The organism is Sulfitobacter sp. 1A12157, assembly GCF_043557345.1.
Classification (GTDB): domain Bacteria; phylum Pseudomonadota; class Alphaproteobacteria; order Rhodobacterales; family Rhodobacteraceae; genus Sulfitobacter.
In genome coordinates this window covers 1-55,975 of sequence record NZ_JBIFFV010000003.1, presented here as the reverse complement: position 1 = coordinate 55,975, position 55,975 = coordinate 1, and the positions used below count along the sequence as shown (strand labels likewise).

The following is a 55,975-nucleotide window of genomic DNA, read 5'->3' as shown; positions in this document are numbered from 1 at the left end:
GCCGCACGGCTCGCCTTCGCGGCTTTGGGCATGGGGTTGGGCGTTGCCCTGCTGCGCTGGTTCAAAAGGAAGGACGGCAAGTTTTTCGCCTATTACCTCATGCATGACTACGCCTATTCCGCCGCCACCAAGGGCGCGAATCCGCCGCAGCTTGAGGCCCGAATGGCCACCTTTGCCGATGCCATCGCCGCTGCGCTGACTGATGATGTCGACGAGGTCTTGGTCGTCGGCCATTCCTCGGGCGCGCATCTGGGGGTTTCGGTACTGGCCGATCTGATCCGGTCGGGCAAGGTGGCCGAAGGCGGACCTGCTCTGGGTTTCCTCACGCTGGGGCAGGTGGTGCCAATGGTGTCTTTCCTGCCCCGGGCCGAGCGGTTGCGCGGCGATCTGCGCTATCTCTCGGCACGTGATGAATTGGCTTGGGTGGATGTCACCGCCCCGGGCGATGGCTGCGCCTTTGCGCTGTGCGATCCGGTGTCGGTCTCCGGTGTGGCGCCCGAAGGGAAACGCTGGCCGCTGGTCTTCTCCGCCGCCTTTACGCAAACCCTCAGTCCCGCGCGGTGGAAGGCGCTCCGCTGGCGCTTCTTCCGGCTGCATTTCCAGTATCTCTGCGCCTTTGACCGACCGCGCGACTACGATTATTTCCAGATCACCGCCGGGCCGCGCACACTCGCCGCGCGCTATGACGGGCGGCCGGCGTCGAAATCGCGCATCGACTACGCCGTCAGCAAATACACCTCTGTCGCCGCATGAGCCATCCGCCCAAACCCCCCGCGCGGCCCGACCGGGTGTCGCTCTGGCGCTATGCCAAACTGTTTCGCGCCGACATCCTCTCGGCCCAGCCCGCGCGGCTCTACCGGGCGTGGATGGCAGAGTTTAAAACGCCCTTCTTTCGCAGCTACCTGATGAACCAGCCCGAGCTGGTCAAAACCGTGTTGAAGGACCGACCCGAAGATTTCCCCAAGTCCGACCGCATCGGCGAGGGGCTGCGCCCCCTCTTGGGCAACTCTGTCTTTCTGACCAATGGCGAGACATGGAAACGCCAGCGCCGCATCATCGACCCGGCCTTCGAGGGCGGGCGGCTGCGAGAGACTTTCCCGGCCATGTGGGGCGCGGCTGAAGCCGCTGCGGCGAGGCTGGCGCCCAAGGCAGGGCAGGTCATCGAGATCGAAGCCGAGACCAGCCACGCCGCCGCCGATGTGATTTTTCGCACGCTGTTTTCCCTGCCGATCGAACATCAAGTCGCCCGGGCGGTCTTTGACGAGTTTCGCAATTATCAACGCAGCCAGCCGATCCTGAACCTCGGGGCGCTCTTGCCGCTGCCGCGCTGGATGCCGCGCCTGTTTCGCCGCGACACGCGGGCCAGTGCGGCGCGGATCAGGACGCTGATCACCGATCTGACCCGCGCGCGCATGGCGCAGATCGAGGCCGGCACCGCGCCCGACGATCTTGCGACCAAGATCATGACCCAAGCTGATCCCGAAACCTCAGAGCGCTTCGACACCGAAGAGATGGTCGATCAGGTCGCGATTTTCTTTCTTGCGGGGCATGAGACCAGCGCTTCGGCCCTTGCTTGGGCGCTGTATTTGATGGCGACCCATCCCGCGTGGCAAGAGCGTTTGGCGGAAGAGGCGCAGGCGCTTGAGACCTGCGACTTCGCGGTGATGTCGAAACTCAAGCTCAGCCGCGATGTCTTTCGCGAAACGCTGCGCCTCTACCCGCCGGTCCCGATGATGGTGCGGGAGAACCGCTGCCCCGAACGCTTCCGTGACCGAGAGGTGAAACAGGGCGCGCAACTGGTGCTCAGCCCGTGGCATCTGCACCGCCACGAACGGCTGTGGGACAACCCCGACGGCTTTGACCCGACCCGCTGGCAGACCGAGAATGGCAAACAGTGCCAACGCGAGGCTTTCATCCCATTCTCAGCCGGGCCGCGGGTCTGCACGGGGGCGGGCTTTGCCATGGTCGAGGGGCCGCTGATCCTGTCGCGCATCCTGCGCGACTTCCGCGTGACGGCCCAGCCGGGCCGGGTGCCGGTGCCTGTCGCACATTTGACCGTCCGATCAGATAAGGGCATTTGGTTAGCGCTATCAAGACGCTAGCTGCTATCATCGGCTTTGCGTTTCAATTAGAAACGCTGCGAACGGAATCAAAATAGGATCTGGGTGATATGGGCTACGACAAGGCGCAACTTGAGCAAATGAACAGCGGCAAGGGCTTCATCGCGGCGCTTGATCAATCGGGTGGCTCCACCCCCAAGGCGCTGAGCCTCTATGGCGTGGAACCGTCGGATTACAACGGCGACGAAGAGATGTTCAAAGCTGTCCACGACATGCGCGCGCGGATCATTCTGGCCGATGATTTCACCTCTGAGAAAGTGATCGGCGCGATCCTTTTCGAGCGCACGATGGATGACACGATCAACGGCAAACCGGTCGCGCAGCTGCTCTGGGAAGACCGGGGCGTGGTGCCTTTCCTGAAGATCGACAAGGGTCTGGAAGAGACCAACATCGGTGTGCAGATGATGAAGCCGATCATGGAGATCGACGATCTGCTGGCCCGCGCGGTGAAGAATGGCATCTTCGGCACCAAGGAGCGATCAGTCATCCACGATGCCAACGAGAGCGGCATCGCCGCCGTGGTGGCACAGCAGTTCGAACTGGCCAAACAGGTCTGCGCCGCCGGCCTCGTGCCGATCATCGAGCCTGAGGTGAACATCAATTCCGAGAGCAAGGCCGAGGCCGAAGAGATTCTGCACGGAGAGATCGCGAAACACCTGAAGGCGCTGCCCGAAGGCGAGATGGTGATGCTGAAACTGACGATCCCCGAAAAGGCCGGTCTCTATGACGATCTGGCCGAACATGCCAATGTGCTGCGCGTCGTGGCGCTGTCGGGCGGCTATTCCACGGCGGAAGCCTGCGAACGGCTGGGCAAGAACCGGACCATGATCGCCAGCTTCTCCCGCGCTTTGACCGAAGGGCTGAACGTCAAGATGACGGACGCGGAGTTCAACACGGCGCTAGGGCAGAACATCGACAAAATTTACCAAGCCTCAATTTGCTAAGCGGAATTTTTTAAAAATTCCGAAGCCGTTTTCTTTTAAAGAAAACGGCTACACGATCCGCCGGATGGGTTCACGATTGCAAAATATGATGACCTGTCCGGCGTTCTCAACCGCTTGATAGCCGCGGCGTTGCAATTCCGCTTCGAATGCCCGGCGTCCGACGAATTTCTCGATATCTCGCGCTTTGCGCCGGATCACTTGACCGTTGATCGCGGCGCGCGAGGCAAAGAGGCTGTGAAGCCACGCCTGTGGCGAAAGGGGAGAGGCCAAAGTCATGGCCCGACGCTAATCCGCTTTTGGTAAACGTTCCTTTAACGACCGCAGCACAAACAAGCGGATCGCCCCGGCCAGCCCGATGTGCAGCCCGCGGGCCGCGTCGATCTCAGCCACCAGCGCGTTGATCGGCAGCCCACGCGCCGCGGCAATGGCGCGGAACTCTTCCCAAAATTCGTCTTCGAGGGAGATTGATGTCCGGTGGCCCCTTAGGGTCACCGAATGTTTGCGGGGCCGGGTGCTCATGTTTCGCGCTTATGCGCGTCGAGCGTCGCCTTGGCTTGGGCGGCGCTTTTGCGCGCCGCCTCTTTCTCGGCTTTGCTGCGGCCAAAGCGCAGCGCATTCTCATCCGCCTGAGCGCGGCGGACCGCAAGATCGCGTGCCTTTCTCGCCTTGTTCAGGTTGATGGGCTGGCTCATTTCGGGCCGATCATGTTCTCAGGGCGCACCACACGCTCGAATGTCTCGGCATCGACAAAGCCCAAGGCAATCGCCTCCTCCTTCAGAGTGGTGCCGTTCTTATGCGCGGTCTTGGCGACCTTGGTGGCATTGTCATAACCGATCTCAGGGGCTAGCGCGGTGACCAGCATCAGCGACTCGCGCATCAGCTTCTCGATCCGGTCCGCATCGGCCTTGAGGCCATTCACCAGATTGTCGGTAAAGGCCGAGGCCGCATCGCCCAGAAGCTGCATGGATTGCAGCACGTTATAGGCCATCATCGGCTTGTAGACATTAAGCTCGAAATGCCCCTGCGACCCGGCGAAACCCACGGCGGCATCATTGCCCATAACATGGATACAGACCTGCGTCAGCGCCTCACACTGGGTCGGGTTCACCTTGCCTGGCATGATCGAAGAGCCCGGCTCATTCTCGGGCAGGATCAATTCGCCCAGACCGCAGCGCGGGCCGGAGCCCAGAAGGCGGATGTCATTGGCGATCTTGAAGAGCGAGGCCGACACGGTCTTGAGCGCGCCAGAGATCTCGACCATCGCATCATGGGCGGCCAGCGCCTCGAACTTGTTGGCTGCGGTGACGAAGGGCAGGCCGGTGATCTCGGCCATGTTATGTGCCACGGTCTCGGCCCAGCCCTGTTTGGTGTTCAGCCCGGTGCCCACGGCAGTGCCGCCCTGTGCCAGCTCATAGATACGACCAAGCGCGTCGCGGACGCGGGCGATGCCCATGGCGACCTGATGGGTATAGCCCGAGAATTCCTGAGACAGCGTCAGCGGGGTCGCGTCCTGCGTATGGGTGCGGCCAATCTTGATGATGCCGTCGAACTCCTCGACCTTCTTTTGAAGCGCGCCGTGCAGCTTCTCCAGTCCCGGCAGCAGCACGTCACGCGCGGTCATCGCGGTGGCGATATGCATGGCGGTGGGGAAGGTGTCGTTCGACGACTGGCCCATGTTGCAGTGATCGTTCGGGTGCACCGGCTCTTTCGAGCCGATGGTGCCGCCCATAATCTCGATCGCGCGGTTGGCGATGACCTCATTGGCGTTCATGTTCGATTGGGTGCCGGAACCGGTCTGCCAAACGACCAGCGGGAAATTGTCGTCGAACTTGCCCTCAAACACTTCACCAGCGGCCTGGATGATTGCGCGACCGCGTTCCTCGTCCAGCGAGCCCTGCGCCACATTCGCCTGCGCGCAGGCTTTCTTGATCACGCCGAGCGCGCGCACAATGGCGATGGGCTGCTTTTCCCAGCCAATCGGGAAGTTCATGATCGAACGCTGCGTCTGCGCGCCCCAGTATTTATCGGCGGGGACTTCAAGCGGACCAAAGCTGTCGGTTTCGGTGCGGGTATCGGCCATTCTGCGGCTCCTGCTGTGACTTATCGTTGTCCAGCGGTGTACCTGCGCCTTACGCGCTGCGCAATGCGGGGATGGCGCTAACGGCCATTCCGCCGCTACTTCCGAAAGGAATCGAGCGAGACGATCTCGGCGTCTTTGACCGGCTCTTCCGCGACTTCCAACTCTGCCTCATCCGTCTGGTCGAGCGTGGCCTCGTCTTCCGCCGCGTCATCCTCTTCGGTCTCTTGCTGTTCGAACCGTAGGCCGAACTCAACCGAAGGGTCCACGAAGGTGCGGATCGCGTCGTAAGGGATATAAAGCGGCTCTGGCGCATCGCCGAAATTCAGCGTGATGGCGAAACCGTCTTCACCCACATCAAGGCCGTCGTACCAATGCTGCATCACCACGGTCATCTCATCGGGATAGCGGTCGGATAGCCAATCGGCCAATTCCGCGTCCGGATGGGAGGTGTCGAAGGTGATGAAGAAATGGTGATTCCCCGGCAGACCCTTGTCCGATACGTCTTGCAAAACCCTGCGGATCAGGCCCCGCATGGCTTCGTGCATCAGGTTGCCGTAATCAATGCTGCGGCTCATTCTTCTCTCCGGTCCGGGCGATGGGCAGGGGTAAGCATACCCCATTCAGGGGCGAGTGAAAGGGGGTGCCGCGCTAAATCGCGTGAAGGATCAGCGCCAGCGTGGCGAGCAGGACCATCGTGATGACAAAACCACGCTTGAGCGCCAGCATCAGCACAGCAGCCAAGAGGGTGAGCGCGGCGGCCATGGGATTAAAACTGTCCCAGACGGGCAGGGGCAGGGCGAGCGGGCCGTCAGCGCCGACCCGGTCAAACAGCACATGCAGCGCGAACCAGACCGAGAGATTGGCGATAACACCCACCACTGCCGCCGTGATCGCCCGCAGCGCGCCTGCAATGCGCGGCTGTTGAGAGAGCGCCTCAAGATACGGGCCAGCAAGGAAAATCCACAGAAAACAGGGCGTGAAAGTGACCCAGAGCGCCAGCAGCCCGGCGGCCATCGCCCCCGCGGGGCCGCTTTGCGCAAAGCCCGCCAACATGCCTACGAATTGCGTCACAAGGATCAGCGGGCCGGGCGTCGTCTCGGCCAGGCCAAGCGCGTCGATCATCTGATCCGTTTCGATCCAGCCGAAATCCTGCACCACGGTCTGGGTCATATAGGCCAGCACCGCATAGGCCCCACCAAAGGTCACGACGGCCAGCTTGGAGAAGAACAGCCCCAGTTGCAGCAGAAAGTCGTCGCCGATGAAGACAAGGAACAGAAGCGGCGCGGACCAGAGACCACCCCAGATAAGCAGGGTGCGCAGGCTATGCGCTGGCGGCAGGTCGGCGACTTCGGTCTCGGACGTCGGGCTTCGGCTCAGCATCCCAATGACCCCGGCCACCAGAATGATCAGTGGAAACGGCAGGCCCAGCACGAAAAGCGCGATGAAAGAGCCAAATGCCAGCGCCCAGCCGAGCCGCCCGTGCAGCGCTTTTGAAGAAACCTTCAGAAGCGCTTGGAATACCACGATAATGACAGCGGCCTTGATGCCCTGAAAGGCCGTTTGGACCAAGGGCATCTGCCCGTACCATGCGTATAACAGCGCAAGGGTCGCGATGAATACCGCCCCCGGCACAACGAAAAGCAACCCGCCGAGCAGCCCGCCCGCAACCCCGCGCAGGCGCCAGCCTGCATAGGTCGCCAGCTGCATCGCCTCGGGCCCGGGCAACAGCATACAGAGCGAAAGGGCCCGCAGGTAAGTCTGCTCGGTCAGCCACGGGCGATGCTCGACCAACTCGCGGTGCATCACGGCGATCTGGGCTGCAGGGCCGCCGAAGGACATCACCCCGATCCGGCCAAACACGCGAAACATATCGGGCCAATTGGGCGGGGTCATCGGGGCCATCCTGCGTCATCGAAGCCACCACGGCTTCGTTTCGTCACGGATAGGGCCAGAGAAAAGCGCGGTCAAGTTAAGGCAAAAGTGCAGTCTAACTGTTATGAAACTGAAGGGAAAAGTGCAGGTTTCTGTTGCCAGGTACCTGCGAACCCCGCCTTAAGCTGCAAGGCCTAAGGACTTAAGATTTCAGTCGCTGAAACCGCTTACGCGGCCATCGCAACTGGAGCACGATTGTCATTTGCAATTGTACAGTTTGAACCGATAACGGTGGTATCTCACCGAGACAAAGCAACCCCTTTAGACGTTCGTCGATCCTATTTCGGCCCCATGATCCCCAAATGAAGGATGTTTGGTGGAGCCGCCGGGTACCGCCCCCGGGTCCGAACCGCTTATTACGAGCGCGTTTATGTCCATAGTCCCGAAGGACAGGATTAAAGTAGGGCCGCCATGGGCGAATTGCAAGGGGTGGGATGCGGCGAATTTGTCACGTCAGGAGAAGCGCGCATCTCTTTGTTTTATATCATCGAACCTACTAGCTTCGGCCCGCAGTTTCGGCATTCCGCGCCGCGCGTGCGGCGAACACGCTTTGGGCAAGCTGTTGGGTCTCAGCCTCCAGCGCCGTCAAACCTGCTGTCACCGCTTTGCCGTCATGCGCCTCTGCCGCATCCGCGATCTCTTGATGCAGGGCCACGATCCGTGCGCGATCCCGCGCGGTGAAGGTGATCATATTCATCAGGGGCTGCATCGCCTCGACCGCGCCCGCCAGTTGATAGCTCAGTACCGGATTGCCCGCACCATCGACCAGCGCCCGGTGAAATGCCACGTCGGAGGCGCAGAAGGCCTTATCGGTCAGCCCCGGCTGCGCCTGACGGTGAATTTCCGCGCGCATGGTGGCAAGGTGATCCGCCGTCCGGCGTTCTGCCGAAAGCGGGGCGCAGGCACGCTCCAAGGCAAAGCGCGCCTCGCATGCGGTCTCAAAACTCACCGCGTTCATGGACAGCAGCAGGGTCGAAGTGGTGATCTGCTGCGCATAGGCGTCCGGAAAGCTCAGCCGGTTGACGAAAGCACCCCCCGTGGCCCCGCGCTGCGTGCGGATCAGCGATTGCGCGGCCAGCCGCTTGAGCGCCTCGCGCACCGTGGGGCGGGAAACTTCAAACTGTTCAGCCAACTCCGCCTCGGAGGGCAGGCGCTGGTCGACAATAAGATGTCCGCCGATGATGGCGTCGCGGATAGCCGTCGCGATCTGGGCCGATAGATCGGCGGGATTGCTTGGGTCGATTTTCATATGTCTTACAATTAATGTTTGCGAGGACTTTAATTGTCTGACATTAAATCTACAAGAGCACGCAGGGGAGGGCGGCGATGGCCGGGATGGTACGATCAACATTATGGCTGGGCTTTTTCGCCCTGATCCTCGCCGCTTGGTGGATGATGTACAGCATGGCGATGCAGATGGATCTCGATCTGCTGGGCCGCCCCGGGGCCATGGGCCAACGGATGCGGCAGATGGATCCGGGCATGGATATGTATATGCCCATGGCGCGTTTCTTTCCGCTGTTCGTGATGTGGGGCGCGATGATGGCGGCGATGATGGTCCCGACCATGGTGCCGACGCTGCGCGCTTACGAAGATCTTATGACCTCGGCCAATGGCACGCGCGTGGGCTGGCTGGCGGTGTTCGCAGGTTACCTCGCGGTCTGGGTGATCTTCGCGGCGGGGATCGCGGGTTTGCAACTGTTGCTGTTGCACGGCGGCGTCATCGACATGCTCGGCATCGCAAAATCGCGCTGGACGGCAGCGGCGCTGCTTTTGACTGTTGGGCTCTTCCAATTCACCCGCGCCAAGGAGATTTGCCACGGCGTCTGCCACTCTCCGATGATGTATTTCATGGGCCACTGGCGCCCCGGTGCCGCGGGCGGCTTTCGCATGGGGCTGGGCCTCGGTGCCTTTTGCGCGGGCTGCTGCTGGGGCTTTATGTTGCTGGGCTTTGCCGGCGGGGTGATGAACCTTGCTTGGATGGGGCTCGCCACGCTTTTCATGGTCATCGAAAAACTGCCACAGATTGGGCATTACGTAACAAAACCAATGGGTTTCGCCTTGGTCCTCGGCGCAGGTGTCGTGGCGGGTTGGCCCATGATCACAGGAGGATGATATGCCAAACAGAGAGATGACACCCGCCGATTGGGCGATCAAGGGCGAGCTATTCCTGAACTGCTCTTGCGATGTCTTCTGCCCCTGCGTGGTCAGCCTTGGCGCGCATCTGCCAACCGAAGGTCACTGCCATGCGTGGATGGGCATCGTGATCGACGAAGGCCATTTCGAGGGGGAGGACTTGGCCGGTCTCAACGTAGGGCTGTTGGTCGATATCCCGGGCCGCATGGGCGAAGGGAATTGGAAAGTCGCCGCCTATGTGGACGATCGCGCGAGCGAGGCGGCCTATGACGGGTTGCTGCAAATCTTCTCGGGCGCTGCGGGCGGCACCACGGGGTTGTTCACCATGTTGGTGAGCGAGATCATCGGCGCCGAACGCGCCCCGGTCGAGATCATTCGCGACGGCAACCGCCGGGTCATCAACATTGGCCGCAAGATCAACGGCGAGATCGAGATGCTGGCCGGTGCCGAGCCGGGGGAGCCGGTGACGATCACCAACTCGAAATACTGGATGGGGCCGAACATCGTCGCTGCGCGCGGCGTGAAATCCAAGGTCCGCGACTATGGCCGGGTCTGGGATTTCGGTGGCAAATCGGCTGAAGTCTGCGCGATTGATTGGCAGGGGGCGCGGTGATCACCCCCGCCTATGTCAAGGAAATGGCGCGCTATAGTGCATGGCAGAACAGTCAGTTGTCGAGCGTCGTTCAGGCTTTGGATGAGGCAACGTTAACACAGGATCGCGGGGCGTTCTTCGGCTCCATCCTCGGCACGCTGAACCATCTTCTGTGGTGCGATCAACTCTGGCTGTCGCGGTTCGACCCTGCCGCGGCAAAGCCGGAAGGCAAAGACACCGAGCTTTGCCCCTCCGGCGACGCTTGGGTTTTGGCGCGAGGGCAATGCGACCTTGCTATTTCTCACTGGGCGTCGGGGTTGGACCAGTCGATTCTAGACCGCGATTTAACGTGGCATTCCGGCATCTTGCAACGCGATGTTTCCAAGCCAATGGCGGGATGTGTGGTGCATTTCTTCAACCACCAAACCCACCACCGCGGCCAAGTGCACGCCATGCTCACCAGCGCCGGAAGTGATGCGCCGGTGACTGATTTCATCTTCTTGCCGGAGGAGGGCTGATGGCCGAACTCTCTCCCTCGCGCCGGATCAGGCGCACGCCATTCTCTGCCGGGGTCGAGGCGGCGGGGGTGAAAGCCTATACGGTCTACAACCGGATGCTCCTGCCCACCGTGTTCGAGAGTACCGAGGCGGATTATCATCACTTGAAGAAAGCCGTGCAAGTCTGGGACGTGGCTTGCGAAAGGCAGGTCGAGCTGCGCGGGCCGGACGCGTCGCGGCTCATGCAGATGCTGACGCCGCGTGATCTGCGCGATGTGGCACCGGGGCGCTGTGTCTATGTACCGATCGTGGATGAGACGGGTGGTATGCTTAACGATCCGGTGGCGGTGAAACTGGCCGAGGATCGTTGGTGGATTTCCATCGCCGATAGCGATTTGTTGTTATGGGCCAAGGGGATATGCAACGGATATCATCTTGACGTATTGGTCGATGAGCCGGATGTGAACCTGCTGGCGGTGCAGGGGCCGAAAGCCGAAGACCTGATGGAACGCGTCTTTGGCGCGGCGGTGCGCGCGGTGAAGTTCTTCCGCTTCGGGGAATTTCAGTTTCAAGGCCGCGCCATGAATATCGCGCGCTCGGGCTACTCCAAACAGGGCGGCTTTGAGATTTATACCGAGGGGGCCGATATCGCGATGCCGCTTTGGGAGGCGCTTTTTGAGGCGGGCCGCGATCTGGATGTGCGGGCGGGCTGTCCGAACCTGATCGAGCGGATCGAGGGCGGATTGTTGAGCTATGGCAATGACATGACCGACGACAACACGCCCCATGAATGCGGTCTTGGCAAGCTCTGCGACACGCAGGCGGCGATGGGATGTATCGGCAGAGACGCGCTGCTGCGGGTGGCGAAAGAGGGGCCGGTGCAACAGATACGTCCCCTAGAGATCGCAGGCGATCCGGTGCCGCTTTGTGATCGTGTCTGGCCCTTGATGGCGGGCGACAAACCCGTGGGGCAGGTGACCTCGGCGGTTTGGTCCCCCGACTTTGGCGTGAATGTCGCCATCGGCATGGTGCGGATGACCCATTGGGATCCGGGCACGCGGTTGCAGGCGCGCACCCCCGATGGTGCGCGTGACGTGACCGTACGGGACAGTTTCTGGGCCTGAGGCCCGGTCGAATGAAACCTGAAAAGGAGATGAAAGATGAGCTTTAATGCGCTGATTGTAAACAAGGATGACGAAGGCAAGACTCATGCCGAGGTCACCCAGATCACCGAAGACCAGCTGCCCGAGGCCGAGGTGACGGTTGCGGTGGAATATTCCACCGTGAACTACAAAGACGGGCTGTGCATCGGACCGGGGGGTGGCTTGGTCCGCAACTATCCGCATGTGCCGGGCATCGACTTCGCCGGCACGGTCGAGGCCTCGAATGACGACCGTTACAAACCCGGCGACAAGGTGGTGTTGACCGGTTGGCGCGTGGGCGAGGCGCATTGGGGCGGCTATGCGCAAAAGGCGCGGGTCAAGGCCGATTGGCTGGTGCCGCTGCCCGAAGGGCTGGACACACGCCAAGCGATGGCCGTGGGCACGGCGGGTTTCACCGCGATGCTGGCCGTCATGGCGCTGGAAGACCACGGCATCAAAAAAGGCCCGGTTCTGGTCACAGGTGCCGCGGGGGGCGTCGGCTCGGTCGCCACAGCGATCCTTGCCAACCTCGGCTATGAGGTGGCGGCGGTCACCGGGCGGCCCGAGACCGAGGAGTACCTCAAAAGCCTCGGGGCGGCCCGGATTGTTGCGCGGGACGAGATCAACGAGACGGTCAAGCGCCCCCTTGAGGGTGAGACATGGGGCGGATGCGTCGATGCCGTGGGCGGCGCGATGCTGGCCCGCGTGCTGGGTCAGATGGAGTACGGGGCGAGCGTGGCGGCCGTGGGCCTTGCGGGCGGTGCGGCCCTGCCTGCCACGGTGATCCCCTTCCTGCTGCGCGGCGTGAACCTCTTGGGCATCGACAGCGTGATGCAGCCTTATGACAACCGTCTGCGTGCTTGGAAGCGGGTGGCCAAGGATCTGCCGATGGACAAGCTGGAGGCAATGGTCCAGCCCGCAGGGCTCAGCGATCTGCCGCAACTGGGGGCGGACATCCTGAAGGGGCAGGTCAAGGGCCGGGTGGTCGTCGACGTAAACGCTTGATATTGCCTCGGCGCGGGGCGGTGTGGTTAATGGTCCGCGCCGCCCCGACCGCCAGAAGGAGAGCATGATGGCCAGCTATGACGACGACAATATCTTTGCCAAGATCCTGCGCAAAGAGATCCCCAGCTTCAAGGTCTATGAAGACGACAAGACCTATTGCTTCATGGACATCATGCCCCGCGCCGAGGGGCATTGTCTGGTGATCCCCAAGTCGCCCTGCCGCAATATGCTCGACGCCAGCCCCGCGCAATTGGCGGATTGTCTGGCGACGGTTCAGAAAGTCGCCAAAGCCTGCCTGCGCGCCTTTGGCGCCGATGGCATCACCGTGCAACAGTTCAACGAGGCCGCGGCCGGGCAAGAGGTCTTTCACCTCCATTACCACATCCTGCCCCGGCATGAGGGCGACAAGCTGCGCCCGCCCGGTGTTCAAGGGGATATGGACCGGATTCGCGAACAGGCCGATGCGATTGCAGCCGCGCTCGGGACAGGGTAGTCCCCCCAAACTTACGTCGCAACAGATACCGAAACGGTCGTTTTAGCCAAGTTTCCAAGGGGGTTTGGCCACAATGGCTTGCCCAATGGCCGCAAGCCCCTATCCTGTTGCGCACGGATGAAAAAAACAGAACGCCGCGTTCTGCGCGGCAATCTGTCATCAAAGAGGGAACAGATAATGAGCGATACCAATTCGCACGGCATCCCCGAGCCTGAGGGCAAGGCGGATGTCATCGACACCGATTACGAGATCGGTCAGGACAATATCGAACGGCAGATCGGGCCGTTCGGGCTAGATATTCACAACCCGGTTTTTCTGATTTCGGGGCTCGCGGTCGTGATCTTCGTTTTCTACACTATCGCATTGCCAGAGCAGGCCGCCGCGATCTTCTCGGCCATGTTCAATTTTACCACCAAAAACTTTGACTGGTTCCTGATCGGCTCTGCCGACCTGGTGGTGATCTTCGCGCTATTGCTGATCGTGACGCCCTTTGGCAATGTCCGCCTTGGCGGCAACGAAGCAGTGGCGGATTACACCTATCTGGGCTGGTTCGCGATGCTTTTCGCTGCGGGCATGGGCATCGGCCTGATGTTCTACGGCGTGTCCGAGCCCTTGACCCATTTCTCGACCTCCATGGGCGAGATCACGACAGAGAACGGTTTACGCACCGACTGGGCCCCCTTGGGTGCCGCCACGGGTGACGAAGCCGCTTCGCTGCGCCTTGGCATGGCGGCGACGATCTATCACTGGGGTCTGCACCCTTGGGCGATCTACGCCATCGTCGCGCTGGCGCTGGCGCTGTTCACCTACAACAAAGGTCTGCCGCTGACGATCCGCTCGGCCTTTTATCCGGTTCTGGGTGAACGTGTTTGGGGCTGGCCCGGGCATATCATCGACACCATCGCGGTTTTCGCCACGCTCTTTGGTCTGGCGACGTCGCTCGGGCTGGGTGCCACGCAGGCGAACGCAGGTCTGAACGAATTGTTCGGCGTTCCGATTGGCACCACCTCCGAGATCGTGCTGATTTCCCTGATCACCGCCGTGGCGCTGGTCTCGGTTCTGCGCGGCCTCGATGGCGGTGTGAAGGTGCTGAGCGAGATCAACATGGGGCTGGCCGCCTTGCTGGCGCTGTTCACGCTCTTTGTCGGGCCGACGGTCTTCCTGCTGTCCTTCTTCTGGGACTCGCTGGTGGCCTATATCGAATATCTGCCCGCGCTGGCGAACCCGTTTGGCCGTGAAGACGTGAACTTCTCCCAGGGCTGGACGGCCTTCTACTGGGCGTGGTGGATCAGCTGGTCACCCTTCGTCGGCATGTTCATCGCCCGCGTCAGCCGGGGCCGCACCGTGCGGGAATTCGTGATCTGCGTGCTGCTGATCCCCTCGCTGGTCTGTGTGCTCTGGATGTCGATCTTTGGCGGCACCGCGATCCATCAGGTGCTGAACGACGGCTACACCGCGGCGCAAGATGCGGGCCTGCCATTGCAGCTGTTCAAAATGCTCGACGCGCTGCCGCTGGCTTCGATCACCTCCTTCATCGGCATCGTGCTGGTGGTGGTGTTCTTCGTCACATCGTCGGACTCCGGGTCGCTTGTGATCGACACGATCACGGCGGGCGGCAAGGTCGACGCGCCGGTGCCGCAGCGGGTGTTCTGGTGCATCTTTGAGGGTGCCGTGGCCATCGCGCTGTTGATCGGCGGCGGTTTGGCGGCGCTGCAATCCATGGTGATCTCCACCGGCTTGCTGTTCACGCTGCTGCTGCTCTTCATGTGCTTCTGCATCTTCCGTGGCCTGCAGGACGAGCGTAAAATTCGTTAACCTGCACAGCCTTTAAGACAATGATGACGGCGGCCCCATGGGGTCGCCGTTTTTTTTGCACGCTTGACCTTGGCCGCGCTGCGGTCAACCTTCGCGCCATGCATATTGATTCCGAATGGGTCCGCGCCCAATTTCCCGCCTTCGCCGAGCCGAGCCTTCAGGGGCAGGCTTTCTTTGAGAACGCCGGCGGGTCTTATACCTGCCGCCAAGTGATCGACCGGCTGCATCGCTTTTACACCCAGCGAAAGGTGCAGCCCTATGGCGCCTATGAGGCCAGCCGGCTAGGCGGGGAGGAGATGGACGAGGCCCGCACCCGCATGGCCGCGATCCTTGGCGTGACCCCGGAAGAGCTAAGCTTTGGCCCATCCACCACGCAGAATACCTATGTGCTGGCACAGGCTTTTGGTCAGATGATGCAGCCCGGTGAGGCGATCGTCGTGACCAATCAGGACCATGAGGCCAATACCGGCCCGTGGCGCAGGCTCGCCGCGCGGGGGATCGAGATCCGCGAATGGCAGATCGATCCTGAGACCGGGCACCTCGACCCCGCCAAACTCGAAGACCTCTTGGACGAGAATGTCCGGCTGGTCTGCTTCCCGCATTCCTCAAACGTGGTGGGCGAGATCAACCCGGTGACCGAGATCACGGCGCTGGCCCATGCCGCCGGTGCTTTCGTCTGCGTCGATGGCGTGTCCTATGCACCGCATGGCTTTGCCGATGTTGGGGGGCTGGGGCCGGATATCTACCTCTTTTCCGCCTACAAAACCTTTGGGCCGCATCAGGGTGTCATGGTCATCCGCCGGGCGCTGGCCGAACTGCTGCCGAACCAAGCGCATCACTTTAACGGGGACGTGCTTTACAAACGTTTCACCCCCGCCGGGCCGGATCACGCGCAGATCGCAGCCAGCGCGGGCATGGCGGACTATATCGACGCCTTCCACGCCCACCATATCGGCGGCACTGCCGGGGCCACGGAGCGCGGTGTCGCCGTGCATGATGCGATGCGCGCCCATGAGACGGCTCTGTTGCAACCGCTGCTGGATGCCATGGCGGCGCGCAACTCGGTGCGGGTCATCGGCCCCACCGATGCGGCAACCCGCGCGCCCACGGTGGCATTGGCGCTTGATCGACCGGGGGGCGAGATGGCGCAGGCACTGGCCGCACGCGGCATCATGGCAGGGGGCGGCACATTCTACGCGGGCCGGGCGCTTGATGCGATGGGGGTGGATGAGGCCAAAGGCGTGCTCCGGCTCAGCTTTACCCATTACACCACGCAGGAGGAGATGGATAAACTGCTGAACGCGCTGGATGATCTGCTCTGACCCTTGACCCGGGCGCAGGGGCGCTATGTTGCGGGACAGGTGCAGGAGCAAGACCCCGAACGTGAGCGACAATTCCCCGATTATCATGTGGTTCCGCCGCGATCTGCGGCTGAGCGACCATCCCGCCCTGTCGGCGGCCTGCAAGACGGGCCGTCCGGTTATCCCGCTATTCATCCACGATGCGCAATCAGAGGCTTTGGGCGCAGCCCCGAAGTTCCGCCTCGGCCTGGCCCTGGGCTGCCTTGGGGAAACCCTGGCCGAGAAGGGCAGCCGCCTGATCCTGCGTCGCGGCGACGCGCTTGAGGTGCTGCGCGAGGTGATCGAGGCAACCGGCGCGGGGGCGGTCTATTGGAGCCGCCTTTACGATCCCGCCGCCATTGACCGGGATACGCAGGTCAAAGAAGCGCTGAAGGACGATGGGCTCGAGGCCTGCAGCTTTGCCGGGCATCTGATGTTCGAGCCTTGGACGGTTGAGACCAAGACCGGCGGTTTTTACAAAGTCTTCACCCCCTATTGGAAGGCGGTCCGGGGCCGCGATGTGGCGGCCCCCTTGGCCACCCCAAGCGATATCCCAGCCCCGCAAAGCTGGCCCGAGAGCGCCGCCCTCGACGATTGGCAAATGGACGCCGAGATGCAGCGTGGGCGCGACGTGGTGCGCCCCTATGTCCGGCTGGGGGAGGCTGCGGCACAGGCGCGGCTTGGTTCTTTCATGGCCCATATCGTCGAAGGCTACGACGAAAGCCGCGACCTGCCGGGCGAAGATGGCACCTCGGCTCTGTCGGAAAACCTGTCGCTGGGTGAGATCAGCCCGGCCCAGTGCTGGCACGCGGGCCGGCGGGCGATGCAGGAGGGCAAGCGCGGGGCTGAGACCTTCCTCAAGGAACTCGGCTGGCGCGAGTTTGCCTATCACCTGATGTACCACACCCCGCGCATCCTCGACCAAAACTGGCGTGAGGAATGGCAGGCTTTCCCGTGGAATGAGGACGCGCGCCGCGCCGAGGTGCTGGCGTGGAAACAGGGGCGCACCGGCGTGCCCTTCGTCGACGCGGCCATGCGCGAATTGCAGGTCACGGGCCGGATGCACAACCGGGGCCGCATGATCGTGGCAAGCTATCTGACCAAGCACCTGATGTGTCATTGGCGGATCGGGCAGAAGTGGTTCGAAGAACATCTGATCGACTGGGATCCGGCCAATAACGCGATGGGCTGGCAATGGGCTGCGGGCTCCGGCCCCGATGCGACGCCGTTCTTTCGCATTTTCAACCCCGAGACCCAGCTTGATCGGTTCGACAAGGGGCGCGAATACACCCGCCGTTGGATTGCCGAGGGCCGCGCGAAACCGAGTGGGGAGGCGCTGGCCTATTTCGACGCGATCCCGCGCCATTGGGGGCTGAGCCCGGAGGACGGCTACCCCGATCCGATCGTCGATCTGTCGGAAGGGCGGGAGCGCGCGCTCGACGCCTATCGCAACCGCGACTTTTAACTTTTTGCGAAACAGCAGCCTGCGGTTACAGTGGGCGTCAATAACAAGAACGGAACCGAGGTATGAAGCTTACGACCACCGAGGGGCAGAAAGGTCTGCCGCGCTATTTCCCGCAGGTCTTCGCGATGGCGCAAGAGATGCAGCATGGGCGGGTGGACTTTGTCCTGCCCGATGGCCGCATGTTCCGTGCCGAGGGGGCCAAACCCGGCCCGGTGGCGGAACTGCACATCCATAACGATGACCTCTTCGCCCGGTTGATCCGCGAGGGCGATCTGGGCTTCTGTGACGCCTATCTGGACGAATGGTGGTCGACCCCGGACTTGCAAGCCTTCATGGATCTGGTTCATGCAGGGAATGAGACGGTCTATGACGGTTTCCCCGGCCAAGGGCTGCTGCGCCAGTTCGAGAAGTTCCGGTTTTGGCTTCAGCGCAACAACCGTAAACAGGCCAAGCGCAACATCAGCTATCACTACGATCTGGGCAATGACTTCTACAGCCTCTGGCTGGATGATACGATGACCTATTCCTCGGCCATTTTTGAGGGCGACGCCCAGCAATCGCTTGAGGCCGCGCAGCGGGCGAAATACAAGTCCATGGTCGATCAGATGGGCGTGCAGCCCGGCGACCACGTCTTGGAAATCGGCTGTGGCTGGGGCGGTTTTGCGGAATATGCCGCCGCCGAACGCGGGCTGAAGGTGACAGCACTGACCATCAGCCAAGAGCAGTTCAACTACGCACAAGAGCGCATCGCCAAGGCGGGGCTCTCGGATCGTGTGACTTTTAAACTGCAAGATTACCGCGACGAGACCGAGAGCTATGACGGCATCGCCAGCATCGAGATGTTCGAGGCGGTAGGCGAAAAATATTGGCCGGTCTATTTCGACACGCTGCACCAACGCCTGAAACCGGGCCGCGCGGCGACTTTGCAAATCATCACCGTCGCCGACCGCCGGTGGGAGGTCTATAAACGCGGGGTGGATTTCATCCAAAAATACATCTTCCCGGGCGGCATGTTGCCCAGCCCCACGATCCTACGGGAGCAGGTCGAGCGGGCAGGGCTGGTGGTCGACCGGTCGATCGAATTCGGCAAAAGCTATGACATCACCCTGCGCCGTTGGCATGAGACCTTTAACGAGAAATGGGATCAGATCACCGCGCTTGGCTTTGACGAACGCTTTCGCCGGATGTGGAATTTTTACCTCACTTCCTGTGCCGCGACATTCGACAGTGGCAATTGTGATGTGACGCAGATTACGGTACGGCGACCGGTGTGACCGCCCCTGCGGTCCACCCCCGCAAGGAGCCGAAAAATGCCGAATGGTGCACGACTTATGGCGGCGATCTCACTCGCTGTGCTGGCCTTTGTCCTGTCGGGCATGGTGGTGCCCCTGATGCCGGAAAGTACGGATTTCGGATATTTCCTGCCGCTCAACGTCGTGCTGGGCCTCCTCGTGGGCTGGCGCGTCATGGGCCGGCGCGCGGGCCGGGGCATGGTGGCTGCGATCAACAACGGTTTTGCCGGGGTCTTTGTGCTGATGCTCTGGGCGATCTTCTTGCAGGCGGCGAATGAAATGGTCCGTCTGGCGCTGCGCAACCGCTATGACGATCCCTTCGAAGCCATCGTCGCCGTGTTCCAGATCGGCGCGGAATTTGGCCTGATGATCGCCACCGTGCCCATCGGCGTGGCGCTTGTCATCGGCGGCGTGATCGTGGGGCTTTTGACAGAATTTGCTTATAATCGTTGGCCCTGACCCCCATGCGACATCTCTTTATCTACGGCACCCTGCGGCATCTGCCGCTCTTGGAAATCGTGCTTGGCCGCTCTTTCGAGGCGATTGACCTCAGCCCCGCCAATCTGCCCGGCTACCACGTCTCGGCTGCCGCCGAAGGGCCGTTTCCGACGATTGAGGCGCGCGAGGGCGCGCAGGCCGAGGGGTTGCTGGTGCGGGGGCTGAGCGCGGATGATTTTGCGCGGCTCGACTTCTATGAAGGCGCCTTCGACTATGATCTGGTGCCGGTGACATTGGCAGACGGGCAGGGGGCCGAGGTCTATCTGCCCCAGCCCGGGCGCTGGACCGCGCAGGGGCCATGGTCCTTGTCAGAGTGGGAGCGTGATTGGGCCGCGCTTTCCTGCCACGCCGCGCGCGAAGTGATGAGCTATATGGGCAAGCGCCCGCGGGCCGAGGTCGATGCGATGTTCCCGATGATCCGCCGCCGGGCCCATCAGCAGGTGCTGGCGACACAGGGCATGCATGATCCGCTGGCGCTTGATGGCAAGGTCGAGGTGATTGACCGCCGCCGCGTTTACGCGAATTTTTTCGCCCTGGATGAAATCTCGCTGCGGCATGAGACCTTTGACGGCAGCCTGTCGGCACAGATCGACCGCGCGGTCTTTGTCAGCGCGGATGCCGCGCTGGTTCTGCCCTATGACCCCCAACGCGACCGCGTGCTGCTGGTCGAGCAAATCCGCATGGGCCCGCTGGCGCGCGGTGACCGGACCTGCTGGCAGTTGGAACCCATCGCGGGCCACATCGACCCCGGAGAGACCCCGCAGGCCGCCGCGCGGCGCGAGGCGCAGGAGGAGGCGGGCATCACCTTGGGTGCCTTGGAGCCGGTCGGAAACGTCTATGCCTCCCCCGGAAATGCGACGGAATTCTTTCACATTTTCGTGGGATTGGCGGATTTGCCGGATCATATCATGGGCACAGGCGGTTTGCCTGCGGAGGGCGAGGATATCCGGTCGCATCTGATGTCATTCGATGATCTGATGGCCTTGGCAGATGCGCAGGCGCTTGCCAATGCGCCATTGGTGGCAAGCGCCTATTGGCTGGCGCGCCACCGCGAACGCTTGAGGTCCGAAGGCACGACAGCTAAACCGGACGGAACATGAACTGGGGGCAAACATGCAGGTTGCTAAAGATTTGGCCGAGGCCATTGGAAACACACCGCTGATCCGACTGCGCGGCGCGAGCGAAGAGACCGGCTGCGAAATCTTGGGCAAGGCGGAGTTCATGAACCCCGGCCAGTCGGTCAAGGACCGCGCGGCGCTGTTCATCATCCGTGACGCCATCGCACGGGGTGAGTTGAAGCCCGGCGGCACCATCGTCGAAGGCACTGCGGGAAACACCGGCATCGGGCTTGCGCTGGTGGGCGCGTCGATGGGGTTCAAGACCGTCATCGTCATCCCCGAGACCCAATCGCAGGAAAAGAAAGACATGCTGCGGCTGGCCGGCGCCGAACTGGTGCAGGTGCCCGCTGCACCCTACAAAAACCCCAACAACTTCGTCCGCTATTCCGAGCGTTTGGCCAAGGAATTGGCCAAGACCACGCCCGAGGGGGCGATCTGGGCCAACCAGTTCGACAATACCGCCAACCGGCAGGCCCATATCGAAACCACCGGCCCCGAGATCTGGGAACAGACCGGGGGCAAGGTCGATGGCTTTTGCTGCGCGGTCGGCTCGGGCGGGACGCTCGTTGGCGTGGCCATGGCGCTGCAACCCAAAGGCGTGAAGATCGCGCTGGCCGATCCTGATGGCGCGGCGCTGCACAGCTACTATACCGAAGGCGAGTTGAAGTCCGAAGGCAGTTCCATCGCCGAGGGCATCGGTCAGGGGCGGATCACCGCGAACCTCGAAGGGTTCAAACCTGACCATTCCTATAACATCTCGGATGAAGAGGCGCTGCCGGTCGTCTTTGACCTGCTCGAGAATGAGGGGCTCTGCCTTGGTGCGTCGTCGGGTGTCAACGTCGCCGGTGCCATACGTCTGGCGAAAGACATGGGGCCGGGCCATACCATTGTGACTGTGCTTTGCGACTTCGGCACGCGCTATCAATCCAAGCTCTTCAACCCGGATTTCCTGCGCGAGAAGGGGCTGCCGACGCCCGCTTGGCTTGATGCCGCGCCACAATCCATCCCAGGTGTTTTCGAGGATACATGACCCAAATGCTCCGCTTCGCCCTTGGCCTCACCGCGTTGCTGGTCTGGCTGACCGGCGCTGCTGTCGCACAGGAACCGGTTCTGCCGGATTTCGACCAATGGGAAACCGTCGCCTCTTCGGCTGAAGAGGCGGTGGACGCCCCCGGCACCACGGAAACCATGCTGGAGGTGCAGCGCGCCCGGCTGGTAGACTACCGCGCCCAGTTCGACGCGGCGCGCAACCTCAATGCCGCGCGGATCACCGCCCTGCGCGAACAATTGGCCGCGCTTGGAACCCCGCCCGAGGGCGAGGGGGCCGAGCCGGAATCTCCCGAAGTCGCTGCCAACCGTGAAGAGTTGAACCGACAGCTCAACACCCTGCTGACCCCGGTCCAACGGGCGGAGGCAGCATATCTGCGCGCCGATGCGCTGATCGGGCAGATCGACGTGGCTCTGCGCGAACGCCAGACCGAGCAGTTGATGGAGGTGGTGCCCACGCCGCTCAACCCCGTCCATTGGCGCACCGCGATTGACGATCTGGCGACAGCGGCGGGTGAGATCGCCGCCGAGGCGCCTGACGATGCCGACACGGCGCGGCGCAGCCTGCGTTCCTCCCTGCCTGCGGTTTTGGCCCTCACCATTCTGGGCTTGGTGCTGATCCTCCGCGGGCAACATTGGTCGACTGCGATCGTGGGGCGGCTGCAGCAATTCGGCGCGCGTGGTTTTGGGATCTGGCGCTTTGTCGTGTCGCTGCTGCGGATCATCCTGCCCACGGTCGGTTTGGTCTTGCTGGCCATGGCCGTTTTGGCGACCGATTGGCTCGGCCCGCGCGGCTCGGCTCTGGTGCAACTGATCCCGGTGATCGGCGGCGCGATGCTGGGCGTTCGCTGGGTCGCCGAACGAGTGTTCTCGCGCGATGATGACGAGGCGCTGATCCTGCTGCCAGCGGCTGAGCGCAAAGCGGTCCGTTTCTACGTCAGCATCATCACCGTCACCGTCATACTGGGCGCGATCGTCACCGCCATCTTCGACGGCCAAGACCCGGCGGAAACCACCGAGGCCGTGCTGCGCCTGCCGGTGATGCTGCTGAGTGCCTTTGCCCTGTTCCGCATCGGGAAAATTCTGCACGGTTACAGCGATCCGGTGACGGAGGACGTCTCCGCCGCCGAAGAGCCGCGGACCTCGACCCTGAACCGCGTCGTGCGCGGGCTGGGCCTGGGCGCAATGATCGTGGCCGTGGTAGCCCCACTGCTGCTGGTCAGCGGCTATTACAACGCCGCCGTCTCGCTGCTGCCGCCCTATGTCACGACGCTGGTGCTTCTGGGGCTTGTGATGACGCTGCAACGCTTCTTGGCCGATGTCTACGGCGCCATGACCGGGCAGGGGGTGCAGGCGCGGGACGCGCTGATGCCGGTTTTCTTTGGCCTCATCTTGTTGTTGCTGTCGCTCCCCCTGATGGCGCTGGCATGGGGCGCGCGGGTCACCGACCTGACCGAGCTTTGGGCGCTGTTCAGCCGGGGCTTCGCCTTTGGTGAGACGCGGATCCGCCCGACCGACTTCCTGTCCTTCGCGGTGATCTTCGTGATCGGCTATGCCGCCACCCGTCTGATCCAAGGGGCGCTGCGCAGCAATGTCCTGCCCAAGACGCGGATGGACATCGGGGGGCAGAATGCCATCGTCTCGGGGATTGGCTATGTCGGTATTTTCCTCGCCGCGCTGCTCGCCATCACCGGGGCGGGGATCGACCTTTCCGCGCTGGCCTATGTCGCCGGGGCGCTGTCGGTCGGTATCGGTTTCGGTCTGCAAAACGTGGTATCGAACTTCGTCTCCGGCATCATTCTGTTGATCGAACGCCCGATCTCAGAAGGAGATTGGATCGAGGTGGGCGGCCAGATGGGCTATGTGCGCGACATCTCGGTGCGCTCCACGAGGATCGAAACATTCGATCGAACCGATGTCATCGTGCCCAACGCCGATCTGATCAGCGGCACGGTCACCAACTACACCCGTGGCAATACCGTGGGTCGCCTCATCGTGCCCGTGGGCGTGGCTTACGGCACCGATACCAAACGGATCGAAGGCATCCTGCAAGAGATCGCCGAGGCGCAGCCAATCGTGCTGACCAACCCGCCGCCCGCGGTCTTGTTCTTGAACTTCGGGGCCGATGCGCTGGAGTTCGAGGTACGTTGCTACCTGCGGGACGTGAACTGGATGATGAAGGTCAAAAACGACATCAACCACGCCATCGCCGCGCGTTTCAAAGAGGAAGGGATCGAAATTCCCTTCGCCCAACGCGACCTATGGCTGCGCAACCCTGAGACCTTGCAGCCCGCGACCAGTGCCAGCGTCCAAGACGGCAGCGACGAGGCGGAGCCGCAGGCATGACGGGCGAGCTCTACCGGACCGAGACCTATTTGCGCGATGCGCCGGCCCGCGTGGCGGCCCATACGCCCGAAGGTGGGGTGATTTTGGACAATTCCCTGTTCTATCCCACAGGCGGTGGCCAACCGGGCGACAGCGGGTGGCTGACATGGGACAAGCAAGAGCTGACCATCGCGACCACGGTGCGCGACCGCGACAGCGGGCGCATCGCGCTGGTCCCGGCAGAGCCGCGTCCCTTGCCGCCGGTGGGGGCTTTCGTGAAACAGGAACTCGACTGGGACCGTCGGCATAAGCATATGCGCGTGCATACGGCGCTGCATCTTTTGTCCGTCGTCATTCCACATCCGGTCACGGGCGGACAGATTTCGGCCACCCATGGGCGGCTCGACTTCAACATGCCCGATGCGCCGCAGGACCGCGAGGAGCTGGAGGAGGCATTGAATCACTTCGTCTCCCTTGATGCGCGGGTGAGCGAGGACTGGATCACCGAGGCCGAATTGGACGCCGCGCCCGAACTGGTCAAAACCATGTCGGTCGCCCCGCCCCGCGGACGAGGGGACATTCGCCTGATCCGCATCGGAGAGGCGCAAGACCCCATTGATCTACAGCCCTGCGGCGGCACCCATGTCGCTCGCACCGGCGAGATTGGCGGTCTTCGCCTTGGAAAGATTGAGAAAAAGGGCCGTTTGAACCGCCGGGTCTATGTTCATCTGGGCGGTTAGATAAATTTATCCTCTCTGGGGGGAATTCGCTCTTGCAACTCACTGCCGCCCCAAGCTAAACCCCGCCTCAACGGAGCGGTGGCCGAGTGGTCGAAGGCGCACGCCTGGAAAGTGTGTAGGCGGGAGACCGTCTCCAGGGTTCGAATCCCTGTCGCTCCGCCACTTTCTTTTTTGCAAAGAGTAACTGTTGCCCCGTCGGGCCATGCGGTTCCGCTTTTAGAAAAGCCCGGCACCCTTCGGGCCGGGCGCTCTCAAGTCAGTCAAAGCTTAGCGGGAGTCATTGCCCGCGCCGTAGCCCCCATAGGCGAAGCCTTCGCCCAAGCTGCCCACGGGCCCGCTGGTTGAGAGGGTGGCGACAGGCGCGCGCGCGCCCGGGAATGTGTCCAAGCGTAGGTCGGCGGCGCGCTCATTAGGGCGGGTCTCACCGGCGTCTGCGGCATGGACGACGTCGGCCGTTACGGACGTATCCAAGCGCAGGTCTTCGTAGCGTGTCGACTGCCCTGCTAAGCTGGCGGAAGCGATCAATGTGGCGGCGGCGGTTGCGATGAAGAGTTTCATTGTTCTAGTCCTTTCTGGTTTGGGAAAGGGCGTCGGCTTTCTCGCTCTGGGGAGAGGCGGGGAGGTCGGGAGGCCCGTTCGATGCAATGATATTAAGGCGCGGTGAGGGGCGGTTACAAAGCAACTCGGTTCACGGCCCGGTGTCAGAACGAGACCCGGCGCGATTGGATCGTAACAAATTGCCACCGCCCCGTAAGATACTGTTATCAGTGTGTTATCTACGCGCCGCCGACCGGGAGTTATGGCGGTGGTCGGCTTGGCGAGAAGCGCTCAAGACCTGTTACATAGCCGTCGCAAAAACCTGTGTGCCGCCGCCGCGGGCAAACCTCTTTGGCCTGTGTGAAATGTTTCAATCCTACTGACCGACCGAGAGGCACAAAAAAGCCCGAAGCGGATATTCTCCGCTCCGGGCTGGTTGATCCGACCGAAAGAAAACTCAGCCGATCGGTTCGTAGAGTACCACGCGGGTGTTCATTGGCACGCGGTCATAAAGCTCGGCCATCTGATCGTTCACCAGTCGAGCACAGCCGTTTGAGACGCGTTTGCCCAAAGTGGAGGCGTCATTGGTGCCATGGATGCGCAGGAAGGTGTCGCCGCGCTCCTCGGTAAAGAGATAAAGGGCGCGCGACCCCAGCGGATTGTCCAAGCCGCCCTCCATACCATCGGCGTATTTCTCGTATTTCTCCGGCTCGCGGTCGATCATATCCGGGGTAGGGGTCCAGCTGGGCCATTCCTTCTTGGCGCCGACAAAGAACTCGCCGGATTCGTAGAGACCGGGGCGGCCAACGCCCACGGTATAACGCCACGCCATATTGTCGGGCAGCGTCCAGTAGAGCGCGAAATTGTCGGGATCGACGTGGATCTCATAGGGCGGTGCGCCTGCCGCGATCGGCACCTGGCGCGGCATCATGTCTGGCGGCACGTCATAGTTCGGCATTTCCTTGGGCGGATGCGCCAGCGCGGGTGTGGCAAGGCCACTGCCAAATGCGGCACCGCTGGCGGCTACACCGGTGATGAAATGTCGTCTCTTCATTGCGTCGTTCCCCTATTCTTCAATCGCGTGTTGAAAGGGAAACCGTTTCAGCGCCTTGCTGTTCCATCGCGGGCGCAGGTTCACAAACTCTTGTAGAGATAAGGCAGCGTTTCACCCCGATAGCCTGTCAATCACGCCCTGCGCCCAACGGTCGGCGGATTGACCAAAGCAATCGTGCAGGGAATCCACCGCCGTCACACTACCAAGCGCGAGCCGACCCAGCAGGCAAAGGCCCGGCACGGGGCGCCCGTCATGGCCGCGCAGCGTGCCGTCAGGCGCGGTCGCTGCGGCCAGATCGGAGGACAAGGGGGACAGAAAACCTTGAGAGATGAGATCGGGCAGAGGCGGCCCCACGATGCCCGAAAGCTCCGGTGCGGGCAACACCGCGTCGACGATGACGGAAACTTCCGCCGCGCCGCCCTCTGCCTGCAATGTCCAGCCTTGCGCGCTGTCCGTGATCTGCGGATTGGTGGCGAAGGACAGGTCGACCAGCCCCGCGTCGATCAGGGCCAAAAGCTCCCGCGCGGAGGATAGCGGCGGGCCGTAGGAATATCGTTTCAACCCTTCGTCGAAGTCGATCAGCCGCTTGGCCGTCTGGGGCGATGCGTTGCCCGGGTTGAAAGCCGCGCGCCATGCGTCCTGCCATTTGCGCCAGACTTGCCCGACTGTGTAGCCAATGCTCGGCGCGACCTCACCGGCGGCCAGGTCTATCCCGTGGCGCAGCGCCTCCAGCGGCGGCGACTGGTCCTGCGCGCCGGGGTCTGACCATTCGGCGTCCAACCAGTTTTCGATCTGCTCCGCCCGTACATTCTGAGGCGTGAGGATATGCACGACCACGGGCAGCAGGGCGTCTGAGATCAACAAGGGCGCCGCCTCGGGCCGCGCACTGACCGCAGCGATAGCGGCTTGGGAGAAACCTGCGGTCTCTTCCGGTGTCGGGTCGAACAGCGCGTCGAAAGCGGCATCCTGCGGCTTTGGAAATGGGGGATGCCCGTTGAGCGAGAAGGGCAGAATACGGCTCGGCTCCCGGCCCGAGGCATGATAGCCCGCCGTATCGAAGCGCCCGCCCTGTGCCATGGTCAGGCCGCGCAACACGTCATAGGTCGACAGGCCCAAGCCCCGGATCGCGACTTGCTTGCCCTGCCATGTCGCCGCCTGCGCGCGCAGCTTTGCTGCCGGATAGGCCTGCGCGACTTCCGCCCCGCTCCGCGCCGCGTGCTCCTGCCATTCCGCCCATTGCGCGTCTGGCGCGACAGAGGGCTGCCCGAGAGTGAGGAGCACTTCGTCATATCGCGCTTCCGATCCGCTTTCGGATTGCACACGCCAGCCCGAAGCCGCGGGTGAGATGCGGGCCACGGAGGCGGGCAGCACCCTGCAAGTCACACCGGTTTTCGTAAAACCCTGCGCAAAAAGATCATCCCGCCGCGCCATGAGGTAGCGGCCCATCTCGGCGCGGGAGGGGAAACTGTCGGGATCGACAGGGCGGTCTTGCCACTGGGCGAAATGTCCGACACGCGACCCCTTTGGCGGACGGATGGCGATATCGCGGTTTGGGATGTTGAGCAGACAATAGGCGGGCTCCGAGGGGGCGAAGTTCGGACCCGCACCGGGATGGGGGCCGGGCTCGTAGATGTCGATCTCTATCCGCCGTTCTGTCCCTATAAGCCGATGCGCCAGAGCCTCCAGCGCGCCAAGGCCGCGCGGCCCGAAACCGATCACCGCAATCCGCGCTGTCTTTACCTGCATCTCTCTCCCCGGCATGTCTTTGGCGCGACCGTAGAGCCGTACCACCGCCAGCGAAAGCCCACAGGTGACAAAATCGCACAACAAAAAAGGCACCCGAAGGCGCCCTTAACAATTCACTCATGCCGTCCGGGAGGCTGCGATCAGCCGCCCCAGCTGCGCACCGAGCCGCAGTCCATATGGGTGAAGTTCGAACCGGAGTAGCGCCCGACACCGCCACCACGACAAGCCATCGCCGCGCGGGCCACCTGATGCACCGAACGCGAGGCGAGGCGCAGGTCAGCGGCCTGACCTTTGAGGTGCAGCGAATTCTTGGCCACACCGCTGGAACGGGAGCGCAGCATCGCGTTGGTTTTCGGGCTGCGGTAGCCGGAGAGGAGCATATAGGGCTCGTTCACATCCAGCAGATTATGCGACGCGGCCATGATGTCGATGGTGCGCAGGTCCATGTTGATGACATCGTCGGTCCGCCAGTCGCGCATGAAATGGTTGATCTCGGCAAAGGCGTCTTTGATATAGTGGCCTTCGATCCAATAGATCATGTCCAGCCGCTCACCCGTGCGGCCCGAATACATGCGGATGCGGCGAATGTCGCCTGCACCGCGCAGAAAGCCTGCCGCGTTCGAGAAGGTGGGAGCTGCTGCAACGGTGGTTGCTGCGAATGCGCCGAGAAGGGCGCGCCGGGTCATCCCCGAGGAGCTTTTGCCTGTCATGTGTCTCTGTCCCGTCGTCTGCCTAAGTTACCCAAGATGTTACATGGGCCATTCATCTCATCCCCAGATGCAACATTGTTATTGCATAGCGGGAAAATCTGACCAAGGGCTGAATCGGAATGGTTCCCGAGTGGTTCAAATTTAGGCGAGTTTTTGCGCAATGGAGTTAAAAAACCCAATGTTTACTGGGGAAACCGATGCGCAATCCGCACAGGCCATCACGCGTTTTTCCTGCGAACGGAAATTTGAATGGACTTGCGCGTAGTAATATTGGCAAACCGGGCAGGCAATAGGGTCGCGCGGCGGCAATGGTATATTCACGGGGTACGACATGGGATTCAGCGCGACTTTTTCACGGCAATTGCCCAAATTCATCGCAGGATTTGCCCTGTTGATTTCGGCACTGGTCCTTGCCGCGCCTGCCACGGCGCAGGTCACCGCTTTCAAACAAGCCGTCGCCGAAGCTGCTGCCCAAGACGATGACATCGCGGCCTTCTACCGCGAGAACGATTATACCGCCATCTGGACCGGGGCCGCCGAAGAGCACCGCGCGCGCCGGTCGGAACTGATGCGGGCGATCACCACGGCGGATGATCATGGCCTGCCGGTCACGCGCTACAACCCCGATGCGGTGTTGGAGATGCTGCGCACGGCCAAGACCCCGCGCGACCGGGGATTCGCCGAGGTGGAGTTGAGCCGCGTGTTCCTGCGCTATGCCCGCGACGTGCAGACCGGTGTGCTGATCCCCAAACGGATCATCAGCCAGATCGTGCGCGAAATTCCGTATCGTGACCGCAAGACCTATCTGCAAGACCTGCCCAAATCGACGCCCGCCGCTTATTTCCGCGCCCTGCCGCCGCGCAGCCTTGAGTATAATGCGCTGCTGAAAGAGAAGATCGCGATGGAAAAGCTGCTGTCGCAGGGCGGCTGGGGCCCCTTGGTGCCCGCAGGCAAGCTTGAGCCGGGCGATACCGGGAACGACGTGATCGCGCTGCGCAACCGCCTGATTGCCATGGGTTATCTGGAACGGTCCAACGCCGTGGGCTATGATGCCAGCCTGACCGAAGCCGTGCGCCAGTTCCAAGAGGCCCATGGGCTGAACACCGATGGCGTCGCCGGTCCGGCCACGATGAAGCAGATTAACATCGGCGTCGAGCAGCGGTTGCAATCGGTCATGGTCGCACTGGAGCGTGAGCGTTGGTTCAACACCGACCGCGGCAAACGCCATATCCTTGTGAACATCCCCGACTTTTCGGCCAAGATCATCGACGATGGCAAGATCACCTTCCAGACCCGCTCGGTCGTGGGGGCCGCGCGCGAAGACCGCCCAACGCCCGAATTCTCGGACGTGATGGAGCATATGGTGGTGAACCCAAGCTGGTATGTGCCGCGGTCGATCGTGACCGGGGAATACCTGCCGCAGCTCAAGCGCAACCCCTATGCGGTCAATCATATTGAGATCACCGACAGCCGGGGCCGCAAGGTGAACCGCGGCGCGGTGAACTTCAACCGCTACACCGCGCGTACCTTCCCCTTTTCCATGCGCCAACCGCCCAGCAACACCAATGCCTTGGGTCTGGTGAAGTTCATGTTCCCCAACAAATACAACATCTACCTGCACGACACCCCGGCCAAGAGCCTGTTTGACCGCGATGTGCGCGCCTTCAGCCATGGCTGCGTGCGTTTGGCCGAGCCGTTTGAATTCGCCTATGCGCTGCTGGCCCGGCAATCAGCAGACCCGGAAGGTGAGTTTCAGACTGTGCTACGCAGCGGACGCGAGACCCGGATCGTCTTGGAAGAGCAGGTGCCGGTGCATCTGATCTACCGCACCGCCGTCACCAACGCCCGTGGTCACACCGAATACCGCGACGACGTATATGGCCGGGATGCGCTGATCTGGAACGCGCTCGCCAAGGCGGGGGTGGCCTTGCGCGGCGTTCAGGGGTAACTCTCGGGCGCGCAACAAGTAAGGGCCGCCCGAAATGACCTATAGTGTTCAGCAAATCGCCAAAGCCGTCGGCGCTAGCGCCGAGGGCGACATCGAACTCAAGGTAAGCGGCGTCGCCGAACCCGCCAGCGCCAAATCGGGCGAAATGGCACTGGCGATGGACCCGCGATATGCCAGCAGCCTTTCGGACGGGGCCGCCGAAGTGGCGATGCTTTGGGAAGGGGCCGATTGGCGCGCTCTGGGCCTCAAGGCCGCGATCCTGCCCAACCGCCCGCGCTATGCGCTATCCGGCGTCACGCGGATGCTCGACAAGGGGCAGGGGTTCAAGGCGGGCATTCACCCCACCGCCGTGATCGACCCCGAGGCCCTGCTGGGCGAGGGCGTCTCTGTCGGCCCCTTGGCGGTGATCTCAGCCGGGGCGCGGATCGGCGCGGGCAGCGTCATCGGGCCGCTGTGTTTTGTCGGCGTGGATGCGACATTGGGCGAGGGCTGTTTCCTGCGCGAACATGTCAGCATCGGCGCGCGGGTCACCATCGGATCGGGTTTCATCGCTCAATCGGGCGTGCGCTTGGGCGGCGACGGTTTCTCTTTCGTGACGGCCGAACTTTCCACCGTGGAAAGCGCGCGGCAAACGCTGGGTGATCAGGGCGATGCCGCGCCCCAGCCTTGGACCCGTATCCATTCGCTCGGCGCCGTGAGTATCGGCGCGAATGTGGAAATGGGCATGGGCTCTACCATCGACAACGGCACCATTCGGGACACGCAGGTCGGCGACGGCACGAAAATCGACAACCTCGTGCATATCGGTCACAACGCGGTGATTGGCAAAAACTGCCTGCTCTGCGGGCAGGCAGGCGTTGGCGGCTCGACCCGCGTGGGCGACAATGTGGTGCTCGGCGGGCAGGTCGGTCTGGCCGACAATATCACCATTGGTGATCGGGTTATTGCGGGCGGCGGGACCATTGTGCTGTCCAACGTGCCCGAGGGGCGCACCATGCTAGGCTACCCCGCCACCCAGATGAGCAAGCAAACCGAAATCTACAAAGCGCTGCGCCGGTTGCCCAAGTTGCTGCGTGATGTCGCGGCCCTGCAAAAGGTGGTTTCCAAAGCCGACAAAGCTGACTAAACCTGCCGCGGACATATGTTGGGGGACGCCGCATGAGCACTCAGGATCAGGTCATTACCATCCTCGCCGAACAGGCCATGATCGAGCCAGAGAATGTCACGCTCGACAGCACGCTCGAAAACCTCGGGATCGACAGCATGGGTGTCGTGGAATGCATCTTTGCGATTGAAGAGACATTCGACATCAACGTACCTTTCAACGCCAACAGCCCCAGCGAGAGCGATTTCGACATCTCGACCGTGCGCAGCATCGTCGCCGGGGTGGAGCGGCTGCAAGCCGAACAGAGCTAAGCGATGCGGCGCGTTGTCATCACCGGCGCGGGCACGATCAACGCTCTGGGCCTGTCGGTGCCTGAGACGCTGGCGGCCATGCGCGAGGGCAAATGCGGGATCGGCCCGCTGGAGTTCCGGGATGTGGAGCGGCTGGCCATCCGCATCGGCGGTCAGGTGCGCGGGTTCGAGGCCGAGGGCCGCTACAACCGCCAGCAAATCGCGCTTTATGATCGGTTCACGCAATTCACCCTCACCGCCGCCCGCGAGGCGATCGAGCAATCGGGCCTGACCTTCACCGATGAGTTGGCCGCCCGCGCCGGGGTGGTGCTGGGCACGGCGGGGGGCGGGGTCTCCACTTGGGACGACAATTACCGCGCGGTTTACGAAGAGGGCAAAAATCGGGTGCATCCCTTCGTGGTGCCCAAGCTGATGAACAACGCCGCGGCCAGCCATGTCAGCATGGAATGGAACCTGCGCGGGCCGTCCTTCACCGTCTCCACCGCCTGTGCCTCGTCGAACCACGCCATGGCGCAGGCCTTTGCCATGGTCCGCTCCGGCATGAGCCCGGTGATGGTGACGGGCGGATCGGAATCCATGCTTTGCTTCGGGGGGGTGAAAGCATGGGAAGGGCTGCGCGTGATGAGTCGCGATGCCTGCCGCCCCTTCTCGGCCAATCGCAACGGAATGGTGCAGGGCGAGGGCGCGGGGGTCTTTGTCTTTGAAGACTATGACCACGCCCGGGCGCGGGGGGCCGAGATCCTCTGCGAAGTGGCCGGTTTCGCCATGACCTCGGATGCCAGTGACATCGTCATGCCCTCCAAGGCCGGGGCCGCGCGGGCCATGGAAGGGGCGCTGGCCGACGCGGGCATCAATCGCGAAGAGGTCGGCTATATCAACGCCCATGGCACCGGGACCGCGGCGAATGACAAGACCGAATGTGCCGCCGTGGCGGATGTCTTCGGCACCCATGCGGACCGGTTGATGATCTCTTCCACCAAATCAATGCATGGCCATATCATCGGTGGCACCGGCGCGGTTGAGCTTTTGGCCTGTATCATGGCGCTGCGCGACGGGGTGATTGCGCCGACCATCGGCTATGAGGAACCCGACCCCGAATGCGCGCTCGACGTGGTGCCCAATGAAGCGCGCGATGCGCAGGTCGATGTGGCGCTCAGCAATGCTTTCGCCTTTGGCGGGATGAATGCCGTGCTGGCGCTGCGCCGCGCCTGAGCGACGCACCGAAGCGACGCGCGGCCATAAAAAATGCCGCCCCCGAGGTCGGGCGCGGCATCCAAATCGGTAAAATCCGGTCTTACTGTTCGATCACCGAGACTTCGTCGTAGCTGGCGGTGAAGCCGTCGAGCGAGAGGGTCAGTTTCACTTCCTGATCCGGGGCCAGCGCGGGCACGATGGTCATCACCGCTTCTTTGCCGCGTTTGAAGGCACCGATATCGGCATCGGTCAGGCCCATGCGTACATAGCAGCCCACGGGGTTGCAGAAGGCATAGGGGTAGCGGCGGGCCTTGCCACCGTCGACCGACAGGGTCAGCTGCGCGGGCAGGGCGGTCTCAAGCGGGACGACAACCGTGGCACCGGCCTTGGCCTGTCCCCCATCCGGCAGACGGAAGAGCGAGACTTCGGCAACCGGCGCGCCTTCACCATCGGCGAGGAGTTGATACATCTGGCAGGGGTCGACCTCTTCCTCGGTCTTGATGCAGCGCATCTCCCAGGAACCGATCTCTTTCTTGGTGTAGGGCTTGCCCAAATCGGGGTCTTTGTCCGCATCTTCGCCAAGGCTCAGCTGCTCTTCGATCTGGGCGGCATTGCCGCTGGTGCCGGGCTGGGGCTGCTGCTCTTCGGTCTGGGCGGTGTCTTCTTCCGTGGCGGTCTGGGCGAAAGCCGTCATCGGGGCCGTCAGTGCAAGCGCTGCACAAAGCGGCAGGGCGGTCATAAACTTGCTCATGTCATATCCACATTTGTTGCGTTACCGCCCCTTACCACGCCGCCTGAGGATTGTCAGCGGCTTGGGCCGCATTTCAATCGTGGTTCGGGCAATTTCATGCCGACCCCATGATCGCGGTTTTCCCGTAATGTCAGAAGCTTAACGACCAGAAATGCAAAAGGGGACGCAGCGCGCCCCCTTTCCGTGTACTTTCTCCCCGTCGGACTGGGCCGACTTATTAATGCCACGTTAGGCAAGCGCGTGATGCCGGTCAACAGGAAAAATGCGACAATCTGTCAGGGTTTTAGCACGACCTACGGCAGAAAAAGGGCCGCACCCGAAGGCGCGGCCAAGTCTAACAGGGAGGAAGTACACCCACCCGATGAAAGGACATGCGGGCGGGATGCCTTCACTATGGCGCGCAAAGGTTAAGTTTGTATGCTCTGGTGGAACGGACGAATGGCTAAAATTGACAGAAAGGCCCTAGCGTGAGCAGTGACATCTTTATCGGCGGCGGCGGTCCCGACCATGCGACTAAGCAATTCCTCGATCTTGGCTATGCCAACCGCCACGGGCTGATCGCGGGGGCGACGGGCACGGGCAAAACAGTGACGCTGCAAATCCTTGCCGAGGGCTTTGCCAATGCCGGGGTGCCGGTGTTCCTGTCGGATGTGAAGGGCGATCTGTCCGGCCTTGCCGTCGCGGGGAGTGAGGCCGCAAAATTGCACGGCGCTTTCACCGAACGCGCGGCCAAGATCGGCTTTGACGACTATCGCTATCAATCCTTCCCGGTCACCTTTTGGGATCTCTTTGGCGCGCAGGGCCACCCCGTCCGCACCACGGTTTCCGAGATGGGACCGCTGCTCATCGCGCAGTTGCTCAGCCTGTCGGAGGCGCAGGAGGGCATCCTGAACATCGCCTTCCGCGTGGCCGATGAGGAAGGGATGCCGCTTTTGGACCTGAAAGACCTGCAATCCCTACTGGTCTGGGTCGGCGAGAATGCAAAGGACTTGGCGCTGCGCTATGGCAATGTCTCGACCGCCTCCGTCGGCACCATTCAACGGCGGCTGCTGGTGCTGGAAAACCAAGGCGGCGCGCAGTTGTTTGGCGAACCGGCGCTGGCACTCTCGGACCTTATGCGCTGCGATGCCGAAGGGCGCGGGCGGATCAACATCCTCGCCGCTGACAAGCTCATGGCTTCGCCCAAACTCTATGCCACCTTCCTTTTGTGGCTCATGTCCGAACTGTTTGAGGAACTGCCCGAGGTGGGCGACCCCGACAAACCGAAACTCGTGTTCTTCTTTGACGAGGCACATCTGCTGTTCGACGATGCGCCCAAGGCGCTGGTCGATAAGGTGGAACAGGTGGCGCGGCTCATCCGCTCCAAAGGCGTCGGGGTTTATTTCGTCACCCAGAACCCCGCCGATGTGCCCGACGATATCCTCGGCCAGCTTGGCAACCGCATCCAACACGCGCTACGTGCCTTTACCGCGCGGGACCGTAAGGAACTGCGCCAAGCCGCCGAGACCTACCGCGAGAACCCGCGCTTCGACACCGAAGAGGCGATCCGCGAGGTCGGCGTGGGCGAGGCCGTGACCTCCATGCTGCAACGCAAGGGCGTGCCGGGCGTGGTGGAGCGTACCTTGATCCGCCCCCCGTCTTCGCGGCTCGGTCCGATTACCGTGGCAGAGCGTGCGGCGGTGCTGGCGGACTCCGATCTGGCAGGGAAATACGAGACCGTGCAGGACCGCGAGTCGGCCTATGAAATGCTGAAGGCCCGCGCGGAGGCGGCGGCCAAAGAGGCGGAAAAGATCGAAGCCGCGGCTGAGGCCGAGGACGCAGCCGCGCGTGAGTTCCAGAAGGCCCGCCGCTATGGCGGGGCACGCAGCGGCGGCAGCCGGTCAAGCCGCAAGGCGACGGATGGTTTCGGCGATGCCATCGCGAGCGCGGTGATCAAAGAGCTGAAAGGCACCACCGGGCGCCGGATCGTGCGCGGCATCTTGGGCGGATTGTTCAAGGGGCGCTGACGCGGCCTGAGAAGTGAAAAAGGGGCGCGGTATTGTGACCGCGCCCCTTTTTATATCGTAAATCTCAGCCGAATTTACCGCTCGGGGATCAATCCGCGTGGGCTGAAACGCAGGACCAGAAGCAGCACGATGCCCATGGTCAAAAGCCGCATATGCGCCGCGCTCTCGATCAGATGGGCCTTCAGGGCCGATCCTTCGGACATGCCCGCTGTGATCAGGTTCATCAGCCACAGGCCCATCGGCTCGACCTGCACCCAGAGGAACCAGATCAGGAAGCCGCCAAGGATCGCGCCGAAGTTGTTGCCCGAGCCGCCGACGATCACCATCACCCAAATGAGGAAGGTAAAGCGCAGCGGCTGGTAGGTGCCGGGCGTCAACTGACTGTCCATCGTCGTCATCATCGCCCCCGCGATTCCGCAGATCGCGGAGCCAAGGATGAAGACCTGCAAATGCCGCGCGGTCACGTCTTTGCCCATGGCCTCTGCCGCGACTTCGTTGTCACGGATCGCACGCAGCATCCGGCCCCATGGGGAATGCAGCGCACGCTGGCTCATCCACAACAGGACGATCAGCACCGCCGCGAAGAGCGCGATATAGAGCAGTTTGACCCAAAGCGTCGAGGCGTCTACGGGGTCAAAGCCAAGGCCCGCCGCACGTTCCACGAAGGCGGGGTTGTTTTGCAGGTCGATCTCATAAGGAACAGGGCGGGGCAGGCCGATCACGTTCTTCACGCCGCGGCTCATCCAGTCTTCGTTCTTCAGCACCGCGATGATGATCTCGGCAATCCCCAGCGTCGCAATCGCCAGATAGTCCGACCGCAGGCCAAGGGCCGTCTTGCCGATCAGCCACGCCGCGCCAGCGGCAAAGAGGCCGCCCACGGGCCAAGAGATCAGCACCGGCAGGCCAAGCCCCCCGAGATAGCCGGTCTGGGCCGGGTTGATCGCCTCGACCGCCTGAACGGCGGGGTCGAGCAGGGCGCGGAAGATGAAGAAACCGATGACCAAGACCGCGATCACCGAAAGCGTGCGCAGCGTGCCCCGGGCCATGCGTTTCATCAGCATGACCGCCGCCACCACGGTAGCCGCCCCAAGCGCCAGCGCCCCCAGAATGGCGAAACCACCGGTGGACCAAGCGCCCTCGGTCGGGGGCATGGAGACCAGCACAGCCGCCAGACCGCCAAGCGCCACAAACCCCATGACGCCCACGTTGAACAGCCCCGCAAAGCCCCATTGCAGGTTCACCCCAAGCGCCATGATCGAAGAGATCAGACCCATGGCGATGATCAGCAGAGCCGAATTCCAGCTTTGGGCAAAGCCGGTGTAGATGATCATCAGGGCGATGATCGCGAAAAGGATCGTGTTTTTCACAGTCTGGGTCATACCGATTTCCCCTTGAACAGGCCGGTGGGCTTGATCAGCAGAACGATCAGAAGAATGACGAAACTGACCGCAAATTTGTAATCCGTGCTCATGAGCTGCACCAAGCCGTCCGGCTGCAACCCTTCGGGCATCACATAGCCCAGCACCTTTTTCCACGCGTAGGTGATCGTGACCTCGCTGAATGCGATCACGAAACCGCCCGCAATGGCCCCCACCGGAGAGCCGAGCCCGCCGACGATGGCCGCCGCGAAGATCGGCAGCAGAAGCTGGAAATAGGTGAAGGGTTTGAACGACTTATCAAGGCCGTAAAGCGTGCCTGCGATGGTCGCCAAGGCGGCCACGATCATCCATGTGATCATCACCACACGCTCGGGGTTGATGCCCGACAAGAGCGCCAGATCCTCGTTATCGGAATAGGCGCGCATGGATTTGCCCGCCCGCGTCTTGTTGAGGAACCAAAACAGCAGCGCCACAACGATGATCGCGGTGACGATAGTGATGCCTTGGGTGGTCTTGAAGGCCAGACCTTCATCAAGCCCGGTCATCTCTTTGAAATCACGCGCCGACATGATGAAGCGCTGCCCGTCGAGGAAGTTCTGGTCGTCCGCGCCGATGATGAAGCGGGTGATCCCGTTGTAGATGAAGGTCACGCCAAGCGAGACGATCACGAGGATCACCGGTTTGGCCTTTTGCTCACGGTAGAACTTGTAGACCACCCTGTCGGTGCCGAGCACCAGCAGCATGGTAAAGGCGATGCCGAAGGGCAGGGCAAGAAGCGCCGTGGGCAGCACGCCCAAACTGAGGCCCATGGACTGGAACAGCCAAGTCATCAGGATCGTCGCCATGGTCCCCATGGCCATCGTGTCGCCATGGGCGAAGTTGGAGAAGCGCAGGATGCCGTAGACCAGCGTCACGCCAAGCGCGCCGAGCGCCAGTTGCGAGCCATAGGCGATGCCCGGAATGAGAACATAGTTCGAAAGTGCAATGAAAGCGTTGAGCAGATCCATGTTCAGCCCCCCAGAAACGATTTGCGGACTTCAGGATCGGCCAAAAGCTCTTTGCCGGTGCCGGTAAAGGCATTCGCCCCCTGCACAAGCACATAGCCTTTGTCCGCGATCTCAAGCGCCTGCCGGGCGTTTTGTTCGACCATCAGGATCGGGATGCCGGTGCGGGCGACCTCGATGATGCGGTCGAAAAGCTCGTCCATGACGATGGGCGAGACACCCGCCGTCGGCTCATCCAGCATCAGCACCTTGGGCTGGGTCATCAGCGCGCGGCCCACGGCCACCTGCTGGCGTTGCCCGCCAGAAAGCTCGCCCGCCGCCTGATGGCGCTTTTCCTTGAGGATCGGGAAAAGGTCATAGACCTGCGCCATCGTATCGCGAAAGTCATCGCGGCGGATGAAAGCGCCCATCTCAAGGTTCTCTTCGACCGACATGGAGGTGAAGATGTTCGAGGTCTGGGGCACGAAACCCATGCCCTTGGCCACACGGTCCTGCGGGCTGAGTTCGGTGATGTCTTCACCATCCAGCCGCACATGGCCCTTGCGCATATCGAGCATGCCGAAAACCGCCTTCATGCCGGTGGATTTGCCCGCCCCGTTGGGGCCAACGATCACCGCGATCTCGCCGCGGTCCACCGCGATGGTGCAATCATGCAGGATGTCGGGGCCGTTGCCGTAGCCCGCCGTCATGCCGTCACCGATCAGGAAGGGGCCGCCGGGGGCGGGGTGGGTTTTGCCGCTGGCCTTGGGCATGATACTGCCTTGGCCCTTTGCGTTGCCGACCGACCAATCTTTGTTGCCGCGGTCGCCGTAGGGATCATTGCTCATGCGCCTACCTTGTCCTTGTTCTTCAGCCCGGTGCCGAGATAGGCCTCGATCACCTGTTCGTTCGCCTTGATCTCATCCAGCGTGCCTTCGGCCAGAACGTGGCCCTCGGCCATGCAGATCACCGGGTCGCAAAGGCGGCCAATGAAATCCATGTCATGCTCGATCACAACGAAGGTGTAGTTGCGCTCTTGGTTGAGGCGAATGATCGCGTCGCCGATGGTGTTTAGCAGCGTGCGGTTCACGCCCGCGCCGACCTCGTCCAGAAAGACGATCTTGGCGTCGACCATCATGGTGCGGCCAAGTTCCAGCAGCTTTTTCTGCCCGCCCGAGATCTGGCCCGCCTTCTGCTCGGCCAGATGTTCGATGGTCAGAAACTCCAGCACCTCGTCGGCCTTGGCCTTCAGCGCGCGTTCCTCATTGGCGATGCGCTTGGTGCCGAACCATGTGTTCCACAGCGTCTCGCCCGACTGGTTGCCCGGCACCATCATCAGGTTCTCGCGACAGGACATCGAAGAAAACTCATGCGCGATCTGGAAAGTGCGCAGAAGCCCCTTGTGGAACAGCTCATGCGGGGGCAGGCCGGTGATGTCCTCCCCGTCCATGGTGACGCGGCCCGAGGTGGGCTGAAGCACGCCGGCAATTACGTTGAACAGCGTGGTTTTCCCCGCGCCATTGGGACCGATCAAACCGGTGATCGATCCTTTCTCAATCGACAGGCTTGCCCCGTCGACGGCGTGAAACCCGCCGAAGTGTTTGTGTACGTCGTCTACGACGATCATATGTCCATCCCCGTGTCCGCCACCTTGTGGCTGGTTTTTATTGGTCGTCATATGGGCCGCGCAGGCAGATGCGCGCCGCCATACCAGTTTACAATGTGCTGAGAATCTTGGAAGGGACCGCTGCGGCCCTGATCTGAAGAAAGCCTTGCGTTGCCTTGTCAGAGGCAGATTGCGCCGCATCGCCGAAATTACGTTCAGCAAAATACATGCCCAAAGCCCTGACCGAGACGGCCATACGTTGCTTTTTCATCCTGTCCTCCCAGACGGGACGTGTTTTCCACGTCCTCAATAGGGGATTTGTACTGGCTGCCCGCGCGGAAGAAAAGCCGATTTCCTAAGCAAAAGGCCCGATCGCACTGCAACCGGGCCTTTCATAGCGGTTAGATGGTGACGCGGATCAGCGGTAGCCGACCGTGACCATCTTGCCGTCCTTCATCTCGATCTCGCGGTAGTTGCCCGCGCTCTCGCCCGGACCGATCAGCTCGACCGCCGAGGCACCGACATAGTCCACGTCGCCGCCGTCTTTGATGATCTGAAGCGCTTTGCCCAGTTCACCCGGCAGGATTTTCTCACCCGGGGCGTTGGCGACTTCCATCACCTTTTCCTTATACGCCGCCGGATCGTTGGAGCCTGCCGCCTGCATCGCCAGCAGCATCAGCGCCGCCGCGTCGTAGGATTCAGGCGAGAAGGCGTTGGTCGGCTCAAAACCGGCTTCCTTGCCCATCTTCTTGTAGTTGTCGGGGCCTTCGCCCGCCGCACTGGGGTTCTGACCAAAGGAGCCATCCGCGATCTCGGCGAATTTCTCTTCCAGCGTGTCGGAAACCATGCCGTCGGGGAACATGAAGGTGTCGAATGCGCCAGCGTCCAGCGCGCCGTTCACGATGCCCGCGCCACCTTGGTCGACATAGCCTGCCACGACCAGAACCTCACCACCGGCAGAGGCCAGCGCGCCGACTTCTGCGGAGTAGTCCGCTTTGCCGTCTTCATGCGAGGTGTTGATGGTCACGGTGCCGCCGGATTCTTTATAGGCGGTCTCAAAGCTGTCGGCCAAACCTTTACCATAGTCGTTGTTGGTATAGGTGACGGCGACTTCCTTGATGCCACGGTCGTTCAGGATGTCGGCCATGACCTGACCCTGACGGGCGTCCGACGGCGAGGTGCGGAAGAACAGACCGTTGTCTTCAACCGTCGACAACGCCGGGGATGTCGCGGAGGGCGAGATCATCACGATACCGTTCGGAATGGCGACGTTTTGCAGCGAGGCGGTCGTCTCACCCGAGCACATACCGCCCACGATGCCGCTCACGCGGTCGGAGGTGATCAGACGCTCAGCCGAGGCCACGGCAAGGCCCGCGTCGATGCAGCCGGTGTCGCCACGCTCGGAAGTCACGGTGGCGCCGTCGAGGAACAGGCCGCTCTCGTTAACCTCGGAAATCGCCAATTCGGCACCGGCAGCCATGTCATTGGCCAGCGATTCCAGCGGGCCGGTGAAGCCCAGCAGAATGCCGATTTTGGTGTCCTCCGCCTGCGCGCCAGTGGCGAGCAGAGCAACGGCCGTTGTGGCCATCAGTATTTTTTTCATTTGGTACTCTCCCTTAGTTGAACTCTCGTTCTGATCGAACGTTAGGTCGTGGTTTCGAAAAAGAAAAGGCGATTTATAAAGTGTTTTTCGCGGGCGGGTTTTCGCGTGGACCGGCAGCGATGGTGGAAATGGGCGGTGCGCTGGCTATGTCTTGATCCAAGCCCCCATGCCCAAAGGAGCCTTCCCATGAGCCGCGCAAAACACCTCGCCTCCGCCGCCTTCATCAGCCTCGGCAGCCTTTGCGCCGCAGGCGCCGCCATAGCTGAGAGCGGTCTCACGATCACCCCGATGGCCGATGGTCTGGAAGCCCCTTGGGGCGTTGCCCCCTTGCCCGGTGGCGGTCTGTTGGTGACAGAGAAGGCCGGGCGGTTGATCTACCAAAAGGACGACACTGGGCATGAGGTCTCGGGCCTGCCGGAGGTGGCCGTGGTCGGGCAGGGCGGCCTGTTGGACATCACCTTGGCCGGGGATTTCGCACAGAGCCGCCTGCTGTTCCTCACCTATGCCAAACCCCAAGAAGGCGGCGGCGCGGGGACCGCCTTGGCCAGCGCGCGCCTGTCAGAGGATGCCCGCAGTCTGGAAAACCTGACCGAGCTTTTCGCCATGAAACCGGGCAGCAACGGCGGCCAGCATTTCGGCTCGCGCGTGGTCGAAGCGCCGGATGGCACGCTGCTGGTGACCATAGGCGAACGCGGCGATCGTCCGGCGGCGCAGGACCGCAGCACCCATAATGGCAGCATCATCCGCGTGAACCGCGACGGCTCTGTCCCCGATGACAATCCCTTTGTCGACACGCCCGACGTGCTGCCCGAAATCTGGTCCTACGGCCATCGCAACCCGCAAGGGGCGGGGCTGGATCTGGAGGGGCGGCTTTGGGTGTCGGAACACGGTGCCAAGGGCGGGGATGAGGTGAACCGCATCACCAAGGGCACGAATTACGGCTGGCCCGTGATTTCCTACGGGGAACACTATTCGGGCGCGAAGATCGGTGAGGGCAGGGCGAAAAAGGGCATGGCACAGCCCGAATTCTATTGGGATCCCTCCATCGCGCCTGCGGGGCTGATGGTCTATTCCGGCGCGCTTTTCCCTGAATGGGAGGGTGATATCTTTGTCGGCTCGCTCAAGTTCGACTATATCGCCCGGCTAAGCGGCACGCCGCTGGAAGAGGTGGCGCAGATCAAAACCGCCGAGACCGCCCGCGTGCGCGATGTCGTCGAAGGGCCGGAGGGCGGGATCTGGTTCATCTCAGAGGTCAACGGCACCGTCTACCGGATCACGCCCTGACCCTCAGGCGGGCTGCCGGGTGGATTGGCTGCCGCGTTCGCGATAGGGCGTGGTCTGGTAGTGCGCCCGGTAGCATTTCGAAAAATGCGAGGGCGAGGCAAAGCCGCAGGCCAGTGCCACGTTGATCACGCTCATATCCGTTTGCATCAACAGGTTGCGCGCCTTTTGTAGCCGCAGCTCCATATAATACCGCTTTGGGCTGCGGTTGAGGTAGCGGCGAAACAAACGCTCTAGCTGCCGGGTCGACATGCCCACGTCACGGGCGAGGATGGAGGGGCTGATCGGCTCTTCGATGTTGCGCTCCATCTGCTGGATCACTTGGGAAAGCTTGGGATGCCGCACGCCGATTCGCGTGGGCACCGACAGGCGTTGCGTGTCTTGGTCGGTGCGGATCGAGGAATAAATGAGCTGATCCGCCACGGCATTGGCTGTCTCCTCACCGTGATCATCGGCGATGAGTTTCAGCATCATGTCCAAAGAAGAGGTGCCGCCCGCCGTGGTCAGCCGGTTGCCGTCGACCACGAAGACAGATTTCGTCAGAATGACCTCTTCGAATTCCTCGCCGAAACTGTCCTGATTCTCCCAGTGGATCGTCGCGCGTTTGCCGTCGAGCAGCCCCGCCTTGGCCAGCGTATGCGCCGCGGTGCACAGCCCGCCGACAACCAGCCCCTTGCGCGCCTCGCGGCGCAGCCATGCCAGCAGCTTTTTGGTGGTCGCGGCCTGCACGCCGATGCCGCCGCAGATCATGATGGTATCGTCGCGGCCCAACTCCTCAAGCCCGCCGTCCAGCGCGAAAACCGCGCCGGAGGAGCTTGCACAGGTCTCACCGCTTTCGCCCACGACCCGCCATTCATAGACCTCGCGTTCGAGCATACGGTTGGTGATCCGCAGACATTCCACCGCCGAGGCGAAACTCAGCAGCGTGAAATTCTCCAACAACACAAAGACGAAGCGCCGCGGCTTGTCGGTCTGGGGGGGCATGCGGGTGGCCGGGCGCGGTTGGGACATCACGGCGTCTTTCTCTTCAGGTCGTCTCTGCCGACATGTGCCATGGCCGCCAGAACTTGCCGGAAACATTGCCCACGGGCCTGTCGCCACGTCAATAGGGCGCATTTCGGTTCTGGTCACTTTCCCCGCGCCTTTGTATAGAGAAAGATCACGAAGCGCCGACACTCGGCGCTGTGGAGCGGAGTAGAAAGATGACAGACTGGAGCACCTCGAGCTGGCGCAGCAAACCGCGCGTCCAGATGCCCGATTACCCTGACCAAGCCGCATTGGAAGCGGTTGAGGCACAGTTGGCACGCTATCCGGTCCTCGTTTTTGCAGGCGAAGCCCGCCGGTTGAAGAAACATCTGGCGGCCGCGGGCCGTGGCGACGCCTTCCTTTTGCAGGGCGGCGACTGTGCCGAGAGCTTTGAGCAATTCAGCTCGGACGCCATTCGCGACACCTTCAAGGTGATGTTGCAGATGGCCATCGTGCTGACCCATGGGGCCAAGGTGCCGGTGATCAAACTGGGGCGCATGGCCGGCCAATTCGCCAAGCCGCGCTCGGCCCCGACCGAAGTGGTGGATGGCGTGGAACTGCCCAGCTACCGCGGCGACATTATCAACGATCTGGCCTTCAACGAAGCGGCGCGTATCCCCGACCCGCAGAAGATGCTGCGCGCCTATACGCAGGCCGCCGCCACGCTGAACCTGTTGCGCGCGTTTTCGACCGGGGGTTACGCCGACGTGCATCAGGTCCACGGCTGGACACTGGGGTTCACCGACGACGAAAAGGCCGAGAAATACCGCGAGATCGCCAACCGCATCTCCGACACGCTTGATTTCATGGCCGCCGCCGGGGTCACTGCCGAAACCGCGCATACGCTGCAATCTGTGGAGTTCTACACCAGCCACGAGGCGCTGCTGTTGGAGTATGAGGAGGCGCTTTGCCGCCGCGACAGCCAGACCGGCAAGTGGCTTGCAGGCTCGGGTCACATGATCTGGATCGGCGACCGCACGCGACAGCCCGACGGGGCGCATGTGGAGTTTGCCAGCGGCGTGCAAAACCCGATCGGCCTGAAATGTGGCCCCTCGATGACCAGCGATGACCTCAAACAGTTGATGGCCAAGCTGAACCCCGAGAATGAAGAGGGCCGTCTCACCCTGATCTCGCGCTTTGGTGCGGGGCAGGTGGGCGATCACCTGCCGCGTTTGATCAAGACCGTTCAGGAAGAGGGCGCCAATGTCGTCTGGACCTGTGACGCGATGCACGGGAACACGATCAAATCCTCGACGGGCTACAAGACCCGGCCTTTCGATTCCGTGCTGCGCGAAGTGCATGAGTTCTTTGCCGTGCATAACGCCGAAGGCTCCGTCCCCGGCGGTGTGCATTTCGAGATGACCGGCCAAGACGTGACCGAATGCACCGGCGGTGTGCGGGCGGTCAGCGACGAAGACCTGTCGGACCGTTACCACACAGCCTGCGACCCGCGGCTAAACGCCAGCCAGTCGCTGGAACTGGCCTTCCTCGTGGCCGAGGAACTGTCGAACCGCCGCGTGGCCCAGACGGCGCGGGCCGCCGGGTAACCGCTTCGGCCTGCACTTGATTGTGACAAAAGAAACGCCGTCCCGTTTTCCGAGGCGGCGTTTTCGCGTTCCGAGGGCGGCGGACGGGCTATTCCTGCTCTGACTTCACCAGATGGAGATAGGGCGGGATGTCACCCGGCGGGGCGGTGGTGAAGCGCGCTTTTGGCTCTGCAAAACCGGTGTCGCGTGGCAAAAGCGGATCATGCAGCGGATCGGCAAAGCGCACAGGTTTGGCCAGCCGCCCAAAGGCGCTGTGCCGCGTGGCCTGCGCCAGACCGAAGCGCCGCGGGGTTTGGCCGATCTGCCCCAGCACGACGAGACAGCCCAGCACCCGGCTGACATCGCCCAAATCGCTTTTTAGCGGCAAGAGCAACATCCGCCCCGTCAACGCAGGCCGCCCATAGGCCGCCGCTGCGCTCAAGTGCAGCGTGGTCTGGCCCGGCATCTGAAACACTTCTTCCAGCGCCTCGCTGACGCAGGGGCGCGCCTCTGTGCTGAAAAAGGCGGTGATCGGCATACCCCGCACCTCCATCCCCATGAGGTCACGCAGATGGCCGCCCGCGATCCGCAACCGTCCGACGCCCACGGCGACCCGTTCGAGGATGAAGGCGTAATGCAATGCCTGTTCGATTCCGCGCGGGTCGATATCCGACCGCCGCGGCATCAATCTGTTGCCGCGCAGGGCTTCCCAATAGGCTTCGACCTGTGCCAGCGGGCCATAGCCAACATGCGTCCGATGATCTGACATGGCGACAACATTCTGCGCGGTGTGGCTTGTATTGCCCATCGAAACTCACCCCTAAGGACTAGGCCAATACAGCAGCCGTTCTTGCAACGACAGCGGCACAATGCGGCCGAAAACATTACCAAATCATTAATACCGCAGGCGGTTAAGGAATTCGTCCCGCTTTCGCTGAAGTGGTTAACGCTTGCGCCACGCGAACCGCCGGACCGAGGGGCCGGGGGCTTGCCCCTCGCGGGGGTTTCGCCGTAAGGCAGGGCATGTCCGCCCTCGCAAGGAACGCGCCGATGATCAGGTCCATGACAGGTTTCGCCTCAGCATCCGGCGCTTTGGAGGGTTGGAGCTGGTCTTGGGAGCTGCGCGCGGTCAACGGCAAGGGGCTCGACCTGCGGCTGCGCGTGCCCGATTGGGTTGAGGGGCTCGAGGCCGCCCTGCGCAAGCAGATTTCGGCAAAGGTGGCGCGGGGTAATATCACCTGCAACCTGCGCATTTCCTCGGCCGACAGTGACGGCAGCTTGCAGATCAACGAGGCGCATGTCGACACGCTGTTAACGGCCCTGCATGAGATCGAAGCCCGTGCGATGGATGCCGGTGTGTCGCTGGCGCCCTCGCGGGCGAGCGACATTCTGACCATGCGCGGCGTGCTGGAACAGGCCGATCAGGCGCAGGACATCGGCGCGCTGCGCGCCGCTTTGCTGGCGGAAGTCCCGACCCTGTTGCGTGATTTCAACGAGATGCGCGCGCAGGAAGGCGCGGCGCTGGCCCGTGTGATGCAAGAGCAGTTGACCGAGATCGGAAACCTCGCCGCCGAAGCCGCAGCCTTGGCCGAGGCCCGCAAGGAAGAGACCGCTGCCCAATTGCGCCGCAACCTGGCGCGCGTGCTCGACAACAGCGAGGGCGCGGATGCGGACCGGGTGGCGCAGGAGCTGGCCCTGATCGCGGTCAAAGCCGATGTCACCGAAGAGATCGACCGCCTTGCCGCCCATGTCGCCGCCGCGCGCGCGCTGATCGGGCAGGGCGGGCCGGTTGGGCGCAAGCTGGATTTCCTGATGCAGGAGTTCAACCGCGAAGCCAACACGCTCTGTTCCAAGGCGCAGAGCACCGAATTGACGACCGTCGGTCTGGCCCTGAAGGCGGTGATCGACCAAATGCGCGAACAAGTGCAAAATGTGGAGTAAGACGTGACAAACCCAAGCCGACGCGGCCTTCTGATCATCCTCAGTTCCCCCTCCGGGGCGGGCAAATCGACCATGGCCCGCGCCCTGCGCGCATGGGATCCGACGATCAACTTCTCGGTCTCCGCCACCACCCGCGCCCCCCGTCCGGGCGAAGAGGACGGCAAGGATTACCGCTTTGTCGGCGAAGAGGAGTTCCGGCAGGCCGTGGCTGAGGGCGAAATGCTGGAACACGCCCATGTCTTTGGCAATTTCTACGGCTCCCCCAAAGCCCCCGTGCAGGCAGCGATCAGTGAGGGGCAGGACATTCTTTTCGACATCGACTGGCAGGGCGCACAGCAGATCCGCAACTCGGATCTGAACACGCACACGCTGTCGATCTTCCTGCTGCCGCCCTCGATCACCGAATTGAAACGCCGTTTGGAGAGCCGGGGGCAGGACGATGCCGCCACCATCGCCAAGCGCATGGGCAAAAGTTGGGATGAGATCAGCCACTGGGACGGCTATGACTTTGTGCTCGTCAACGACGATCTCGACCAAACCGAGGCGCGGCTGAAATCCATCATCACCGCCGCCCGGCTGCGGCTGAGCCAACAGCCCGCCATCAAGGATCACGTTCGCCGTCTGCAATCCGAATTCGAGGAATTGAAATGACCCTCTACGCCCTCGCCGATGCCCGCCCCGAAGTCTCCCCCGATGCCTGGGTCGCGCCTGATGCCAATGTGATCGGCAAGGTGACACTCGGCCCCGAAACCTCTGTCTGGTTCGGCAGCACCCTGCGCGGCGACAATGAGATGATCACCGTGGGGCGCGGCAGCAATGTGCAGGAGAACTGCGTCTTTCACACCGATATGGGCTATCCGCTGACTGTGGGCGAAGATTGCACCATCGGCCATAAGGTCATGCTGCATGGCTGCACCATCGGCGACAACACTCTGATCGGCATGGGGGCCACGGTGCTGAACGGTGCCAAGATCGGCAAAAACTGCCTGATCGGGGCAGGGGCGCTGATCACCGAAAACAAGGTGATCCCCGATGGGTCGCTCGTCATGGGCGTGCCGGGCAAAGTGGTGCGTGAGCTTGATGCGCAGGCGATCCAGCGGCTGACCGCGAGTGCCAAACACTATGCCGAGAACGCCGCGCGCTTCCGCTGCGATCTTGAACCGCTCTGACATGGGCAGCACCGCCGTAACCCTTTCCGATGTGGTGGCGGCCCTGCCGCTGCCAAGCGTTGCCATCAATGCCGAAGAGCGGATCACCGTTCTGAACGCGCCCGCCGAGGATTTGCTGGGCAAGGGGCTGCTGGGCCGCCATTTCGTCACCGCGCTGCGCCAACCGGGGCTGGTCGAAGCGGTCGAGCGCTGTCTCGCGGGCGCGGGCCCCTGCCAAGCGCGCTTTACCAGCATCGGCGGCGAACATGGCACCACCTATGACGTCAGCCTGCGCCCGGTGGGGGACCACGGGATTGTCCTGCTCAGTTTCAACGATGTGACGGAGATGGCGCAGGCAGGCCAGATGCGCCGCGATTTCGTGGCCAACGTGAGCCATGAGCTGCGCACCCCGCTCACCGCGCTCATCGGGTTCATTGAGACGCTACAAGGCCCGGCACGCAACGACACGGCGGCGCGCGAGCGGTTTCTGGGGATCATGGCGCAAGAGGCCGAACGGATGAACCGGCTGGTGGGCGAGCTTTTGTCGCTCAGCCGGGTCGAAGCCGAAGAGCGCGTGCGCCCCGAGGCGCCGGTTGATCTGCGCGATGTGCTGCGCGGCACGCTGCGCAACCTCGCGCCGCTGGCGGTGGACAGCAATGTGACGCTGGCGCCCAAACTGGGCGATGCACCGGCCTCTGTGCTGGGCGATGCAGATCAGTTGGTGCAGGTCTTTACCAACCTTATCGAGAACGCGATCAAATACGGCGGGCGCGACAACCGGGTCGAGATTTCGGTCGCACACACGGCCCATGACCCGGCGATGCGTGGCCCCGCAGTCTACGTAAGCGTGCGCGACCATGGCCCCGGGATCGACGCGATCCACCTGCCGCGGCTGACCGAACGGTTCTACCGGGTCGACAGCCACCGCAGCCGCGCCCTCGGCGGAACGGGGCTGGGTCTGGCCATCGTCAAACATATCATGAATCGCCACCGCGGGCGGCTCAAGATCACCAGCACCCCCGGCGAAGGGGCCGAATTTCGCGTGATTTTGCCGATGAAAGCGGGTTCTGACTGATTTTTGCAGAAATTTGGTGATTCAGACCGACTGTCATGAAACTGTAACATTGCTGTCACAAAAGCACAGCACCGCCTTCATAGACGGGGCGCAGATCACCATGGGGTGGTCACCAATTCGCATCTGACAGGAGATATCATGTCACTCGCAAAACTCACCACTTCCGCCCTGGCGATTGCCGCCGTATCCGCAACCGCCGCTGCCGCGCGTGACCAAGTACAGGTTGCCGGTTCCTCGACCGTGCTGCCCTATGCCTCCATCGTCGCCGAAGCCTTTGGCGAGAACTTCGACTTCCCGACACCGGTAGTGGAATCGGGCGGCTCATCGGCTGGCCTCAAGCGTTTCTGCGAAGGCGTGGGCGAGAACACCATCGACGTGGCCAATGCCTCGCGCCAGATCAAAGACGCCGAAGTGGCGGCCTGTGCCGAGAACGGCGTGACCGACATCATCGAAGTGCGCATCGGCTATGACGGCATCGTCTTCGCCTCCGACATCAATGGCGAGACCTTCGCGTTCACGCCGGTCGATTGGTACAAAGCCCTCTCCGCCAAAGTCGTCGTCGATGGCGAAGTGACCGAGAACCCCTATACCACATGGGATCAGGTCAACCCCGACTTCCCTGCGCAGCCGATCCAAGCCTTCATCCCCGGCACCAAACACGGCACGCGCGAAGTTTTCGAAGAAAAAGTGATCCTTGCGGGCTGCGAAGAGACCGGCGATCTTGAAGTTTTCGCCGAAGGGGCGGGCGGCGACGAGAAAGCGGCTGAGAAAGAATGCATCAGCCTGCGCACCGACGGCAAGTCCGTGGACATCGACGGCGACTACACCGAGACGCTGGCGCGCATCGAAAGCAACCAAGACGGCATCGGCGTCTTCGGTCTGGCCTTCTACGAGAACAACACCGACAAGCTGCAAGTTGCCACCATGGGCAACGTCGAGCCGACCACCGAAAGCATTGCCTCGGGTGACTACCCCGTGTCGCGCCCGCTGTTTTTCTACGTCAAGAAAGCCCACATCGGCGTGATCCCCGGCCTGAAGGAATACGCTGAGTTCTTCGTCGCCGACGAAGTTGCCGGCCCCGACGGCCCGTTGGCCGAATACGGTCTGGTCTCGGACCCTGAACTGGCCGACACCCAGTCCGTGGTTGCCGATGAAACCGTGATGGGCAGCGGCTCCTAAGCCTTTACCACTATCGCCGGGGGCGGGTGACTGCCCCCGGTTTTTCGCTTTTTGATCCACCGGGGGACATGTGGGACAAATACTGACAACAAGTGCGGTGCTGCCGCTGGTCATCCTGATCGCGGCGCTGGCACTGGGCGGGTATTTCCTTGCGCGGCGTCGAGCTTTGGCCTCTGCCCAAGGCGACAGCCGCAAGCTACATTCGCTGCCCAGCTACTACGGCTACAACGCGGTGATGAGCGTGGCGGTGCCCGCGCTTTTGGTTTTGGGGCTCTGGCTGCTGATCCAGCCGATGCTGGTGCAATCTTCGGTGGTCGATATGATCCCCGCCGAGGTCGTGCCCGAAGGCTCCTCCGTCAATCTGATCAAGAGCGATGTGCGCCGTCTGGCCGATGGGCTGGACGCGGCCGTCTCTTCCGGCGCGCTTAGCGCAGCCGATGCGACCGACCTTTCCGCAGCCGAAGACCTGCGCGCTTGGCTGGGCGGACAGGGCATTGCCTTGGGTGCCGAGATCAGCCCCGAAGTGCTGCAAGCTGCGCAGGCTTACCGCGAGATGACGGCCACGGGCAATTTCTGGCGCAACATCATCGTGGCGCTGATCGCCTTGGCCGGGTTGGCCATGGTCTACCGCGAAACCACGGCCACCTTCCGTGCCCGCAACCGGGTCGAAGGCGGCGTGAAAGCGCTGCTGATCCTTGCGGCGTCGCTCGCCATTCTGACCACCGTCGGCATTGTGTTGTCGATGCTGTTCGAGACGATCAATTTCTTCAACTTGCATCCATGGACCGACTTCTTCTTCGGCTCTTCCTGGGCACCCAATTTCCGCGGCGACAGTGACCTGTCGATCCTGCCGTTGCTTTGGGGCACGCTTTATATTTCGCTCATCGCGCTGCTGGTGGCCGTGCCCATCGGGCTTTTCGCCGCGATCTATCTGAGTGAATATGCAGGCCCAAAGGTGCGCGCCACGGCCAAGCCGCTGCTCGAAATCCTCGCAGGCATTCCCACGATCGTCTACGGCCTTTTCGCGCTGCTGACCGTGGGGCCGTTCCTCGTGCAAGTCTTCGGGCGCGGGGAAGAGGGGCTTCTGGGCGTCGATTGGATGTCGGGGGCGACCTCGGTCCTGACCGCCGGGTTGGTGATGGGCATCATGCTGATCCCCTTCGTCTCCTCCCTGTCGGACGACATCATCAACGCGGTGCCGCAATCGCTGCGCGACGGCTCCTTCGGCTTGGGTGCCACCCAGTCCGAGACGATCCGCCAAGTGGTGCTGCCTGCGGCGCTGCCGGGCATCGTGGGCGCTGTGCTGCTGGCCGCAAGCCGCGCCATCGGTGAGACCATGATCGTGGTGCTGGGGGCAGGGGCCATCGCCCGCATCTCGGCCAATCCGCTGGAGGCCATGACCACCATCACCACCCGCATCGTCAGCCAGTTGACCGGGGACAGCGATTTCGCCAGCCCCGAGACGCTGGTGGCCTTCGCCCTTGGCCTGACCCTCTTCGTCCTGACGCTGGGCCTGAACGTGCTGGCCCTCTACATCGTGCGCAAATACCGGGAGCAGTACGAATGAGCGATATCCCCAACCCCGCAGCCCCTATCGCCGACCCGCGCGGAGCCTCCCTGCTGGTCCAAGACGGGCGCACCAAACGCCGCAACGCCGCCGAGGGCCGTTTCAAGCTCTATGGCATCATTGCCATCGTGATCGGCCTGCTGATGCTGCTGACGCTGCTCTTTACCATCATCTCACGCGGGACCGGCGCGTTTCAGCAGACCTATGTGACGCTTTCCGTGCCGCTGCTGGAAGACAAGCTCGACAAGAACGGCAACCGCGATTTGGAAGACATCAAGAAGGTCTCGACCTTCGGATATGCGCCGCTGCTGAAAGCTGCCTTTGAAAACAAGGTCGAAGCGGGCGAGGTCGCGACCGATCTTAAGCCCAAGGCGATGGCCGATATCCTGTCGAAAGACGCCGCCGCGCAATTGCGCAACTATGTCTTGGCCAACCCCGATCTGATCGGCACGAATGCCGAGTTCGAGTTTCTGACCAACAGCCGTGTCGATGGCTATCTCAAGGGCCGCGTGACCCGCGAGAGCATTGCCAATGACAAGAACATCAGCGCCGCGCAGCTTGATCTGGTGGATGCGTTGGTCGCCGAGGGCAGCATTGAAAAGCGGTTCAACCTCGACTTCATCACGGGCGCCGATGCCTCTGACGCGCGGCCCGAAGCGGCGGGCATGGGGGTGTCGATGATCGGCTCTTTCGCGATGATGCTGGTGGTGCTGGTGCTGGCGCTGCCCATCGGGGTCGCCGCGTCGATCTACCTTGAAGAATTCGCACCGAAGAACTGGATCACCGACATCATCGAAGTGAACATCTCGAACCTCGCCGCGGTGCCGTCGATCGTCTTTGGTATCCTTGGCCTTGCGGTCTTCATCAACTACATGCACCTGCCGAACTCGGCCCCACTGGTGGGTGGTCTGGTGCTGACGCTGATGACCCTGCCGACGATCATCATCTCGACCCGCGCCTCGCTGAAATCGGTGCCGCCCTCGATCCGCGACGCGGCGCTTGGGGTAGGGGCCTCGAAAATGCAATCGGTGTTCCACCATGTGCTGCCCCTCGCGGCACCGGGCATCCTGACCGGCACAATCATCGGACTGGCCCAAGCCCTTGGCGAAACGGCCCCTTTGCTGTTGATCGGCATGGTGGGCTTCATCGCCTCCAACCCGCCCGACAGCATCGCCGAAGGGCTCATGGCCCCGAACTCCGCCATGCCGGCCCAGATCTACGAATGGGCCAAACGCGCCGACCCGGCCTTCTACGAACGCGCTTGGGGCGGTATCATTATCTTGCTGGTGTTCCTGATCACGATGAATGCCATCGCCGTGCTGCTGCGCCGCCGCTTTGAGCGTCGCTGGTAAACCAAGGACGGGACCATGAAAGACAACAGATATTCGGAGAGTGACGTGACAACCCAACCCGTCAAGATCGCGGCCCGCAACGTGCAGGTCTACTACGGTGACAGCCACGCCATTCGCGACGTGGACATCGACATCAACGACAAAACCGTAACCGCCTTTATTGGCCCTTCGGGTTGCGGCAAATCGACTTTTCTGCGGTGTATCAACAGGATGAACGACACTATTGATGCGGCCCGTGTGACCGGTGACATCCGTATCGACGGTGAAGACATCTATGACAAGCGGGTCGACCCGGTGCAGCTGCGTGCCAAAGTGGGTATGGTGTTTCAAAAGCCGAACCCCTTCCCAAAGTCGATCTACGACAACGTGGCTTACGGCCCGCGCATTCACGGGCTGGCCCGCAACAAGGCCGATCTTGATGATATCGTCGAACAGGCGCTGCGCCGGGGCGCGATCTGGAACGAGGTGAAGGACCGTCTGCACGCCCCGGGCACCGGCCTTTCGGGCGGCCAGCAGCAACGCCTGTGCATCGCCCGCGCCGTGGCGACCGAACCCGAAGTGCTTTTGATGGACGAACCATGCTCGGCTCTCGACCCCATCGCCACCGCGCAAGTCGAGGAATTGATTGACGAATTGCGCCAGAACTTCTCCGTCGTGATCGTCACCCACTCCATGCAACAGGCCGCGCGGGTGAGCCAGAAAACCGCCTTTTTCCACCTCGGCAACCTCGTGGAATATGGCGACACCGACGACATCTTCACGCGGCCCCAAGATCCGCGCACCGAAAGCTACATCACCGGCCGTATTGGATAATATCATGTCAGATCAACACATTGCATCAGCATTCGACCGCGATCTGGAAGCCGTTCAGGCGCAGATCCTCAAGATGGGCGGACTGGTCGAAGACGCCATTCGCCGCGGCGCGCAATCGCTGGAAACCCGCGACGAAGAGCTCGCCAATGAGGTGCGGGCAGGGGACAAGGCCATCGACGGGCTGGAAGAGCAGATCAACGAAAGCGCCGCCCGTGTCATCGCCCTGCGTGCGCCCACGGCGATCGACCTGCGTCTGACGCTGAGCGTTATCAAGATCAGCGCCAACCTCGAACGTATTGGCGACTATGCGAAAAACATGGCCAAGCGCAGTAGCGTCCTGAACCAGATGGAGCCGGTGAGCGACAGCACCGGCGCGATCCGCCGCATGGCTGGCGCGGTTGAGGCGATGCTGAAAGACGCGCTCGACGCCTATATCCAGCGCGACGCAGACCTCGCGCGGGATGTGATCACCCGCGACGAAGATGTTGACCAGATGTATAACGCGCTCTTCCGCGAATTCCTGACCTTTATGATGGAAGACCCGCGCAGCATCACCGCCTGTATGCACCTGCATTTCATCGCCAAAAACGTCGAACGTATGGGCGACCATGTGACCGCCATTGCCGAACAGGTCGTCTACCTCGTGACCGGTGAAACGCCCGAGGATGACCGTCCCAAGGCCGACCGCACTTCGATCACCACGAAGGACTGAGACGATGGACGTCACACGACCGCAAGTTCTGCTGGTAGAAGACGAACCCGCGCAACGTGAGGTACTGGCCTACAACCTTGAAGCCGAAGGCTTTGAGGTGCGCCGGGCCGAAGACGGCGAAGAAGCCATGCTTCTCGTCTCGGAGGCCGCGCCGGATTTGGTGATCCTCGATTGGATGATGCCTTTGATGAGCGGCATCGAAGTTTGCCGCCAGCTTAAATCGCGCGAGGCGACGCGGCACATTCCGGTCATCATGCTTTCCGCACGCTCCGAGGAAGTGGATACCGTGCGAGGGCTTGAGACCGGCGCGGACGACTACGTGATCAAACCGTACAACCTCCGCGAACTCATGGCGCGCGTGCGCACGCAGTTGCGACGCACACGTCCCGCAGCCGCTGGCGCGCTGCTGAGCTTTGACGACATCCAGCTCGACCCGGAGCGCCATCGCGTGAGCCGTGCGGGCAATGAGCTGAAACTGGGGCCGACGGAGTATCGGCTGCTGACGACGCTGCTGGAAAAACCCGGTCGCGTGTTCAGCCGCGACCAACTGCTCGATCACGTCTGGGGCCGCGACATCTATGTCGATACGCGCACCGTGGACGTTCATATTGCGCGGCTGCGCAAAGCACTGACCCGCGAGGGCGGCGAAGACCCGATCCGAACCGTGCGTGGCGCGGGTTATGCCTTGGGTTAAACCGTTGTAGCTCCTCTCAGGACGCGTTTTATTTACATAATACTGATTATCGGTTTTGCTTATCTCCGTCGGTGGATTCACAAACGAAGTGCAAATTCTGTACGAATACAGAGAGTTGCATGGAGTATGAAGAATGGGAACCCACTA

At 62.2% G+C, this 55,975-nt stretch carries 54 protein-coding genes, 1 tRNA gene and 1 other RNA gene (1 of these 56 cut by a window edge); 36 read left to right on the top strand and 20 right to left on the bottom strand.

Annotated features, from left to right (window positions below):
* The 3 genes from ACGYLC_RS06865 to ACGYLC_RS06855 form a co-directional block, all read left to right on the top strand.
* Nucleotides 1–753, top strand: partial view of a hypothetical protein gene (locus ACGYLC_RS06865; protein WP_394422290.1) — the 3' portion only. The gene continues 477 nt to the left of window position 1, outside the view; the window shows 753 of its 1,230 coding nt (coding positions 478–1,230); the start codon falls outside the window, past its left edge; it ends in the stop codon at nt 751–753.
* On the top strand, nt 750–2,102 hold the full coding sequence (locus ACGYLC_RS06860) for a cytochrome P450 (protein ID WP_394422289.1): 1,353 nt from the start codon (nt 750–752) through the stop codon (nt 2,100–2,102). The genes ACGYLC_RS06865 and ACGYLC_RS06860 overlap by 4 nt, the downstream gene beginning before the upstream one ends.
* 68 nt (nt 2,103–2,170) lie before the next feature.
* A complete protein-coding gene (locus tag ACGYLC_RS06855; RefSeq protein ID WP_394422288.1) occupies nt 2,171–3,064 on the top strand; it encodes a fructose bisphosphate aldolase in 894 nt (297 codons plus the stop codon).
* A 285-nt stretch (nt 3,065–3,349) separates the two neighbouring features.
* On the opposite strand, the gene ACGYLC_RS06850 is transcribed toward ACGYLC_RS06855, so the two are convergent.
* The 7 genes from ACGYLC_RS06850 to ACGYLC_RS06820 all read right to left on the bottom strand — a co-directional run bounded on the left by ACGYLC_RS06850 (nt 3,350) and on the right by ACGYLC_RS06820 (nt 8,325).
* Nucleotides 3,350–3,583: a ribbon-helix-helix domain-containing protein gene (locus ACGYLC_RS06850; protein ID WP_394422287.1), complete on the bottom strand. Its 234-nt coding sequence runs from the start codon at nt 3,581–3,583 to the stop codon at nt 3,350–3,352.
* Nucleotides 3,580–3,756 carry a DUF4169 family protein gene (locus tag ACGYLC_RS06845; protein ID WP_394422286.1) on the bottom strand — a complete coding sequence of 59 codons (177 nt, stop codon included), beginning with the start codon at nt 3,754–3,756 and terminating at the stop codon, nt 3,580–3,582. The genes ACGYLC_RS06850 and ACGYLC_RS06845 overlap by 4 nt, the downstream gene beginning before the upstream one ends.
* On the bottom strand, nt 3,753–5,144 hold the full coding sequence (gene fumC, locus ACGYLC_RS06840) for a class II fumarate hydratase (protein ID WP_394422285.1): 1,392 nt from the start codon (nt 5,142–5,144) through the stop codon (nt 3,753–3,755). The genes ACGYLC_RS06845 and fumC overlap by 4 nt, the downstream gene beginning before the upstream one ends.
* A gap of 95 nt (nt 5,145–5,239) precedes the next feature.
* Nucleotides 5,240–5,719 (bottom strand): SspB family protein, encoded by a 480-nt coding sequence (locus tag ACGYLC_RS06835; RefSeq protein ID WP_394403098.1) that lies wholly within the window; start codon nt 5,717–5,719, stop codon nt 5,240–5,242.
* A 73-nt stretch (nt 5,720–5,792) separates the two neighbouring features.
* Nucleotides 5,793–7,037 (bottom strand): chromate efflux transporter, encoded by a 1,245-nt coding sequence (gene chrA / locus ACGYLC_RS06830; protein WP_394422284.1) that lies wholly within the window; start codon nt 7,035–7,037, stop codon nt 5,793–5,795.
* A gap of 120 nt (nt 7,038–7,157) precedes the next feature.
* Nucleotides 7,158–7,506, bottom strand: a transfer-messenger RNA (tmRNA) gene (ssrA, locus tag ACGYLC_RS06825).
* Nucleotides 7,507–7,572: 66 nt separating this feature from the next.
* The gene (locus tag ACGYLC_RS06820; RefSeq protein WP_394422283.1) at nt 7,573–8,325 is read right to left on the bottom strand and encodes a FadR/GntR family transcriptional regulator; all 753 of its coding nucleotides are present in this window, start codon (nt 8,323–8,325) and stop codon (nt 7,573–7,575) included.
* Nucleotides 8,326–8,402: 77 nt separating this feature from the next.
* On the opposite strand from ACGYLC_RS06820, the gene ACGYLC_RS06815 reads away from it, so the two are divergent.
* From ACGYLC_RS06815 to ACGYLC_RS06740, 16 genes are all read left to right on the top strand, one after another.
* Nucleotides 8,403–9,191, top strand: a complete 789-nt coding sequence (locus ACGYLC_RS06815) for a DUF2182 domain-containing protein (protein ID WP_394422282.1) — start codon at nt 8,403–8,405, stop codon at nt 9,189–9,191.
* 1 nt (nt 9,192) lies between these two features.
* A complete protein-coding gene (locus ACGYLC_RS06810) occupies nt 9,193–9,825 on the top strand; it encodes a DUF1326 domain-containing protein (RefSeq protein WP_067266687.1) in 633 nt (210 codons plus the stop codon).
* Nucleotides 9,822–10,322, top strand: coding sequence for a DinB family protein (locus ACGYLC_RS06805; RefSeq protein ID WP_394422281.1), 501 nt, complete (start codon nt 9,822–9,824; stop codon nt 10,320–10,322). The genes ACGYLC_RS06810 and ACGYLC_RS06805 overlap by 4 nt, the downstream gene beginning before the upstream one ends.
* Nucleotides 10,322–11,425 carry a dimethylsulfoniopropionate demethylase gene (locus tag ACGYLC_RS06800; RefSeq protein ID WP_394422280.1) on the top strand — a complete coding sequence of 368 codons (1,104 nt, stop codon included), beginning with the start codon at nt 10,322–10,324 and terminating at the stop codon, nt 11,423–11,425. Before ACGYLC_RS06805 ends, ACGYLC_RS06800 begins: the two co-directional genes overlap by 1 nt.
* Before the next feature lie 36 nt (nt 11,426–11,461).
* Nucleotides 11,462–12,448 carry an acryloyl-CoA reductase gene (gene acuI, locus ACGYLC_RS06795; RefSeq protein ID WP_394422279.1) on the top strand — a complete coding sequence of 329 codons (987 nt, stop codon included), beginning with the start codon at nt 11,462–11,464 and terminating at the stop codon, nt 12,446–12,448.
* Between the two features lie 67 nt (nt 12,449–12,515).
* Entirely contained in the window at nt 12,516–12,941 is a 426-nt protein-coding gene (locus ACGYLC_RS06790) for an HIT family protein (protein ID WP_394422278.1), read from the top strand.
* A gap of 177 nt (nt 12,942–13,118) precedes the next feature.
* Nucleotides 13,119–14,756 carry a BCCT family transporter gene (locus ACGYLC_RS06785; protein ID WP_394422277.1) on the top strand — a complete coding sequence of 546 codons (1,638 nt, stop codon included), beginning with the start codon at nt 13,119–13,121 and terminating at the stop codon, nt 14,754–14,756.
* A gap of 98 nt (nt 14,757–14,854) precedes the next feature.
* Nucleotides 14,855–16,078 (top strand): aminotransferase class V-fold PLP-dependent enzyme, encoded by a 1,224-nt coding sequence (locus tag ACGYLC_RS06780; RefSeq protein ID WP_394422276.1) that lies wholly within the window; start codon nt 14,855–14,857, stop codon nt 16,076–16,078.
* A gap of 61 nt (nt 16,079–16,139) precedes the next feature.
* A complete protein-coding gene (locus ACGYLC_RS06775; protein ID WP_394422275.1) occupies nt 16,140–17,561 on the top strand; it encodes a cryptochrome/photolyase family protein in 1,422 nt (473 codons plus the stop codon).
* 62 nt (nt 17,562–17,623) lie between these two features.
* Nucleotides 17,624–18,835: a class I SAM-dependent methyltransferase gene (locus ACGYLC_RS06770; protein ID WP_394422274.1), complete on the top strand. Its 1,212-nt coding sequence runs from the start codon at nt 17,624–17,626 to the stop codon at nt 18,833–18,835.
* Between the two features lie 36 nt (nt 18,836–18,871).
* On the top strand, nt 18,872–19,312 hold the full coding sequence (locus tag ACGYLC_RS06765) for a TrgA family protein (RefSeq protein ID WP_394403846.1): 441 nt from the start codon (nt 18,872–18,874) through the stop codon (nt 19,310–19,312).
* Between the two features lie 5 nt (nt 19,313–19,317).
* Complete coding sequence (locus tag ACGYLC_RS06760) at nt 19,318–20,451, top strand: NUDIX domain-containing protein (RefSeq protein WP_394422273.1); 1,134 nt, start codon at nt 19,318–19,320, stop codon at nt 20,449–20,451.
* A 13-nt stretch (nt 20,452–20,464) separates the two neighbouring features.
* Nucleotides 20,465–21,499 carry a cysteine synthase A gene (locus ACGYLC_RS06755; protein ID WP_394422272.1) on the top strand — a complete coding sequence of 345 codons (1,035 nt, stop codon included), beginning with the start codon at nt 20,465–20,467 and terminating at the stop codon, nt 21,497–21,499.
* Nucleotides 21,496–23,862, top strand: coding sequence for a DUF3772 domain-containing protein (locus ACGYLC_RS06750; protein ID WP_394422271.1), 2,367 nt, complete (start codon nt 21,496–21,498; stop codon nt 23,860–23,862). The genes ACGYLC_RS06755 and ACGYLC_RS06750 overlap by 4 nt, the downstream gene beginning before the upstream one ends.
* Nucleotides 23,859–24,581: an alanyl-tRNA editing protein gene (locus ACGYLC_RS06745; protein WP_394422270.1), complete on the top strand. Its 723-nt coding sequence runs from the start codon at nt 23,859–23,861 to the stop codon at nt 24,579–24,581. The genes ACGYLC_RS06750 and ACGYLC_RS06745 overlap by 4 nt, the downstream gene beginning before the upstream one ends.
* 72 nt (nt 24,582–24,653) lie before the next feature.
* A tRNA-Ser gene (locus tag ACGYLC_RS06740) sits at nt 24,654–24,743 on the top strand.
* Between the two features lie 105 nt (nt 24,744–24,848).
* On the opposite strand, the gene ACGYLC_RS06735 is transcribed toward ACGYLC_RS06740, so the two are convergent.
* The 4 genes from ACGYLC_RS06735 to ACGYLC_RS06720 all read right to left on the bottom strand — a co-directional run bounded on the left by ACGYLC_RS06735 (nt 24,849) and on the right by ACGYLC_RS06720 (nt 28,628).
* Nucleotides 24,849–25,139, bottom strand: a complete 291-nt coding sequence (locus ACGYLC_RS06735) for a hypothetical protein (RefSeq protein WP_394422269.1) — start codon at nt 25,137–25,139, stop codon at nt 24,849–24,851.
* Between the two features lie 436 nt (nt 25,140–25,575).
* Nucleotides 25,576–26,172, bottom strand: a complete 597-nt coding sequence (locus ACGYLC_RS06730; protein WP_394403454.1) for a L,D-transpeptidase — start codon at nt 26,170–26,172, stop codon at nt 25,576–25,578.
* Nucleotides 26,173–26,283: 111 nt separating this feature from the next.
* Nucleotides 26,284–27,918, bottom strand: coding sequence for an FAD/NAD(P)-binding protein (locus ACGYLC_RS06725; RefSeq protein ID WP_394422268.1), 1,635 nt, complete (start codon nt 27,916–27,918; stop codon nt 26,284–26,286).
* 140 nt (nt 27,919–28,058) lie between these two features.
* Nucleotides 28,059–28,628 (bottom strand): YcbK family protein, encoded by a 570-nt coding sequence (locus ACGYLC_RS06720; RefSeq protein WP_394403456.1) that lies wholly within the window; start codon nt 28,626–28,628, stop codon nt 28,059–28,061.
* 331 nt (nt 28,629–28,959) lie between these two features.
* Here ACGYLC_RS06720 and ACGYLC_RS06715 point away from each other — a divergent pair, with 331 nt between their 5' ends.
* From ACGYLC_RS06715 to ACGYLC_RS06700, 4 genes are read left to right on the top strand one after another with little or no spacing between them, the layout of a single operon-like run.
* Nucleotides 28,960–30,576 carry a murein L,D-transpeptidase gene (locus ACGYLC_RS06715; protein WP_394422267.1) on the top strand — a complete coding sequence of 539 codons (1,617 nt, stop codon included), beginning with the start codon at nt 28,960–28,962 and terminating at the stop codon, nt 30,574–30,576.
* Between the two features lie 34 nt (nt 30,577–30,610).
* Nucleotides 30,611–31,702, top strand: a complete 1,092-nt coding sequence (lpxD, locus tag ACGYLC_RS06710) for a UDP-3-O-(3-hydroxymyristoyl)glucosamine N-acyltransferase (protein WP_394422266.1) — start codon at nt 30,611–30,613, stop codon at nt 31,700–31,702.
* Between the two features lie 32 nt (nt 31,703–31,734).
* A complete protein-coding gene (locus tag ACGYLC_RS06705) occupies nt 31,735–31,992 on the top strand; it encodes an acyl carrier protein (RefSeq protein ID WP_394422265.1) in 258 nt (85 codons plus the stop codon).
* 3 nt (nt 31,993–31,995) lie between these two features.
* Nucleotides 31,996–33,204, top strand: a complete 1,209-nt coding sequence (locus ACGYLC_RS06700; RefSeq protein ID WP_394422264.1) for a beta-ketoacyl-[acyl-carrier-protein] synthase family protein — start codon at nt 31,996–31,998, stop codon at nt 33,202–33,204.
* 82 nt (nt 33,205–33,286) lie between these two features.
* On the opposite strand, the gene ACGYLC_RS06695 is transcribed toward ACGYLC_RS06700, so the two are convergent.
* Complete coding sequence (locus tag ACGYLC_RS06695) at nt 33,287–33,937, bottom strand: invasion associated locus B family protein (RefSeq protein ID WP_394422263.1); 651 nt, start codon at nt 33,935–33,937, stop codon at nt 33,287–33,289.
* Nucleotides 33,938–34,404: 467 nt separating this feature from the next.
* Here ACGYLC_RS06695 and ACGYLC_RS06690 point away from each other — a divergent pair, with 467 nt between their 5' ends.
* Nucleotides 34,405–35,943 carry a helicase HerA-like domain-containing protein gene (locus ACGYLC_RS06690; protein ID WP_394422262.1) on the top strand — a complete coding sequence of 513 codons (1,539 nt, stop codon included), beginning with the start codon at nt 34,405–34,407 and terminating at the stop codon, nt 35,941–35,943.
* A gap of 74 nt (nt 35,944–36,017) precedes the next feature.
* On the opposite strand, the gene ACGYLC_RS06685 is transcribed toward ACGYLC_RS06690, so the two are convergent.
* The 6 genes from ACGYLC_RS06685 to ACGYLC_RS06660 form a co-directional block, all read right to left on the bottom strand.
* The gene (locus tag ACGYLC_RS06685) at nt 36,018–37,322 is read right to left on the bottom strand and encodes a branched-chain amino acid ABC transporter permease (protein ID WP_394422261.1); all 1,305 of its coding nucleotides are present in this window, start codon (nt 37,320–37,322) and stop codon (nt 36,018–36,020) included.
* A complete protein-coding gene (locus tag ACGYLC_RS06680) occupies nt 37,319–38,329 on the bottom strand; it encodes a branched-chain amino acid ABC transporter permease (RefSeq protein WP_394403463.1) in 1,011 nt (336 codons plus the stop codon). Before ACGYLC_RS06680 ends, ACGYLC_RS06685 begins: the two co-directional genes overlap by 4 nt.
* 2 nt (nt 38,330–38,331) lie before the next feature.
* Nucleotides 38,332–39,153 carry an ABC transporter ATP-binding protein gene (locus ACGYLC_RS06675; protein ID WP_271687269.1) on the bottom strand — a complete coding sequence of 274 codons (822 nt, stop codon included), beginning with the start codon at nt 39,151–39,153 and terminating at the stop codon, nt 38,332–38,334.
* Complete coding sequence (locus ACGYLC_RS06670) at nt 39,150–39,932, bottom strand: ABC transporter ATP-binding protein (RefSeq protein ID WP_067266791.1); 783 nt, start codon at nt 39,930–39,932, stop codon at nt 39,150–39,152. Before ACGYLC_RS06670 ends, ACGYLC_RS06675 begins: the two co-directional genes overlap by 4 nt.
* Nucleotides 39,933–40,020: 88 nt before the next feature.
* Complete coding sequence (locus tag ACGYLC_RS06665; RefSeq protein ID WP_394422260.1) at nt 40,021–40,182, bottom strand: hypothetical protein; 162 nt, start codon at nt 40,180–40,182, stop codon at nt 40,021–40,023.
* A gap of 147 nt (nt 40,183–40,329) precedes the next feature.
* The gene (locus tag ACGYLC_RS06660; RefSeq protein ID WP_394403465.1) at nt 40,330–41,514 is read right to left on the bottom strand and encodes an ABC transporter substrate-binding protein; all 1,185 of its coding nucleotides are present in this window, start codon (nt 41,512–41,514) and stop codon (nt 40,330–40,332) included.
* 186 nt (nt 41,515–41,700) lie between these two features.
* Here ACGYLC_RS06660 and ACGYLC_RS06655 point away from each other — a divergent pair, with 186 nt between their 5' ends.
* On the top strand, nt 41,701–42,798 hold the full coding sequence (locus tag ACGYLC_RS06655) for a PQQ-dependent sugar dehydrogenase (RefSeq protein WP_394422259.1): 1,098 nt from the start codon (nt 41,701–41,703) through the stop codon (nt 42,796–42,798).
* A 3-nt stretch (nt 42,799–42,801) separates the two neighbouring features.
* On the opposite strand, the gene ACGYLC_RS06650 is transcribed toward ACGYLC_RS06655, so the two are convergent.
* Nucleotides 42,802–43,806 carry a GlxA family transcriptional regulator gene (locus tag ACGYLC_RS06650; RefSeq protein WP_394403467.1) on the bottom strand — a complete coding sequence of 335 codons (1,005 nt, stop codon included), beginning with the start codon at nt 43,804–43,806 and terminating at the stop codon, nt 42,802–42,804.
* Between the two features lie 191 nt (nt 43,807–43,997).
* Here ACGYLC_RS06650 and ACGYLC_RS06645 point away from each other — a divergent pair, with 191 nt between their 5' ends.
* Nucleotides 43,998–45,368: a class II 3-deoxy-7-phosphoheptulonate synthase gene (locus ACGYLC_RS06645; RefSeq protein ID WP_394403468.1), complete on the top strand. Its 1,371-nt coding sequence runs from the start codon at nt 43,998–44,000 to the stop codon at nt 45,366–45,368.
* An 88-nt stretch (nt 45,369–45,456) separates the two neighbouring features.
* On the opposite strand, the gene ACGYLC_RS06640 is transcribed toward ACGYLC_RS06645, so the two are convergent.
* Nucleotides 45,457–46,116: a PAS domain-containing protein gene (locus tag ACGYLC_RS06640; RefSeq protein WP_394422258.1), complete on the bottom strand. Its 660-nt coding sequence runs from the start codon at nt 46,114–46,116 to the stop codon at nt 45,457–45,459.
* Between the two features lie 281 nt (nt 46,117–46,397).
* Here ACGYLC_RS06640 and ACGYLC_RS06635 point away from each other — a divergent pair, with 281 nt between their 5' ends.
* The 10 genes from ACGYLC_RS06635 to phoB all read left to right on the top strand — a co-directional run bounded on the left by ACGYLC_RS06635 (nt 46,398) and on the right by phoB (nt 55,828).
* Entirely contained in the window at nt 46,398–47,288 is an 891-nt protein-coding gene (locus ACGYLC_RS06635; protein WP_394422257.1) for a YicC/YloC family endoribonuclease, read from the top strand.
* A gap of 3 nt (nt 47,289–47,291) precedes the next feature.
* Nucleotides 47,292–47,939 carry a guanylate kinase gene (gene gmk, locus ACGYLC_RS06630; RefSeq protein ID WP_394403471.1) on the top strand — a complete coding sequence of 216 codons (648 nt, stop codon included), beginning with the start codon at nt 47,292–47,294 and terminating at the stop codon, nt 47,937–47,939.
* The gene (locus ACGYLC_RS06625; RefSeq protein ID WP_394422256.1) at nt 47,936–48,457 is read left to right on the top strand and encodes a gamma carbonic anhydrase family protein; all 522 of its coding nucleotides are present in this window, start codon (nt 47,936–47,938) and stop codon (nt 48,455–48,457) included. Before gmk ends, ACGYLC_RS06625 begins: the two co-directional genes overlap by 4 nt.
* 1 nt (nt 48,458) lies before the next feature.
* Complete coding sequence (locus tag ACGYLC_RS06620) at nt 48,459–49,511, top strand: ATP-binding protein (protein WP_394422574.1); 1,053 nt, start codon at nt 48,459–48,461, stop codon at nt 49,509–49,511.
* A 138-nt stretch (nt 49,512–49,649) separates the two neighbouring features.
* Nucleotides 49,650–50,690 carry a substrate-binding domain-containing protein gene (locus ACGYLC_RS06615; RefSeq protein ID WP_394422255.1) on the top strand — a complete coding sequence of 347 codons (1,041 nt, stop codon included), beginning with the start codon at nt 49,650–49,652 and terminating at the stop codon, nt 50,688–50,690.
* A gap of 70 nt (nt 50,691–50,760) precedes the next feature.
* Nucleotides 50,761–52,257, top strand: coding sequence for a phosphate ABC transporter permease subunit PstC (pstC, locus tag ACGYLC_RS06610; RefSeq protein ID WP_394422254.1), 1,497 nt, complete (start codon nt 50,761–50,763; stop codon nt 52,255–52,257).
* Entirely contained in the window at nt 52,254–53,609 is a 1,356-nt protein-coding gene (gene pstA / locus ACGYLC_RS06605) for a phosphate ABC transporter permease PstA (protein WP_394403476.1), read from the top strand. Before pstC ends, pstA begins: the two co-directional genes overlap by 4 nt.
* Nucleotides 53,610–53,624: 15 nt before the next feature.
* Complete coding sequence (gene pstB, locus ACGYLC_RS06600; protein ID WP_394403477.1) at nt 53,625–54,422, top strand: phosphate ABC transporter ATP-binding protein PstB; 798 nt, start codon at nt 53,625–53,627, stop codon at nt 54,420–54,422.
* 4 nt (nt 54,423–54,426) lie between these two features.
* A complete protein-coding gene (gene phoU, locus ACGYLC_RS06595; RefSeq protein WP_067628605.1) occupies nt 54,427–55,134 on the top strand; it encodes a phosphate signaling complex protein PhoU in 708 nt (235 codons plus the stop codon).
* Nucleotides 55,135–55,138: 4 nt separating this feature from the next.
* Nucleotides 55,139–55,828 carry a phosphate regulon transcriptional regulator PhoB gene (gene phoB / locus ACGYLC_RS06590; RefSeq protein WP_394403478.1) on the top strand — a complete coding sequence of 230 codons (690 nt, stop codon included), beginning with the start codon at nt 55,139–55,141 and terminating at the stop codon, nt 55,826–55,828.
* The last annotated feature ends 147 nt before the right edge of the window (nt 55,829–55,975 follow it).

Excerpts from the sequence above, each read along its gene's own strand:
- ACGYLC_RS06860 (WP_394422289.1), top strand. The coding sequence starts at position 750 with ATGAGCCATCCGCCCAAACCCCCCGCGCGGCCCGACCGGGTGTCGCTC.
- ACGYLC_RS06855 (WP_394422288.1), top strand. The coding sequence starts at position 2,171 with ATGGGCTACGACAAGGCGCAACTTGAGCAAATGAACAGCGGCAAGGGC.
- ACGYLC_RS06850 (WP_394422287.1), bottom strand. The coding sequence starts at position 3,583 with ATGAGCACCCGGCCCCGCAAACATTCGGTGACCCTAAGGGGCCACCGG.
- ACGYLC_RS06845 (WP_394422286.1), bottom strand. The coding sequence starts at position 3,756 with ATGAGCCAGCCCATCAACCTGAACAAGGCGAGAAAGGCACGCGATCTT.
- fumC (WP_394422285.1), bottom strand. The coding sequence starts at position 5,144 with ATGGCCGATACCCGCACCGAAACCGACAGCTTTGGTCCGCTTGAAGTC.
- ACGYLC_RS06835 (WP_394403098.1), bottom strand. The coding sequence starts at position 5,719 with ATGAGCCGCAGCATTGATTACGGCAACCTGATGCACGAAGCCATGCGG.
- chrA (WP_394422284.1), bottom strand. The coding sequence starts at position 7,037 with ATGACCCCGCCCAATTGGCCCGATATGTTTCGCGTGTTTGGCCGGATC.
- ACGYLC_RS06820 (WP_394422283.1), bottom strand. The coding sequence starts at position 8,325 with ATGAAAATCGACCCAAGCAATCCCGCCGATCTATCGGCCCAGATCGCG.
- ACGYLC_RS06815 (WP_394422282.1), top strand. The coding sequence starts at position 8,403 with ATGGCCGGGATGGTACGATCAACATTATGGCTGGGCTTTTTCGCCCTG.
- ACGYLC_RS06810 (WP_067266687.1), top strand. The coding sequence starts at position 9,193 with ATGCCAAACAGAGAGATGACACCCGCCGATTGGGCGATCAAGGGCGAG.
- ACGYLC_RS06800 (WP_394422280.1), top strand. The coding sequence starts at position 10,322 with ATGGCCGAACTCTCTCCCTCGCGCCGGATCAGGCGCACGCCATTCTCT.
- acuI (WP_394422279.1), top strand. The coding sequence starts at position 11,462 with ATGAGCTTTAATGCGCTGATTGTAAACAAGGATGACGAAGGCAAGACT.
- ACGYLC_RS06790 (WP_394422278.1), top strand. The coding sequence starts at position 12,516 with ATGGCCAGCTATGACGACGACAATATCTTTGCCAAGATCCTGCGCAAA.
- ACGYLC_RS06785 (WP_394422277.1), top strand. The coding sequence starts at position 13,119 with ATGAGCGATACCAATTCGCACGGCATCCCCGAGCCTGAGGGCAAGGCG.
- ACGYLC_RS06780 (WP_394422276.1), top strand. The coding sequence starts at position 14,855 with ATGCATATTGATTCCGAATGGGTCCGCGCCCAATTTCCCGCCTTCGCC.
- ACGYLC_RS06770 (WP_394422274.1), top strand. The coding sequence starts at position 17,624 with ATGAAGCTTACGACCACCGAGGGGCAGAAAGGTCTGCCGCGCTATTTC.
- ACGYLC_RS06765 (WP_394403846.1), top strand. The coding sequence starts at position 18,872 with ATGCCGAATGGTGCACGACTTATGGCGGCGATCTCACTCGCTGTGCTG.
- ACGYLC_RS06760 (WP_394422273.1), top strand. The coding sequence starts at position 19,318 with ATGCGACATCTCTTTATCTACGGCACCCTGCGGCATCTGCCGCTCTTG.
- ACGYLC_RS06755 (WP_394422272.1), top strand. The coding sequence starts at position 20,465 with ATGCAGGTTGCTAAAGATTTGGCCGAGGCCATTGGAAACACACCGCTG.
- ACGYLC_RS06750 (WP_394422271.1), top strand. The coding sequence starts at position 21,496 with ATGACCCAAATGCTCCGCTTCGCCCTTGGCCTCACCGCGTTGCTGGTC.
- ACGYLC_RS06745 (WP_394422270.1), top strand. The coding sequence starts at position 23,859 with ATGACGGGCGAGCTCTACCGGACCGAGACCTATTTGCGCGATGCGCCG.
- ACGYLC_RS06735 (WP_394422269.1), bottom strand. The coding sequence starts at position 25,139 with ATGAAACTCTTCATCGCAACCGCCGCCGCCACATTGATCGCTTCCGCC.
- ACGYLC_RS06730 (WP_394403454.1), bottom strand. The coding sequence starts at position 26,172 with ATGAAGAGACGACATTTCATCACCGGTGTAGCCGCCAGCGGTGCCGCA.
- ACGYLC_RS06725 (WP_394422268.1), bottom strand. The coding sequence starts at position 27,918 with ATGCAGGTAAAGACAGCGCGGATTGCGGTGATCGGTTTCGGGCCGCGC.
- ACGYLC_RS06720 (WP_394403456.1), bottom strand. The coding sequence starts at position 28,628 with ATGACAGGCAAAAGCTCCTCGGGGATGACCCGGCGCGCCCTTCTCGGC.
- ACGYLC_RS06715 (WP_394422267.1), top strand. The coding sequence starts at position 28,960 with ATGGGATTCAGCGCGACTTTTTCACGGCAATTGCCCAAATTCATCGCA.
- lpxD (WP_394422266.1), top strand. The coding sequence starts at position 30,611 with ATGACCTATAGTGTTCAGCAAATCGCCAAAGCCGTCGGCGCTAGCGCC.
- ACGYLC_RS06705 (WP_394422265.1), top strand. The coding sequence starts at position 31,735 with ATGAGCACTCAGGATCAGGTCATTACCATCCTCGCCGAACAGGCCATG.
- ACGYLC_RS06700 (WP_394422264.1), top strand. The coding sequence starts at position 31,996 with ATGCGGCGCGTTGTCATCACCGGCGCGGGCACGATCAACGCTCTGGGC.
- ACGYLC_RS06695 (WP_394422263.1), bottom strand. The coding sequence starts at position 33,937 with ATGAGCAAGTTTATGACCGCCCTGCCGCTTTGTGCAGCGCTTGCACTG.
- ACGYLC_RS06685 (WP_394422261.1), bottom strand. The coding sequence starts at position 37,322 with ATGACCCAGACTGTGAAAAACACGATCCTTTTCGCGATCATCGCCCTG.
- ACGYLC_RS06680 (WP_394403463.1), bottom strand. The coding sequence starts at position 38,329 with ATGGATCTGCTCAACGCTTTCATTGCACTTTCGAACTATGTTCTCATT.
- ACGYLC_RS06675 (WP_271687269.1), bottom strand. The coding sequence starts at position 39,153 with ATGAGCAATGATCCCTACGGCGACCGCGGCAACAAAGATTGGTCGGTC.
- ACGYLC_RS06670 (WP_067266791.1), bottom strand. The coding sequence starts at position 39,932 with ATGATCGTCGTAGACGACGTACACAAACACTTCGGCGGGTTTCACGCC.
- ACGYLC_RS06665 (WP_394422260.1), bottom strand. The coding sequence starts at position 40,182 with ATGAAAAAGCAACGTATGGCCGTCTCGGTCAGGGCTTTGGGCATGTAT.
- ACGYLC_RS06660 (WP_394403465.1), bottom strand. The coding sequence starts at position 41,514 with ATGAAAAAAATACTGATGGCCACAACGGCCGTTGCTCTGCTCGCCACT.
- ACGYLC_RS06655 (WP_394422259.1), top strand. The coding sequence starts at position 41,701 with ATGAGCCGCGCAAAACACCTCGCCTCCGCCGCCTTCATCAGCCTCGGC.
- ACGYLC_RS06650 (WP_394403467.1), bottom strand. The coding sequence starts at position 43,806 with ATGTCCCAACCGCGCCCGGCCACCCGCATGCCCCCCCAGACCGACAAG.
- ACGYLC_RS06645 (WP_394403468.1), top strand. The coding sequence starts at position 43,998 with ATGACAGACTGGAGCACCTCGAGCTGGCGCAGCAAACCGCGCGTCCAG.
- ACGYLC_RS06640 (WP_394422258.1), bottom strand. The coding sequence starts at position 46,116 with ATGTCAGATCATCGGACGCATGTTGGCTATGGCCCGCTGGCACAGGTC.
- ACGYLC_RS06635 (WP_394422257.1), top strand. The coding sequence starts at position 46,398 with ATGATCAGGTCCATGACAGGTTTCGCCTCAGCATCCGGCGCTTTGGAG.
- ACGYLC_RS06625 (WP_394422256.1), top strand. The coding sequence starts at position 47,936 with ATGACCCTCTACGCCCTCGCCGATGCCCGCCCCGAAGTCTCCCCCGAT.
- ACGYLC_RS06620 (WP_394422574.1), top strand. The coding sequence starts at position 48,459 with ATGGGCAGCACCGCCGTAACCCTTTCCGATGTGGTGGCGGCCCTGCCG.
- ACGYLC_RS06615 (WP_394422255.1), top strand. The coding sequence starts at position 49,650 with ATGTCACTCGCAAAACTCACCACTTCCGCCCTGGCGATTGCCGCCGTA.
- pstA (WP_394403476.1), top strand. The coding sequence starts at position 52,254 with ATGAGCGATATCCCCAACCCCGCAGCCCCTATCGCCGACCCGCGCGGA.
- pstB (WP_394403477.1), top strand. The coding sequence starts at position 53,625 with ATGAAAGACAACAGATATTCGGAGAGTGACGTGACAACCCAACCCGTC.
- phoU (WP_067628605.1), top strand. The coding sequence starts at position 54,427 with ATGTCAGATCAACACATTGCATCAGCATTCGACCGCGATCTGGAAGCC.
- phoB (WP_394403478.1), top strand. The coding sequence starts at position 55,139 with ATGGACGTCACACGACCGCAAGTTCTGCTGGTAGAAGACGAACCCGCG.